Origin of the sequence: Staphylococcus equorum (assembly GCF_001747895.1) — a bacterium.
Taxonomy (GTDB): domain Bacteria; phylum Bacillota; class Bacilli; order Staphylococcales; family Staphylococcaceae; genus Staphylococcus; species Staphylococcus equorum_A.
The window spans coordinates 57,672-105,389 of the sequence record NZ_LNNB01000012.1 but is presented as its reverse complement, the minus strand read 5'-3'; the positions used below and the strand labels follow the sequence as shown (position 1 = coordinate 105,389).

Annotated in this window: 47 protein-coding genes, 1 tRNA gene, 1 other RNA gene and 1 pseudogene (1 of these 50 cut by a window edge); 17 read left to right on the top strand and 33 right to left on the bottom strand. The window is 33.4% G+C overall.

The window, feature by feature from the left end; all coding sequences use genetic code 11:
* Positions 1-341: 341 nt before the first annotated feature.
* The 11 genes from recR to gltB all read right to left on the bottom strand — a co-directional run bounded on the left by recR (position 342) and on the right by gltB (position 14,510).
* Complete coding sequence (gene recR / locus AST02_RS06900; RefSeq protein ID WP_002505985.1) at positions 342-938, bottom strand: recombination mediator RecR; 597 nt, start codon at positions 936-938, stop codon at positions 342-344.
* Positions 939-942: 4 nt separating this feature from the next.
* Entirely contained in the window at positions 943-1,260 is a 318-nt protein-coding gene (locus AST02_RS06895; RefSeq protein ID WP_069816781.1) for a YbaB/EbfC family nucleoid-associated protein, read from the bottom strand.
* A gap of 86 nt (positions 1,261-1,346) precedes the next feature.
* Positions 1,347-3,065: a DNA polymerase III subunit gamma/tau gene (gene dnaX / locus AST02_RS06890; RefSeq protein ID WP_069816780.1), complete on the bottom strand. Its 1,719-nt coding sequence runs from the start codon at positions 3,063-3,065 to the stop codon at positions 1,347-1,349.
* A gap of 59 nt (positions 3,066-3,124) precedes the next feature.
* Positions 3,125-3,655, bottom strand: coding sequence for a GNAT family N-acetyltransferase (locus AST02_RS06885; protein ID WP_069816778.1), 531 nt, complete (start codon positions 3,653-3,655; stop codon positions 3,125-3,127).
* 191 nt (positions 3,656-3,846) lie between these two features.
* Positions 3,847-4,116, bottom strand: an RNA gene (gene ffs, locus AST02_RS06880) — signal recognition particle sRNA large type.
* 109 nt (positions 4,117-4,225) lie between these two features.
* Entirely contained in the window at positions 4,226-4,951 is a 726-nt protein-coding gene (treR, locus tag AST02_RS06875; protein ID WP_069816776.1) for a trehalose operon repressor, read from the bottom strand.
* 28 nt (positions 4,952-4,979) lie between these two features.
* Positions 4,980-6,614, bottom strand: a complete 1,635-nt coding sequence (gene treC / locus AST02_RS06870) for an alpha,alpha-phosphotrehalase (RefSeq protein WP_069816774.1) — start codon at positions 6,612-6,614, stop codon at positions 4,980-4,982.
* Between the two features lie 90 nt (positions 6,615-6,704).
* Positions 6,705-8,132 (bottom strand): PTS system trehalose-specific EIIBC component, encoded by a 1,428-nt coding sequence (treP, locus tag AST02_RS06865; RefSeq protein ID WP_069816772.1) that lies wholly within the window; start codon positions 8,130-8,132, stop codon positions 6,705-6,707.
* 242 nt (positions 8,133-8,374) lie between these two features.
* Positions 8,375-8,467 (bottom strand) — tRNA-Ser (locus AST02_RS06860).
* A 60-nt stretch (positions 8,468-8,527) separates the two neighbouring features.
* Positions 8,528-9,991, bottom strand: coding sequence for a glutamate synthase subunit beta (locus tag AST02_RS06855; RefSeq protein WP_069816770.1), 1,464 nt, complete (start codon positions 9,989-9,991; stop codon positions 8,528-8,530).
* Between the two features lie 19 nt (positions 9,992-10,010).
* Positions 10,011-14,510 (bottom strand): glutamate synthase large subunit, encoded by a 4,500-nt coding sequence (gene gltB / locus AST02_RS06850; RefSeq protein WP_069816768.1) that lies wholly within the window; start codon positions 14,508-14,510, stop codon positions 10,011-10,013.
* Positions 14,511-14,646: 136 nt separating this feature from the next.
* Here gltB and gltC point away from each other — a divergent pair, with 136 nt between their 5' ends.
* From gltC to AST02_RS06835, 3 genes are all read left to right on the top strand, one after another.
* The gene (gltC, locus tag AST02_RS06845) at positions 14,647-15,534 is read left to right on the top strand and encodes a glutamate biosynthesis transcriptional regulator GltC (protein WP_069816766.1); all 888 of its coding nucleotides are present in this window, start codon (positions 14,647-14,649) and stop codon (positions 15,532-15,534) included.
* Between the two features lie 94 nt (positions 15,535-15,628).
* A complete protein-coding gene (locus tag AST02_RS06840) occupies positions 15,629-16,741 on the top strand; it encodes a YibE/F family protein (protein WP_069816764.1) in 1,113 nt (370 codons plus the stop codon).
* Positions 16,738-17,523: a YibE/F family protein gene (locus tag AST02_RS06835; protein WP_069816762.1), complete on the top strand. Its 786-nt coding sequence runs from the start codon at positions 16,738-16,740 to the stop codon at positions 17,521-17,523. The genes AST02_RS06840 and AST02_RS06835 overlap by 4 nt, the downstream gene beginning before the upstream one ends.
* A 65-nt stretch (positions 17,524-17,588) precedes the next feature.
* Here AST02_RS06835 and AST02_RS06830 read toward each other — a convergent pair whose 3' ends face one another.
* Together AST02_RS06830 and AST02_RS06825 are read right to left on the bottom strand one after the other, a co-directional pair.
* A complete protein-coding gene (locus AST02_RS06830; protein ID WP_069816760.1) occupies positions 17,589-18,833 on the bottom strand; it encodes an ammonium transporter in 1,245 nt (414 codons plus the stop codon).
* Positions 18,834-18,942: 109 nt separating this feature from the next.
* Positions 18,943-19,794, bottom strand: a complete 852-nt coding sequence (locus AST02_RS06825; protein WP_069816758.1) for a GNAT family N-acetyltransferase — start codon at positions 19,792-19,794, stop codon at positions 18,943-18,945.
* A 208-nt stretch (positions 19,795-20,002) separates the two neighbouring features.
* On the opposite strand from AST02_RS06825, the gene AST02_RS06820 reads away from it, so the two are divergent.
* Positions 20,003-20,272: a hypothetical protein gene (locus AST02_RS06820; RefSeq protein ID WP_069816756.1), complete on the top strand. Its 270-nt coding sequence runs from the start codon at positions 20,003-20,005 to the stop codon at positions 20,270-20,272.
* A gap of 155 nt (positions 20,273-20,427) precedes the next feature.
* Here the strand turns inward: AST02_RS06820 and AST02_RS06815 are convergent, their stop codons facing one another.
* Complete coding sequence (locus AST02_RS06815) at positions 20,428-21,399, bottom strand: LysM peptidoglycan-binding domain-containing protein (protein WP_069816754.1); 972 nt, start codon at positions 21,397-21,399, stop codon at positions 20,428-20,430.
* Positions 21,400-21,559: 160 nt separating this feature from the next.
* Complete coding sequence (locus AST02_RS06810; protein ID WP_069816752.1) at positions 21,560-22,345, bottom strand: arylamine N-acetyltransferase family protein; 786 nt, start codon at positions 22,343-22,345, stop codon at positions 21,560-21,562.
* A 479-nt stretch (positions 22,346-22,824) separates the two neighbouring features.
* On the opposite strand from AST02_RS06810, the gene ilvD reads away from it, so the two are divergent.
* Positions 22,825-24,525: a dihydroxy-acid dehydratase gene (ilvD, locus tag AST02_RS06805; protein ID WP_069816750.1), complete on the top strand. Its 1,701-nt coding sequence runs from the start codon at positions 22,825-22,827 to the stop codon at positions 24,523-24,525.
* 393 nt (positions 24,526-24,918) lie between these two features.
* Here ilvD and AST02_RS06800 read toward each other — a convergent pair whose 3' ends face one another.
* Complete coding sequence (locus tag AST02_RS06800) at positions 24,919-26,250, bottom strand: sodium-dependent transporter (protein ID WP_176723018.1); 1,332 nt, start codon at positions 26,248-26,250, stop codon at positions 24,919-24,921.
* Between the two features lie 297 nt (positions 26,251-26,547).
* Between AST02_RS06800 and brnQ the strand changes: the two genes are divergently transcribed.
* Both brnQ and AST02_RS06790 read left to right on the top strand, forming a co-directional pair.
* Entirely contained in the window at positions 26,548-27,852 is a 1,305-nt protein-coding gene (gene brnQ, locus AST02_RS06795; RefSeq protein WP_069816746.1) for a branched-chain amino acid transport system II carrier protein, read from the top strand.
* A gap of 129 nt (positions 27,853-27,981) precedes the next feature.
* Positions 27,982-28,353 (top strand): iron chaperone, encoded by a 372-nt coding sequence (locus AST02_RS06790; protein ID WP_069816744.1) that lies wholly within the window; start codon positions 27,982-27,984, stop codon positions 28,351-28,353.
* 112 nt (positions 28,354-28,465) lie between these two features.
* On the opposite strand, the gene AST02_RS06785 is transcribed toward AST02_RS06790, so the two are convergent.
* On the bottom strand, positions 28,466-29,203 hold the full coding sequence (locus AST02_RS06785) for an alpha/beta hydrolase (protein ID WP_069816742.1): 738 nt from the start codon (positions 29,201-29,203) through the stop codon (positions 28,466-28,468).
* A 187-nt stretch (positions 29,204-29,390) separates the two neighbouring features.
* Entirely contained in the window at positions 29,391-29,924 is a 534-nt protein-coding gene (locus AST02_RS06780; RefSeq protein ID WP_069816739.1) for a hypothetical protein, read from the bottom strand.
* Positions 29,925-30,366: 442 nt separating this feature from the next.
* Here AST02_RS06780 and AST02_RS06775 point away from each other — a divergent pair, with 442 nt between their 5' ends.
* Positions 30,367-30,969, top strand: coding sequence for a poly-gamma-glutamate hydrolase family protein (locus AST02_RS06775; RefSeq protein ID WP_256092388.1), 603 nt, complete (start codon positions 30,367-30,369; stop codon positions 30,967-30,969).
* A 96-nt stretch (positions 30,970-31,065) separates the two neighbouring features.
* Here AST02_RS06775 and AST02_RS06770 read toward each other — a convergent pair whose 3' ends face one another.
* Positions 31,066-32,280, bottom strand: coding sequence for a CynX/NimT family MFS transporter (locus tag AST02_RS06770; protein ID WP_069816735.1), 1,215 nt, complete (start codon positions 32,278-32,280; stop codon positions 31,066-31,068).
* Between the two features lie 269 nt (positions 32,281-32,549).
* Here AST02_RS06770 and AST02_RS06765 point away from each other — a divergent pair, with 269 nt between their 5' ends.
* Positions 32,550-33,143 carry a histidine phosphatase family protein gene (locus tag AST02_RS06765; protein WP_069816733.1) on the top strand — a complete coding sequence of 198 codons (594 nt, stop codon included), beginning with the start codon at positions 32,550-32,552 and terminating at the stop codon, positions 33,141-33,143.
* A 352-nt stretch (positions 33,144-33,495) separates the two neighbouring features.
* The gene (gene isaB, locus AST02_RS06760; protein ID WP_069816731.1) at positions 33,496-34,341 is read left to right on the top strand and encodes an immunodominant staphylococcal antigen IsaB family protein; all 846 of its coding nucleotides are present in this window, start codon (positions 33,496-33,498) and stop codon (positions 34,339-34,341) included.
* Between the two features lie 193 nt (positions 34,342-34,534).
* On the opposite strand, the gene AST02_RS06755 is transcribed toward isaB, so the two are convergent.
* From AST02_RS06755 to AST02_RS06735, 5 genes are all read right to left on the bottom strand, one after another.
* Positions 34,535-36,010 carry a Mur ligase family protein gene (locus tag AST02_RS06755; RefSeq protein WP_069816729.1) on the bottom strand — a complete coding sequence of 492 codons (1,476 nt, stop codon included), beginning with the start codon at positions 36,008-36,010 and terminating at the stop codon, positions 34,535-34,537.
* Between the two features lie 147 nt (positions 36,011-36,157).
* Positions 36,158-36,976 carry an anti-sigma factor gene (locus AST02_RS06750; protein ID WP_069816727.1) on the bottom strand — a complete coding sequence of 273 codons (819 nt, stop codon included), beginning with the start codon at positions 36,974-36,976 and terminating at the stop codon, positions 36,158-36,160.
* Positions 36,966-37,535 (bottom strand): RNA polymerase sigma factor, encoded by a 570-nt coding sequence (locus AST02_RS06745; protein WP_069816724.1) that lies wholly within the window; start codon positions 37,533-37,535, stop codon positions 36,966-36,968. Before AST02_RS06745 ends, AST02_RS06750 begins: the two co-directional genes overlap by 11 nt.
* A gap of 299 nt (positions 37,536-37,834) precedes the next feature.
* The gene (locus AST02_RS14350) at positions 37,835-38,092 is read right to left on the bottom strand and encodes a hypothetical protein (RefSeq protein ID WP_069816722.1); all 258 of its coding nucleotides are present in this window, start codon (positions 38,090-38,092) and stop codon (positions 37,835-37,837) included.
* Positions 38,093-38,561: 469 nt separating this feature from the next.
* Complete coding sequence (locus AST02_RS06735; protein ID WP_069816719.1) at positions 38,562-39,452, bottom strand: LysR family transcriptional regulator; 891 nt, start codon at positions 39,450-39,452, stop codon at positions 38,562-38,564.
* Positions 39,453-39,566: 114 nt separating this feature from the next.
* Between AST02_RS06735 and AST02_RS06730 the strand changes: the two genes are divergently transcribed.
* A complete protein-coding gene (locus AST02_RS06730; RefSeq protein ID WP_069816717.1) occupies positions 39,567-40,730 on the top strand; it encodes an MFS transporter in 1,164 nt (387 codons plus the stop codon).
* A gap of 117 nt (positions 40,731-40,847) precedes the next feature.
* Here the strand turns inward: AST02_RS06730 and cspD are convergent, their stop codons facing one another.
* The 5 genes from cspD to AST02_RS06710 form a co-directional block, all read right to left on the bottom strand.
* Positions 40,848-41,048: a cold-shock protein CspD gene (gene cspD / locus AST02_RS06725; protein ID WP_002506017.1), complete on the bottom strand. Its 201-nt coding sequence runs from the start codon at positions 41,046-41,048 to the stop codon at positions 40,848-40,850.
* Between the two features lie 368 nt (positions 41,049-41,416).
* Complete coding sequence (locus tag AST02_RS14345) at positions 41,417-41,575, bottom strand: hypothetical protein (RefSeq protein WP_176721514.1); 159 nt, start codon at positions 41,573-41,575, stop codon at positions 41,417-41,419.
* Positions 41,576-41,644: 69 nt separating this feature from the next.
* Complete coding sequence (locus AST02_RS06720) at positions 41,645-42,028, bottom strand: phosphate-starvation-inducible PsiE family protein (protein WP_256092389.1); 384 nt, start codon at positions 42,026-42,028, stop codon at positions 41,645-41,647.
* Between the two features lie 132 nt (positions 42,029-42,160).
* A complete protein-coding gene (locus AST02_RS06715; RefSeq protein ID WP_069816713.1) occupies positions 42,161-42,361 on the bottom strand; it encodes a hypothetical protein in 201 nt (66 codons plus the stop codon).
* Positions 42,362-42,395: 34 nt separating this feature from the next.
* Positions 42,396-42,590 (bottom strand): hypothetical protein, encoded by a 195-nt coding sequence (locus tag AST02_RS06710; protein WP_069816711.1) that lies wholly within the window; start codon positions 42,588-42,590, stop codon positions 42,396-42,398.
* Positions 42,591-42,736: 146 nt separating this feature from the next.
* Here AST02_RS06710 and AST02_RS06705 point away from each other — a divergent pair, with 146 nt between their 5' ends.
* The 6 genes and pseudogenes from AST02_RS06705 to AST02_RS14600 all read left to right on the top strand — a co-directional run.
* Positions 42,737-43,075 (top strand): hypothetical protein, encoded by a 339-nt coding sequence (locus AST02_RS06705; RefSeq protein ID WP_069816709.1) that lies wholly within the window; start codon positions 42,737-42,739, stop codon positions 43,073-43,075.
* Between the two features lie 42 nt (positions 43,076-43,117).
* On the top strand, positions 43,118-43,288 hold the full coding sequence (locus AST02_RS14340; RefSeq protein ID WP_176723017.1) for a hypothetical protein: 171 nt from the start codon (positions 43,118-43,120) through the stop codon (positions 43,286-43,288).
* A 55-nt stretch (positions 43,289-43,343) separates the two neighbouring features.
* Entirely contained in the window at positions 43,344-43,502 is a 159-nt protein-coding gene (locus tag AST02_RS14085; protein WP_256092387.1) for a hypothetical protein, read from the top strand.
* Between the two features lie 27 nt (positions 43,503-43,529).
* The gene (locus AST02_RS06700; protein WP_069816707.1) at positions 43,530-43,778 is read left to right on the top strand and encodes a hypothetical protein; all 249 of its coding nucleotides are present in this window, start codon (positions 43,530-43,532) and stop codon (positions 43,776-43,778) included.
* Positions 43,775-43,921: a hypothetical protein gene (locus tag AST02_RS14335; RefSeq protein ID WP_176723016.1), complete on the top strand. Its 147-nt coding sequence runs from the start codon at positions 43,775-43,777 to the stop codon at positions 43,919-43,921. The genes AST02_RS06700 and AST02_RS14335 overlap by 4 nt, the downstream gene beginning before the upstream one ends.
* Before the next feature lie 98 nt (positions 43,922-44,019).
* Positions 44,020-44,227, top strand: a pseudogene (locus AST02_RS14600) (halocin C8 precursor-like protein); the annotation flags it as partial.
* A gap of 297 nt (positions 44,228-44,524) precedes the next feature.
* On the opposite strand, the gene AST02_RS06695 reads toward AST02_RS14600, so the two are convergent.
* The 4 genes from AST02_RS06695 to guaA form a co-directional block, all read right to left on the bottom strand.
* Entirely contained in the window at positions 44,525-45,157 is a 633-nt protein-coding gene (locus AST02_RS06695) for an ATP-binding cassette domain-containing protein (protein ID WP_069816704.1), read from the bottom strand.
* Positions 45,154-45,486: a DUF1430 domain-containing protein gene (locus AST02_RS14595; protein WP_370736928.1), complete on the bottom strand. Its 333-nt coding sequence runs from the start codon at positions 45,484-45,486 to the stop codon at positions 45,154-45,156. The genes AST02_RS06695 and AST02_RS14595 overlap by 4 nt, the downstream gene beginning before the upstream one ends.
* Before the next feature lie 233 nt (positions 45,487-45,719).
* A complete protein-coding gene (locus AST02_RS06685) occupies positions 45,720-47,189 on the bottom strand; it encodes a hypothetical protein (protein ID WP_069816701.1) in 1,470 nt (489 codons plus the stop codon).
* A gap of 459 nt (positions 47,190-47,648) precedes the next feature.
* Positions 47,649-47,718, bottom strand: the end of a protein-coding gene (gene guaA / locus AST02_RS06680) for a glutamine-hydrolyzing GMP synthase (protein ID WP_069816699.1). It continues 1,472 nt past the right edge of the window; only the last 70 of its 1,542 coding nucleotides appear in the window; its start codon lies off the right edge, out of view; its stop codon occupies positions 47,649-47,651.

Sequence of the window (47,718 nt, the reverse complement as noted above, 5' to 3'; positions counted from 1 at the left end):
TTGTGTTTCGTATTTCTTTTTTGTGTTTGTTGTGTTTGACTTGTTGTTTCGCTCTACTAGTAATACTATACACGCATCAAAACCTTTTAACAACTATAAAATTTACACTTTAACCCGCTCATAACAGCCTTCGAACGCCAATAAACATACTTTAATATCTCCTTCTTATTTAAAGTTCGCTTTGTAGATAATAAGCATCTAAAAACTACCTATAAACACTTGAAAAACGCTTATTACGCGTACTTTAAATTCTTTTACATCTTTTTAATTTTATTTACAAATAATTAAAGCTACCTATATAGGTAGCTTTAATCGTTCATATATATATGTTTAATAGCGTACTACATCTCTGTTCGGCCCATAATCGCTTTCGACAATGTAACTTCATCAGCGTATTCTAAATCGCCACCTACAGAAAGACCTTGAGCTAATCTCGTTACAGTAACACCAATTGGTTTTACTAACCTCGAGATATACATCGCTGTAGATTCACCTTCTAGGTTTGGGTTCATCGCTAAGATAAGCTCTTTAACTTCTTCATCTTTCAAACGATTAATTAAACTCGGTATATTAATATCCTCTGGTCCAATACCATCCATTGGAGAAATAGAGCCATGTAAGACGTGATATAAACCTTTATATTCACGCATCTTCTCCATAGCAATGACATCTTTATCATCTTCAACTACACAAATAATTGTGCGATCTCTCTGTTTATCTTGGCAAATGTAACATGGATCTTGTTCAGTTATATGTCCGCATTCACTACAATAGGTAAGTTCTCGTTTAACATCCACTAAAGATTTGGCAAATTGGACAACATCGTCTTCTTTCATATCTAATACATGAAACGCCAGACGTTGAGCGGTCTTCGGCCCAATGCCTGGCAGTTTCATGAAACTGTCAATAAGTTTTGAAATCGGTTCAGGATAGTGCATATGATCACATTCCAGGAATGTTTAAGCCTTGAGTGTGCTTGCCTAAGCGTTCTTGTGTAAGTTCATCAGCTTTATTCATTGCTTCATTCGTTGCAGCAATCACTAAGTCTTGTAACATTTCAACGTCGTCTGGATCTACCGCTTCTTCTTTTATTTCTACATCTAGTACTTCTTTATGGCCTGATACTGTTACAGTTACCATGCCACCGCCAGCTGTACCTTGGACTTTCTCCTCTTTTAATTTCTCTTGCTCTTCGCCCATTTTCTTTTGCATTTTTTGCATTTGTTTCATCATCTGTTGCATATTTCCGCCACCGCGCATAAATTTTTCCTCCTTGAATCTTCTATATCATTTTTATGGTTATTCTTTCGTCTCATTATACATGCCTTTTTATTCATTGTCATGTATCACTCTTCATCTATTACATTTACAGTACTCTCACCAAATAAATCTTTAGCTTTTTGAACAACGTCAACTTCTTCCGCTACTTCTGGAGTAGAAGCTTGGTTATCACTTTCACCTTCTGTTGTGGTACTACTCTTTCTATTTTGTAGATACTCTGTTCTAACTCTCATCCATTGATCGGCAGGTACACCTACAACTTTGACTGTTTTATCGATGATTTTACAAACAACATTCTCAATATTTTCCCGTTTTTCATCATCTTTATTAACAATTTCGCAGTGTATTTCTTCTTCAAACTTAATCAGAACATGCGTTTCACTTGCAGCAACAGGTTCAGAATTTTGCAAGAGGCTCACTAATGATTTCATATCATTGCCTTTCGCATGATTAATAACCTCTTCCCAATGGTCTTTCAATTGCTTAATATCATCTTTATTGGCTTTGTCTAATACTTTAGCAATTTGTTGCATAGAAAAAGCATTCTTAGACTGTCCACCTTTGTTGGTAGTTCGTTTAGTCTGTTGAGGCGTGTTGCTAGTCGTCACACCTTGCGCTTTTATTGTCTTCAATTCACTTTCTAACTGTTCCATTCTTTGCAACAGCACATCATTATTAGGTTCAGTTGCAATACCTGTAGTCGCTACAGTTTGAACACTCTCGGGTTTTTCTTTTATCATTTCAGCGATTTTAACTAGCAATACTTCGAAATGAACACTTTGGTTTACACTGAATCGAATCGAAACGAGTGTATCATTGATGATATCAATCATTTTGTAAAGAACATCTAAATCAAAATGCATTAATGCATCATATTCAGTTTCTACATTAGAAGTCTTATTCATAATCGTATCTCTCACAAAGTAAATCATATCGTTAATCAAACGATTGACTTCTTTACCTTGTGATATGAATTGATGATAAGTTGAAAAAGCGCTTTTTACATCACCTTGAACTACTTCTTTAAGCAATTCATTTAAAGCACTGGCATCTACACTACCGGTTACGTTCAGCGCATCTTGTAACGTGAGATGCTCATCTCCAAAAGCAATGGCTTGATCCATAATACTTAACGCATCACGCATACCACCTTCTGATGCCTTCGCAATAAATTCTAACGCGGCTGTATCGTATTCTATTTCTTGTGAGTCCGCTACAAACTTTAAGCGTTCAACAATTTCATCTTCACTAATTGCTTTAAAATCAAACCTTTGTGATCTTGAAATAATTGTCGGAGGTATTTTGTGAGGTTCTGTCGTCGCTAATATAAATATTGCATGTGCTGGTGGCTCTTCTAACGTTTTAAGTAACGCGTTAAAAGCACCTGTTGTTAGCATGTGTACCTCATCTATAATATATACTTTGAATTTCGATTCACTAGGTGCATATTTAACTTTATCTCTAATATTTCTTATCTCATCTACACCGTTATTACTTGCAGCATCAATTTCAATGACGTCTGAATTCGTTCCTCGCGTGATACCCTTACATATTGCACATTCATTACAAGGTTCACCATCGGTACGTTCAAGACAGTTTATGGCTTTTGCGAACACTTTAGCAATACTCGTTTTACCTGTCCCTCTAGGTCCGCTAAATATATAAGCATGGGATTGTTTACTTTTAGCAATCGCATTACGTAGTGTCTTAGTTACATGCTCCTGACCCACAACATCTTCAAAGCTTTGCGGTCGGAACATTCTATATAAAGCTTGATAATTCACTTTCGCACCTCCAATAGCATTCATCAACTATTATAGCATTGTACTTTATACTTTGAATATCAATTAAAAGATTCTGGATAAACCACTTTGCCATTAGGTTGCTCTGTTAGTTGTTCCCAAAGGAATTTGACCATAAAATTTTTTGAAGGTAAATCAAATGGACTATATATATTGTATTGCTCCGCTTCTTCATAACCTAATTTGCCATAATATCCCGAAGCTCCTAAAACAATAATGGTAGTATAACCTTGCGCTTTTGCTCGCTCTTCTGCTGCTTGCACGAGTGCTTTTCCCAACCCCATGTTTCTATATGCTGGTAAAACAGATAGTGGCGCTAATGCTAATGCAGTAAAACTTGTTTCTTCATTAAGGATTTGGATTTCTGATAACATAATATGACCAATCACTTCACCATCATCATTTTTCGCGACAACTTCTAGTTCATAGTTATATTCTAAAGTTTCTCTCAATTTCACAACTAACGCTTGCTCATCATGCTGTGACTCAGCGACATCTTCAAACGCAGATTTTATTGTTTCCAAACTTGTATCATAATCATTTTCAGTTAAAGTACTTAAGTATATTTGCATCGACATCCCCCTTATGACGTTTAAATTTCAACCTTTGACTTAACAACATCGGCTTTGTGACAAGTATTAAACGATACCAATATCCTATCAAAGTATTCCTTATATTTTAATATAAAAAAAGAGCGACTGCTATCAAAAGATACGTCGCTCAGTATTTATATAAGTTTATTTCATTATTTAAAAATTTAAAACCGTGCACCTTCACTTCGAATGTGTATCACAAACGTAACCAAAGTCGTTAGCTAAATCTCGGCAACCCTACGGCACATACGATAATCCACTTAATGCTGCTTCCGTCAGGACCTGACATGGTTCGTGGGTTCATATTGCATAGGACCGAGATCTTCAAACACTACGTGCTTTGGGCAGACTTCACAAAAACACACCCTTAGCAAAGGAATTCAGTCTCGCGTAAAGCGGATTTCGAGTACAGGGAACCGCTACCTCCCCACTTAGCACGGCAAAATATATCATACTATAATTTAACAACTGATTGCAAGTATAACCTATCCTAGATACTATATCTTCATTATATAATTCACATTATAGTCATTTTTACGATAAAGTATTTCACCTTTTATGGCGTCTAGAAAAATCATTGAATTTAAACTCTGTGGCTAAGTGTTTCGAAACATTATATTGGAATATTGTAGTATCTTTCAAATGTACAATGCCTCGAACTGTTGCTGTATATGGCGGAACTACATCGCCAAATATTTCTCGTTCTATTTCTCCGAAGGCCTCAAAAGTAATCGACTTATTAGAGTAACTAATTTCTAAACCTAATACATCTTCTATATACTCATATAGTGATGCTTTTGCAATCTCCGTAGTAAGGTTCGGAACAATTGCTTCTATTAAATAGTCTTCATCTATAATCTTTACTCTATTTTCTATTTTCCTAATTCGAACAACATGCCACAATACTGTTCCGTGGCGAACATTCAATGCCTTTTGTACTTTCGGAACTTCACCTGCAGTTATCTTTTCAAACACTTTGACGTCAGTTTCATGTCGCAGCCCTAATCCTTGTTGAACTTCTCTGAAGCTGGTTAAATCTGCAAAAGGAAACTCTGTTAAGCCTTGATAGATTACAACCGAACCTTTACCGCGAATCTTTTGAATCATACCGTCTCTCACTAATAAGTTCAGTGCTTTACGTACTGTTTCACGAGAGGCACTATAGGCTTCTACTAACTCATGCTCTGATGGCAATTGAGTGCCATACGATATGCGTGACTCTATGATGTCTGTACGTATTGTTTCATATATCGTAATAAATTTTTTCTGTGTCATGCGCGCTCACTCACTGCCCTTTTCTAAATTATTGTGCAATTACTATTGCGCCAAATCCATCAATTAATTCATTTGTTGCTTCACCCTGTTGGATAATAATTTCTCCCTCAATAGCTAAATCTTCTGGAATCGCTACTTGTTCATTTGAAAAATTTGCAATAACAAGCCACGTTTCATCATTATAATGACGTTTATAAACAAATAACTCATTATGCTCCATATATAAAGGTTCTATACTCCCATACGTAATAATATCGTGTTCATGACGTAAGTGAATCAAATGTCTATAAGTGTGCAATATAGATGCTTCATCTTTAATCGCCGCTTCAACATTGATTTTATCAAAATTATTTGGAATATCAATCCATGGTGTGCCTGTAGTAAAGCCCGCATGCTCTGTATCAGTCCATTGAACTGGTGTTCTTGAAGTGTCGCGAGATTTTTGTCCTAATATCGTAATGATTTCTTCTTCTTTATAACCTGCACCTTTCATATTTTGATAAGCATTTAATGATTCAACATCACGATACTGGTCAATTGTTTCAAAACCCGGATTTGTCATACCGATTTCTTCACCTTGGAAAATGTAAGGCGTGCCTTGTAACATATGCAGTACAGTAGCTAACATCTTAGCACTTTGTTTACGCATTGGTTCAGACGAGTCATCACCAAAACGCGAAACGACACGAGGCTGGTCATGGTTACACCAAAATATTGCGTTCCAACCGCCACCTTCATAAATACCGAGTTGCCATTCCATAAGTATATCTTTTAATTTATGGAAATCTAATTTAGCATTCGTCCATTTTTCACCATCAGCATAGTCTACTTTTAAATGATGGAAATTAAAGACACTACTTAATTCTTGGCGCTTAGTATTCGTATATTTAATACAATGATCTATTGTAGTTGAGGACATTTCACCAACTGTCATTATATCTTTGTCTCCAAACGTACGACGATTCATTTCATGTACGTATTCATGTACGCGTGGTCCATCTGTATAAAACTCTTTACCGATTTTTTCAGAGTCTTTAAACTCACCTTTAGAAATCAAATTAAGCACATCAAATCTAAAGCCATCTACACCAAAACTAATCCAGTGGTTAACAATGTCATATAAAGCGTCTCGCACCTCAGGATTATCCCAATTTAAATCAGCTTGTGTAACGTCGAATAGGTGCAAATAATATTCTTCTATTTTTTCATCGTATTTCCACGCATTGCCGCCAAATTTTGACTCCCAGTTTGTTGGTGGTTGATTATCTGCTGATCGTCTAAAGAAGTAATAATCCCTATAGGCACTTTCTTTATCTGCATACGCTTGCTTAAACCATTCATGTTTTGTAGAGGTATGATTAATTACAATATCCATCATAACTTTTAAATCACGCTTATGTGCTTCACTTACTAATGTTTCAAGATCTTCTATTGTTCCAAATTTTTCATTGATTTTGTAATAGTTACTAATATCATAGCCGTTATCGTTCATTGGTGATTCATATACTGGCGTTAACCAAATGTAATCCACACCTAGATATTGTAAATAATCTAGTTTTTCAATAATACCTTGTAAATCACCTTCTCCACTGCCTGTTGTATCATTAAATGATTTTGGATAAATTTGATAAACAACTGATTTTCTCCAATCATTATGTGCCATAACAATTACCGCCTTTTCTTTTACTATTTTAAAAAGAAACTCGCTAATCAATTTTAGCGAGTTTAATTGTACTTATCTATATAACTTGAATTATTTTTCAACCATTTCTTTTGTTTCTTCTTTACTAAATCTTGATAGAACAACAGTTAAAATTGCTGGTACGACAATTGCTAAAAGGGTACAAATAGCATAAATTAACCAGAAATCCTTTTGGATAGAAATAATAGCTGGCACGCCGCCTACGCCTACACTACCAAGCACACGACTTGCACCTATAATACCACCTATCACACAAGATGTTGAAATTGCTGCTATAAATGGGTATTTTAGTGGTAAGTTTACCCCGAATAATGCTGGTTCTGTTACACCTAAGAAACCTGAAATACCTGAAGTCATAGCAAGACCCTGTTCTTTGCCCATTTTACGTCTTCTATAGACAAACCATGCGCCAAATGCTGCTGAACCTTGACAAATGTTTGAGATTGCAAGAATCGGCCATAGGTATGTGCCGCCAAGGCTACTTCCCATTAATTGGAAATCTACCGCTAAGAACATGTGATGCAAACCTGTAATAACGAGTGGTGCATAGAACAAACCATAAAGTGCGCCACCTAACCAGCCAGCATGTTCAAAGACAAATGTCACGCCTTCTGTAATTCCTGTACCAAGCCATAATGCAACCGGTCCAATAACTATAAATGCTAAGAAACCTGTAATTAGTAGTGCCACAGGCCCTACAACTAACATTTTAATTGAATCATGAATATATTTATTTAAGAATTTCTCGATTTGAGCTAATACATACGCAGCAAGTAAAATCGGCAATACTTGTCCTTCATAGTTCAATTGTTTAATTTCTAAACCGAAAATATCCCAAGTAGGAATATTACCACTAGCAATATCGTATTGTGAAGCTAGTTGTGGATTCATTAGAATTAAACCTAGCACTAGACCAAGTATTTGACTCCCACCAAACACACGCATACTACTCCAACCGATTAATGCTGGTAAGAATATGAATGCTGTACTTGCAATTACATTGATAATATTAGAGATATCTCCAAGTTGAGGAAATTGTTCTACTAACGGTTTAGGGCCAAATAGCCCTTCCATCGTAAGTAAATTATTAATCCCCATAAGTAAACCAGCAGTAACAATTGCCGGTAAGATTGGAATAAATATGTCTCCCAACAATTTAATCAATCTTTGAACCGGATTACCCTTTTTAGCCGCTGCAGCTTTCGCGTCGTCTTTTGACGCTTCACCTACACCTGTTTCTTCAATGAATTGTTTGTAAACTTCATCGACTGTACCTGGACCAATGACAATTTGATACTGATTATCAGCTTTGAATTGTCCTTTTACTAAATCGTTATCCCCCAATCGATCCTTATCTACTTTATCATCATCTTTCAAGACAAGTCGCAAACGTGTTACACAGTGCGTTGCTGTGTCCAAGTTGTCTTTGCCCCCAATAGCTTCGACTATATCTTGCACATCTTTCTTTTTAACTGCCATGATGATTCACTCCCTTTTTCTTTTAACATCACTGAAAGTATAACTTGTATAGACAAGTTTTGTAAAGGCTTTCATGTTAATTTAAAAAAATAATGTTATTTTCATGTTTTTGTATAATATTTTCAATAGATTCATTTAATTAATGCAAAACAACTTAAAAACGGCAAATAAAAAAGACAAGCACTCAATACATGATTGATTACTTGCCTACTCTATTTATTAGTCTTAGTTTTATAATATTATGGCGGAGGAAGAGGGATTCGAACCCCCGCGGGCCGTTAAGCCCCTGTCGGTTTTCAAGACCGATCCCTTCAGCCGGGCTTGGGTATTCCTCCAAATAAATACATTATTTATAATATTATAGCCCGTTTCAAAAGTCAATTAAAATTTCAGCACTATACAAGTGCTTTTTCTTTTAAGTAAGCATCTACTGAATCTGCGACAGCCCTTCCTTCTTGAATAGCCCAGACCACAAGACTTTGACCTCTTCTCGCGTCGCCCGCTGCAAATATGTGTGGTTGATTCGTTCTAAAATCTTTATTATCAGCCACTATTTTATTACGTTTAGTTTGAATATCAAAAGCATGAGGGACGGTCGTTTCTGTACCGACAAAACCGATAGACAATAAGACTAGATCTGCTGGCCAGTGACGTTCTGTGCCATCCACCACGACCATCCCATCTTCTGTTTCTTCAAGTATTTGAGTATAAACGCCTTTTACATTGCCGATACGATCAACATCGTAACGCATCGTTTGTACACCATATGCACGTGGTTCAAAACCAAAACGCGCCTCATATTCTTTGTGTGCATAATCCATCTTGAACACAGGCATTGCTAATGGCCAGTACGTATTTTCATCAAATGTAATCTCTTCTGGCTGCTTTGTGTATTTATTAAATTGAACGATAGACTTACAATTTTCACGCAGTGCTGTCGCTACACAGTCAGCACCTGTATCACCAGCACCAATTACAATGACATTTTTTCCTTTAGCTGAAATCTCAGGTTCGTTAATTTCTCCATTTAAAAATTGGCCTTGTTCAGTTAAGTAATCCATTGCAAAGTGAATTCCAAATCCCATGCGTCCTTCTAATGGTAAATCTCTCGCATTTTGTGAACCTGTACAAAGTATAATTGCATCGTGTCGTTCATTTAATTCATCACGACTTACGTCTACACCAATTTCTGTATCTGTCATAAATTCAATACCTGATTGTTTCATCACTTCAATTCTACGGCGCACGACATCCTTATCTAATTTCATATTAGGAATACCATACATTAAAAGCCCACCCGCTTCATGTGCACGTTCATATACTGTTACTTTGTATCCTAGTTTATTTAGTTCATCTGCCGCTGTTAACCCAGCTGGACCACTGCCGACGATTGCTACTGTTTCGGATTGACGTTGCTCAGGCTTTGTTGGTTTAACCCAGCCATTTTCATAAGCTTCATCAATAATCGTACGTTCAATTCCTTTGATAGCAACAGATTCACGATTAATTTTCATCACACACGATTGTTCACAAGGTGCAGGACAAACGCGACCCGTGAATTCTGGAAAGTTATTTGTCTCACTCAAGCGTTCATATGCTGTTTTAAAATCTTTTCTATAAACGAGATCGTTCCACTCCGGAATGTAGTTCCCAATTGGGCAACCAATTGTTTCTTTTCCATGAGGCTCCCCCGTTTGGCAAAATGGTGTCCCACAATCCATACAACGTGCACCTTGTTCTGCTGCTTCATCCTTAGTAAACCTCTGTTGAAAGGCATCGTGATTACTTATACGTTCAACCAATGACAATTCATCTAATTGTTGTTTGTCATAATTCATAAATCCTTTGAATTCGCCCATGACAAATCCCCCTTTATGGTTAATATACGGCAGTCTGCTGTTCTTCTGATGCTAAGCTTGTACGTTTATCATTAAATGCATTCAACAACGCTTCATCTAATTCACTCGAATCACGTTTTTGTAATTCTATTTTTTGCATCATTAATTTATAGTCTTTCGGAACTACTTTGACTACTTTTTGTGCCACATTTTCAAAATCATTTAGAATAGCTTGTGCTTTTGTACTCTGTGTATATTTAACATGAGCTTGTAGCATGTCTTTCAAAATTTCACGCTCTGCTTTTACACTAATCGTATCGAAATCTAGACTGTCTAATTTATGTTCTTTTCTAAAAGCTTCAACGTCTGATGGGAAAATGTAACTCACGCCGCCACTCATACCTTGGCCAAAGTTTTTACCTACATCTCCAAGTATAACGACGCGTCCGCCAGTCATATATTCAAGCCCGTGGTCGCCAATACCTTCGACAACTGCTTGTACACCACTATTTCGGATACAGAAACGTTCTCCTGCCTTACCATTAATATACGCTTTACCATGTGATGCACCGTAAAAACAAACATTACCAATAATAATTTCATTTTCACGATGTTTATTCGGCGCTTTCACAATAATCTTACCGCCAGATAATCCTTTACCAACGTAATCATTTGCGTCACCTGTATGATGAATCGTTAATCCACTAGGCGTATATGCTGCTAAACTTTGCCCACCATGACCCTGTGTTTGGGCATAAATCGTGTCTTCAGGTAAACCTTCAGAGCCATGAATTCTAGTAATTGCACTACCAGTGATTACACCTACGTCTCTTTGTTCATTTTTCAATTTATATTTACCTGTAAATGCTTCACCTTTTTCAATAGCTGTTTGTGCGTCAGGATACAATCTCGTTAAATCAAACCCTTCATCAAGATGATGATTTTGTTTTATTTTATTAAATCTGTCACCTTCATGTTGATACAACAACGCTTCAACATTCATAGTAGCTGCTTTAGAGCGACGTGATGATAACTGGCTACTTCGTTGTAATAAATCCGTTCTCCCTACTAATTCATCGACTGATTTCAAACCGAGTTCAGCTAATATTTCTCTTAATTCTTCCGCTACAAAATGCATGAAATTAACTACATGGTCTGCTCTACCATTGAATAACGCGCGTAAATCTTGATTTTGTGTAGCGATACCTACTGGACATGTATCTTTATGACATACGCGCATCATAATACATCCCATAACTACTAGCGGTGCAGTGGCAAAACCAAATTCTTCAGCACCTAATGTACATGCATAAGCGACATCTTTACCTGTAAGTAATTTGCCATCGGTTTCCACTTTCACTCTTGATCTTAAGCCGTTCATCATTAAGGTTTGATGCGTCTCTGATAGACCAATTTCCCATGGCACGCCTGCATGTTGAATGCTTGTTTTAGGTGATGCTCCTGTCCCACCATCATAACCACTGATTACGATTTTATCAGCGTATGCTTTCGCGACACCTGCCGCAATCGTACCGACACCTGTTTTAGAGACAAGTTTAACTGTAATATTTGCATCTTTATTGGCATTTTTTAAATCGTGAATTAATTGTGCTAAATCTTCTATTGAATAAATATCGTGATGTGGCGGTGGTGATATTAAGCCAATACCTGGTGTTGAACCCCTTACTTCCGCAATCCATGGATATACTTTCGTACCTGGTAGTTGTCCGCCTTCCCCTGGTTTAGCGCCTTGCGCAACTTTAATTTGTATTTCTTTTGCATGTTGTAAGTAATCACTCGTTACTCCAAAGCGACCTGAAGCAACTTGTTTAATAGCACTTGAACGATTTTTTCCTTCTTCATCTATTACAAAACGTTCAGGATTTTCGCCGCCTTCACCACTATTACTTTTACCGCCCATTTGATTCATTGCTTCTGCAAGTGTTTGATGTGCCTCTTCTGAAATCGAACCATAACTCATCGCTCCAGTATTGAAACGTTGTACAATCTTACTCGCAGGTTCAACTTTATCGATATCTATTGATTTCTGCTTTTTAAATTCCATCAAATGACGAATATGGTCTGTTCGCTTATGATTAACTTCATTTGAAAATGCTTTGAATTTTTCATAATCGTTTAAGCGACATGCATGTTGCAATAAATGTATCGAAGTTGGATTAAAAGCGTGATGTTGTCCTTGTTTGCGCCATTGGAACGTACTACCTGACTCAATGTATTCACTCTCAGGTGTTTGTCTCGCTTTATTTTCTTTATCAATTAAATCCATCGTTATCCCAGATAACTTGGACTGTGTGCCAGTGAAATATTTGTCTACAATTTCATTTGAAAGTCCTACAGCTTCAAAAATCTGTGCCCCTTGATAACTTTGAACTGTAGAAATACCCATCTTAGCCATTACTTTGATGACACCTTCAGACAAGGTATGTGTATAGGTTTGAACATTTTCAGAAATATCCCCTTCTAAACGTTGGCTCAAGACCAATTGTTCAATCGTACGTTGTGCTAAATAAGGTACTACCGCGTTTGCACCGTAACCTAATAAGCATGCAACATGATGTACCTCTCTTGTTTCTCCTGACAAAGCAACAATACTCGTACGCATACGTAGGCCTTCTCGGATAAGCAATTGATGAATATGACTCACCGCAAGTAATATAGGCATTGCATAACCTTTTTCTGTTACAAGTGTACGATCATCTAATACTAAAATTTCACTGCCTTCTTTAACAGCACGTATCGCTTTACCCCCTAAAGCGTCTAATGCTGCTTCTAAATCGTCTTTATAAACAGTTGATAGATGTTTTACGTTAAATCTACTCTGTTCAATTTCCTCAAGTTGCGCTTCTGTCATCACAGGACGTTTAAGCTGAATTCTATTTAACACATCCTCATTAGGATTTAACAAATTCCCTTCGCTGCCTAAATAAGCTAACTCACTCGTGACAATTTTTTCACGATAAGCGTCAATAGGCGGGTTTGTTACTTGAGCGAATAATTGCTTGAAATAATTAAAAAGTGTTTCATTTTTTTCGTTTAATACTGCAATAGGTACGTCATAACCCATTGCCCCGATTGGATCTTTTTTATTATCAACCAGTTCTGTCATGTATTTATCCATTTCTTCTTTGGTATAGACAAATTGTTTTTGCAATCGATTCAATGTTGCACTATCCCACTCAGATGATTTATACGTCACATTTTCTAAATCCAAATCTACTTTAAACTGGTTTAACCAACTTTCATAAGGCAGTTCATCTGCGATATTTGCTTTTAACTCATTATTTTCAATCACTTTATGTTGGTTAAAATCAACAAGTAATAACTTCCCAGGGTTCAACTGACCTTTAAACGCAACGTTCTTTTCAGGTACATCAACAACACCAACTTCAGATGAAAAGACAATGTAATTATCTTTCGTTATAGTATAACGTCCTGGTCTTAAGCCATTTCTATCCGTTAAAGCACCAATCTTGTCTCCATTACAAAACGAAATCATCGTCGGTCCATCCCATGGTTCCATTAAATAACTATAATACTCATAGAAAGCACGTACATTCGCATCGTTAGCTTTGTTGTATAACCAAGGCTCTGGAATCATGAGCATCGCTGCTCTTTCAGGCTCCATAGCTAATGATAAAAATTCTAAAGCATTATCGACTATAGCCGAGTCACTGCCATCTTCATCAATAATTTCTTTTACCTTGTCCTTTTCGTCGCCAAAAATAGTTTCAATCAGCTCATCTTGTCTAGCGCGCATCCAGTTTACATTACCTTTAATCGTATTGATCTCACCGTTATGCATAAGTAATCTATTAGGATGTGCACGTTTCCAACTTGGAAAGGTATTTGTACTGAAACGCGAATGAACAAGTCCTAATTTCGAAACATAAGATTCGTGATTCAAATCTTGATATAAAGCCTTAATCTGATCCGAACGCAACCATCCTTTATATACAATCGTTCTATTCGACAGACTTGTAAAATATAAATCTAGTTGTTGCTGATTCGCATAATTTTCAATTTGTTTTCGCGCTAAAAATAATTTACGATCTACATGTGAAACATCATTTAATGCCACGAACACTTGTTGAATAAAAGGCATTGTATCGGCAACATGTGAAGCAATTGCATTAATGTCTACAGGTACATCTCTATAACCAATTACGCTTAATCCTTCCGCTTCAAAGTGTGCATTAAACTGTGCCTCGTGCTGAGAACCAGCAATCGATTCATTTGTAAAAAACATCCCAACGGCATATTGACCTTCTTCAGGCAAATTAAAGTCCGTTTGTTTTGAAAAATAATCGTATGGCACTTCGGTCATAATCCCTGCACCATCACCTGTCACACTGTCTGCACCAAGACCGCCACGGTGATCTAACCTACGCAGCATCTCCAATGATTTTTCGACAATAGCATGGTTCCTTTCGTTATCCATATTGGCATAAAAGCCAATACCACATGCATCATGTTCCTCACGACTATCATATAAGCCAATTTTCTTATTGTATTCGAGCATGATCTTCACCTCTTTTTCGAAAATTCTGAATATTAAATTAGTAAGTAAACTATATAGTAGTTGATCAATCTGTTCAATATATAAAATAGATGATATTATTCTAATTATTAGAATGTTTTTGAATTTGGGGGATACAATGGAAATCAAACAACTAAAATACTTTATAGAAGTCGCAAAAAGAGAGCATTTATCAGAAGCTGCACTTGAATTAGAAATCGCACAATCTGCAATAAGTCGTCAAATTACGCAACTCGAAAAAGAATTACAAGTTAAATTATTTAATAGAGAAGGCCGCAATATTTATCTTACCGATGAAGGGAAGCAATTATTTTCAGAAGCAACTAAAATTATAGATCAATTCGACGAAACTGTCCGTCTATTTCATAAACAATCAGAATCCAATCATTTTATTATTCGTATCGGTTATGTTGAAAGTTATATCTCACAAGTACTCACGCTATTAATACAATCTTTTGAAAATCAGAGCGATTCAATTGTCGAACCTATTCTAATGGAAGAAAGTGAAATTTTAAATGCTTTAACCACTGATCAAATCGATATTGCATTTACCGATTTATCAAATGACATCAAACAAAATCGCGAACTAAAAGTAAATGCTTTGTTCGAGGAAAACTACCACGTCTACGCCCCTAAAGACGCACCAATTACTATGGCAACTCACCCGCCTCTAGTACAGTTCTCAGACAAAATAATTTACGAACTTTATCCGTTACCTCCGCATATCAAGCAAATATTAGCCAATATTGTAGTAAAACCAATACGTACCATTACCCATCCACAACTCGCACAATACATTTTAAATAAAGAGCGTGGATATATTATCGCAGCTTCCTATCACCTACTAGAGAAGAACCCTGATAAATGGGTGGACATCTCTCTCGGACATACAGAGCTAAAACGCACAATTTGTAGTGTGATGCGCCAAGATAATCGTAAAAACGACATTCGCTTAATACTTTCAATGATCGATCAATTGTTGAGTCGTAGTACAACGTATCACTAATTCAAAATTCATACGCAAACCTATAAATCGTTGAATTCAACATATGAGACGCGTATAATCGCATTGTCTATAAAGAGAGGATTGAATTAGAGCGATGCCAATCAAAACACTAATCAAACGCCCTTTCAATTGGGTATTATTGTTGTTTTGCATCATATTTATTGGGTTGTTTATTTTCACATTTGTAAACGCTAAGTTTTACGATACACCTATTGGTCAAATTACAAATATTGAAAATAAATCTACATCTAAAACCACAGATGACCATCATAATAAAGATATAAAACATACAGAAACATTGAAACTTACAATTTTAAACGGAAAATTTGAAGGTCAAACTGCAACGATTCCACATGAATATTATGAATCTCAAGCAGATAGTGAAAAATTTTCTAAAAATAATAAAGTCTTACTACATATCGATAAACATCCAAATGACGCATATATATTAGAGAAAAAGCGTGATAGCCTCGTAGTAGCCGTGACAGGTTTATTTTTATTAACGGTACTTCTTGTAGGCAGGAAAATCGGACTTCAATCCATTTTATCTTTGGCAATTAACACAGCCGTCGTCATTCTAGCGATTTATATTTATAACCAATTCCATATTATGACTTTATTCAGTCTAATGAGTATCGGAGTTATCATATCTACTACATTAACCTTATTGCTAGTTACGGGTTGGCAATGGCGCACACTCATTACTATTGTTAGTACCTTGCTTGGTACATTTATATGCGTTGGGTTAACACAATTAGTAATTCAAATGACTGGTGGCGAAGGATTAAAATTTGAAACGATGAGTTTCTTAACATTACCACCTAAAGAAGTCTTTCTCGCATCGGTAATGATTGGGTCACTTGGTGCAGTAATGGATGTCGCCATTACAATTGCAAGCGGGATGACTGAAATCCTACGTCGAACACCTCATATTAGTATGACGCGTTGGGCACTTGCCGGACGAAATATTGGCCAAGATATTATGGGGACGATGACCAACATTTTACTCTTCTCTTATTTATCTGGAAGCTTACCGATGTTACTTATTTATTTAAAAAATGCAAATACCATTACCTACACAATCTCTATGAATTGGTCATTAGAAATTTCCCGGGCAATTACAGGCGGTATTGGTATCGTCTTAACAATTCCTATTACAATATTATTGATGCAAGTATGGTTCAAAATGCGAGGTGCTAAACAATGAGTGCAATAACAATTTTAGGTATTATACTGTTCATACTCATGCTTATTTTTGGTGGTAAAAAAGGGCTCATCTCTTATCTGACATTATTCTTAAACTTTGTCATCCTATTAATAAGCTTGATTATCATTATGTTTGGCGCACCGGTTTATCTTGTAACCTTAATTTTTTGTATCGTTATCGCAGCGTGTAATCTATTTGTACTTAATAGTTATAATACCAAGACACAGGCAGCTTTTTACGCAACGATTCTAACAACAGTCATCTTGATTGCAGCCATCTACTTTTCTGTATCTATCGGTAACCTACAAGGTTTCACAACTGAGCAACAAGATGAAACGTACATTTTCTCTATGAATATCGGTATAGACATGGTTAAATTCATGGTCTTCACCATAGTCCTTGCAGTCATAGCTGCTGTCATTGATTTAGCTATTACAATTAGTTCACCCATGTATGAATTAAGTGAGACCAACCCTGATTTAACTCAAAAAGAACTATTTTATTCAGGAATGCGTGTAGGCAGAGAAATCTTAGCCACATCAGCTAATACAATTTATCTCGCTTATTTTGGAGGCCAACTCACATTATTTTTCTGGTTTTTCAAATTAAATTATTCCTTTGCTCATATCATTAATTCTAAAATATTCGCTCAAGAATTTATCTCTATTTTATTAGGCGGTATTGCGATTGCGATAAGCATCCCTATTACGGCTTGGCTGTCCTCGCTATTAATCAAAAAGGAACAAAAAATGAAATTACCTATAAAGCATACGTATAAATAAACAAAACCACTCATCTTGTATTAAATATTAGATGAGTGGTTTTGACTTATTTTTTCTTCAATCCATTAAGGCAGCTTATTAAATTTATTTAACTCTCCACTGAAATAAGCACGTTCTCCATGAACAACATAATCCAATCCATTTACTTCTTCGACTTTGTCTGTGCCTAAAGCACTAAATAATGTTATTCCTTTTGCAATTAAAAACGTTAAGCAACCGCTAAAAACAACTGTTACAAAAACTGCAATCAATTGTGCCCAAACAGTTTGTAAATTGCCACCAAAAAGTAATCCATTTACTATTTCGTCATTCACTTTATGAGATTGAAAGACACCTGTTAAAATTGCACCGATAATACCACCGATACCATGTATACCAAAAGCATCCAATGCATCATTATATTTTAGTTTCACTTTAATATAATTAATTGCAAAATAACAACTAACGCCACCAATCAATGCAATCGCTATTGCACTCATATAGTCTACAAATCCGGCAGAAGGCGTAATTGCTACTAAACCGGCTAACATTCCTGATAACATACCAATCAAACTTGTTGTTTTTTTCATAATGTACTCTATAAGCAACCATCCCAACGAACCTGCACTTGCTGCTAAAACAGTATTTACAAAAGAAGTCATAGCAATATCATTGAATGTTAATGCGCTTCCCACGTTAAACCCATACCAACCAACCCATACTAATATGCCACCTACTAGCGTAATAATAAGATTATGAGGTGGTCGTTTATCAAAATTTTTCCCTGCACCTATCATCAAGGCCAATACTAGTCCTGATACTCCTGATGTAATATGAACTACTGTACCCCCTGCATAATCTATCGCACCTAATTTATGAATCCAGCCACCTCCCCATACCCAATGTGCAACTGGACTGTAAACTAAAAGAACCCATAAAAATACAAAAATTAAATAGGGTATAAACTTCATTTTTTCTGCAATTGATCCTGACAAAATCGATACAGCAATGGTACAAAACATTAATTGAAACAGCATAAAAAGCGCTATAGGAATATGCGTAGCAATATCATCTTGTGTATTAAAGCCAACTTGTTTTAACCCCAAGTATGTAAAGTCTCCTATAATAGTATTTCCTGGACCAAAGCTTAAGCTAAAGCCTAAAATAACCCACGCGAATGTCACGACAACAATCGCAGACATACTTTGCATAACTGTATTCAACACATTTTTAGATTGTACAAGCCCACCATAAAACAAACTCAACCCTGGCGTCATTAACCATACAAGTAACGTACACAAAAATAAAAATAAAGTATCATTCATATTCATCTAAATCACTCCTTTGATCAAAATCATACCCCCGGTCAAAATGAATAGCAAAAATGCGTCATATAAATTAACATTGTATGTTAACTTACATGACGCATTTTTAAGTTGATTATATTTGTTGCTGTAAGATATAAACAGGTCTACCTTCTAATAAGGTTTCACCTACTTCGTTATAATGACACTGTCGATATAATTTTTGAGCTACTTCATTATTATCATTGACCGCCAGGCAAATTTCATCGATATTAGGAAAGTGGCGATGTATATATTCTGGCAACGCTTGAATAATTTGTTTTCCATAACCACGTCCTCGATAATGTGCATCTACACTAAAAGACCTAAAAAACATTGCATTTTTATTTAATGAATAAGGCGCTACACCTGCACCTTCATGCAGTGTAAAAAAACCTATACATTGTTGCTCGTCGTTATATACGAGTACAGGATGACGTTCCGAGTCGCGTTGCGCAAGTTCAATATTCACTTTTGGCGTTTTAGTAAATTGATGGTCTCCTGACGTAATTGTGATTTTTTCAATATCTGAAACAAGTTCTGCACTATATGGAATCATAAATATATTTTCTAATTGTTCATTTATCCAAGTCACTACTGCAGGTGCGATTTTATTGAACTCTAGCTTATGAATCCATTTTACATCTGTAATTTCTTGGTCAGTTGCAACATTAGACCAATCTATTTGTTCTGTTGTATAAAAACAATTCAGTTCTGTCTGCTCATTGTGCTGTGGATAAGCATCTCCAATAACTGTGTCCATATAAATGAGCGAGTTTTCCGATACATCAACTTGCAGTTCCTCTTTCAACTCTCTCTGTAATGCTTGCTTATAAGTTTCATCACCATCTATTTTACCGCCTGGAAAATAATATTTCTCTCTATCTCTAGCTTGTACTAGTAGTAATTCGTCATTTTCTTCAACAACTAAACAAACACATTTAATCATAACTACGCACTCCAAACGTATTTCAATTTTTTATTTATACGGAAATAATCGTACCATTTTCAAACTAACTGCGCTTATGTTATCATATTTTATTATTCGAGAACATCTCATTTAGAGCAACATCACAGTGTGGAACATAACAATCAACTCATAAAATGTTATAATATTGAACAATATATTCACTTTCAAAATGGAGGATACAATAAAAATGGCTAAAAAACCAAGCATTAATCGCATTTCTAATACAATCAATTTTGTAGGTATTGCCGTAGAAGGTTTCAACTGGTACGCCTATCAATCAAAAAACAAAAAATTACTTTACGCTAGCATGGCAATCACAAGTGCAGGTGCGGTACTCGATTTTTATACAGCATTAAAATCACCGCGTAAATTCGTTAAAGTTTTTTCAACTTTCACAGTAGCTAGCACATTATTCACGACTGCTAAACGTGTACAATCTATACGTAAAGAAGCATAATCTCTCATTTTCTTTATTAACACCTTTTCACAACTAATTACTATAAAATCAATCTGCCAACAGGGACACGCGCTCTGTTGGCAATTTTTTTAAAAAACAACATAAAAATGCTTCTAACGTATTCGTTTTAAAATACATCAGAAGCACTTTTCAAATTAGTGAATATATTTATATGAACTTACTTGTGATGCAGGAATCGTTCTGTAAGTTACAATACCTGGTGATGCACCGTAATTCATTTCTGAAATAGTAATACTACCGTTAGAATTAACAGATTCTACGAATGCAACATGACCATAATAACCTTGATCAGATTGTAAAATAGATCCCACTGTTGCCTTATGGTCAACTGTATAACCATCAGCTGCCGCGCCAGTATCCCAACTATTAGCATTCCACCAATATGTACTAATGCCTTTACCAATTTGTGCACGTTTGTTAAATACGTGCCATGTGCATTGGCCCCAGTCATACAAATTGGAATGATTAAATATCGGTGTGTTATAACCTGTAGACCCTGATGAACCTGATCCACCAGTTGAAGCTGTCCCTGAAACTTTCAACTTCTGTCCTGGATAAATATTAGTATTTGATAAACCATTTAAACTCATGATTTTTTGGTAAGTCGTGCCATATCTTGCAGCGATTGCTGATAAAGAATCGCCTGATTTTACTGTATATGTCGTTGTACTACCACTGCTCGTCCCACCTGATGAACTTGAACCACCAGTTGAAGCTGTTCCCGATACCTTCAACTTCTGTCCTGGATAAATGTTAGTATTTGATAAATTATTTAAGTTCATGATTTTTTGGTAAGTCGTACCGTGTTTAGCAGCGATACCTGATAACGTGTCTCCAGATTTTACTGTATATGTTGATCCTGATGATGTATTCGTTGATGTACTTGTTGAACCAGAAACTTTCAATGTTTGGTTAGGAAAAATAACGTTAGACGTCAAATTATTCAACGATTTCAATTTTGAAATTGAAATATCATATTTATTTGCTATTGACCACAGAGAGTCCCCGCTCTTAACTTTATAAGTTGTTGCAGCATCAGCATTTACTGAAGTTACAGCCGCTATCGCGCTTGTCCCTATTACAGTTGCAATTATTTTTTTACGCACTTATGTAAACCTCCCAATATTTCTTTTTACATTTTATCATTCATTGCTCACTATATTATTATACAGCTTAAAGTTGGGCGTGAGTATATTATTTGTATGACATTCATATTACAAACAAGAACTACTCGTAATATAAACGCCTTCATAATTCTCAATTCATTTAATGCTGTTCAAATGTTTGAATCCGAATATCGTCTATCCCAAAGTAATCACTTAGTAAAGCTTGATAATTGTTTTGGGTTACTGGAATTTTTTGAACTTCTCCATTTTTTGATATCGTTAAATGTGCATTAGATAATGTAACTCTGCCGTATGTTTTGGCTTTACTAACCAATAATTTTTGAACAAAAATAGAGTCTGAATGATGCTGATTAAATTCAATTCCCGCTGCAAAATCTTTGATCGTTTTAGATATATCAATTGCTCTATATTGTGTTTCCCAATCATCTGTTTTATACTTTTGCATTTCAATCGTATCCGCATCAATATGTATCACTTGAAATGTACCATTTACATCGCTCACTTCATTTTGATTCTTAATAAGTGGCATCGCTTTTTTAGGTACATCCGCATAACCAACATCGATCAGATATTTATGCTGATTTAAACGTACAATCAAAGCCATATGAGACCCTTCCATTGCCCATCCTTCACCTGTATTAATAGTTGCAGAAATCATATAAACGTCAAAACCTTTTTCCTTTAAAAAGCTATGAAACAATCTATTTTGTTCATAACAAAAACCACCTCTATGCGCTCGAATGATTTTATGAAGCATCGTTTCATCATCTAGTGCGATGGGTTGCTTATTTTGAACATTAATATTTTCAAACGGCACATGTAGTATATATTGGTGAATATAATGATTCAACGTCTCTAAATCGACTTTATTGTAATAATCAGAATTAATATTTAAGTACGTTTCCAATCGTTTAAAGTTTGTCATTTACCGTTACCCCTTCTAACACGATAGTCTATTGTTTATACAATACTATTTTAGCCGACTTAATCTACTTCAGACAAACAGACTGTTTTGTGGAAAGCGTCATGTAATTTGTGTCTCCACCTTAAAATGTTGTAGTTTCATAAATACTTAGTATTCACATGCTGCTTTCATATCATAGGTGTTATGATAATTTGTATAAATCATTTTAATATTGACATGAGGGAAATATACCGATACTGTGTATATTCAATACCATTTTTCAATTTACTTAGCATATATAGTATGATTTTTAAAAAAAGTGCTTTACGAATGGCTCAACAGCCCTATGTAGCACTGTGATTTTAAATTCATAACTATTTTACACTTCTATGCAGGTTACATTAAAAAACGGATTAAATATTTTTAGTGAACAAAACATTTGATTATTTTAAATTTTCAGAGTATTCATACAATATAGACTTATTAATGGAGGTAATTTTTTGACTAAAGAAACAGAACATACAGAAGAGAAAAAAGATTTGCGTATCCGCAGCAAAGTCATTAGTGAAGGTGTAAGTCGTACACCTAACCGTTCCTATCTACGTGCACTTGGCTTTGAAGATGAAGATTTTAAAAAACCGATGATTGGTGTAGCAAGTACATGGAGTGAAGTAACACCATGTAACATGCACATTGATGGTTTAGCGCGTGCATCTAAACAAGGCATTAGTGAAGCTGGTGCCTCACCACTTATTTTCAACACCATCACTGTCTCTGACGGTATTTCCATGGGTACAGATGGCATGCGTTTCTCACTACCAAGTCGTGAAGTTATTGCTGATTCAATCGAATCTGTAGTAAGCGCCGAGAATTTAGATGGCGTTGTGGCAATCGGTGGCTGTGATAAGAATATGCCTGGTTGTATGATCGGCATTGCACGTCTTAACTTACCTGCTGTTTTCGTATTTGGTGGCACGATTATGCCTGGTAAATTAGATGGCAAAGATTTAGATGCCGTTTCAGCATTTGAAGGCGTAGGTCAGTACAATAATGGAGAAATCGACAAAGAAGCATTACATAAAGTAGAATGTGCAGCATGTCCTGGCGCAGGCGCTTGTGGTGGTATGTTCACTGCAAATACTATGTCTTCAGCTATAGAAGCGATGGGCATGAGTTTACCTGGAAGTGCCTCTCATCCAGCTGTATCGACAAACAAAATGAAAGATAGTAGAGCTGCCGGAAAAGCAGTTTATAAATTATTAGAACAAGATATTTATCCTAAAGACATCATGACAAAAGAAGCGTTTGAAAATGCAATCACAGTCGTTATGGCCCTAGGTGGTTCTACAAATGCTATTTTACATTTATTAGCTATTGCACATACGATTGAAGTAGATCTGACACTTGACGATTTTGAAAAAATTCGTAAACGCGTACCACACATTGCTGACTTAAGACCAAGCGGTAAATACGTTATGGCACATCTTGATGAAGCAGGTGGTATTCCTGGAGTAATGAAATTACTTTATGACAATGGCTTAATCCATGGCGACTGCTTAACAGTAACTGGTAAAACTGTTGCCGAAAACTTAGAAAACGAACCTGGCTTAACTGATAATAAAGAAATTATTAACTTTGATAAGCCTAAACATGCAACTGGACCACTTGTTATCTTAAAAGGTAATCTTGCACCAGAAGGCGCAGTTGCTAAAATTTCAGGATTAAGTGTAACTTATATTAAAGGACCTGCACGTGTATTCGATTCTGAATCTAAAGCGACAAAAGCGATTCTTAATGACGATATTAAACCTGGCGACGTCGTAGTTATCCGTTATGCTGGCCCTAAAGGTGCACCTGGCATGCCTGAAATGTTATCCGCATCATCTATTTTAGTAGGTAAAGGATTAGGCGAATCTGTTGCTTTAGTCACAGATGGCCGCTTCTCAGGTGGTTCACATGGTCTAGTAATCGGACATGCTGCTCCTGAATCAATGGTAGGTGGACCAATGGCCTTACTAGAAGAAAACGACACAGTTACAATCGATGCTGAAAATCTTGAAATAAGCTTTGATGTATCAGATGAAGAACTTGAACGTCGTAGTCAGCAATGGCAGGCGCCACCATCAAAAGCTACACGAGGCACACTCGCAAAATATGCTAAACTCGTGTCTTCTGCTTCTAAAGGCGCTATCACAGACTAATATATTAAAACGTTTCTATCCATTTTAACTAAAGCATTATCATAATGAACATTTATCCTGTTCTCTATGGTAATGCTTTTTATTTTCGGATATTTTAAAAAAAGAATCGTGAAAAACACTTTTGCATGCGTTGTCGTTTTATTTTTCAAATTATTCACACTTACGAATAATTTGTTACTATTTAAGAAATTATAAACAAAATTAAGCGCAATTATATTAAAGTGAAGATAACAAAACAAAGCGAGGTGAGTTATATGAGCTTTATCATTGATATCATCAAAAAAATTATCGGTTTATTCACTGGCAAATAACTTCTAAAATTGCTTTAAGGGCCTGATATTTAATTAAATATCAGGCCCTTATTGGTAGTGTTAACTGAGTCATATTAAATTTTTATATGAATTGCACTACAAAAATCAAAATAATTACTACAGGTAAAATAAATTTAATTAAGTAATACCAAGGTATAAATAATCTGAGTTTATCTTTACCAAAATGTGCTTTCAAATCATTTTTATCTAATAATTGACCAACAACTAGTGTTGTTCCTAATGCTCCCAGTGGCATTAATATATTCGAAACTAAAAAGTCCATATTATCAAAAATAGTACCTGCGGCAAATTGTATATGACCTAAACTTCCAAACGATAGTGTTGCTGGAATACTGATTGCGAACACTAATATACTTACATAAAATGCAACTGGTTTACGTTTTGCATTATCATTTTTTGTGAAGTTCGAAACGTTCAATTCTAATAGTGAAATTGAAGAAGTAAGTGCTGCAAATAAGAATAAGATTAAAAAGATTAGGTAAAATCCTTGTCCATATGCCATTTGATCAAATACTTTTGGTAATACTTTAAATAGTAACCCAGGCCCTTCTGTTGGGCTGTAGCCGAATGCTGAAATTGCAGGAAATATAGCTAAACCTGCCAAAATTGAAACCAGTATATTCATTGCTACAATAGAAATCGCCGAAGTCTTAATCGTCATCTCTTTTGAAGCATAACTTGCGTACGTAATCATGCCCGTCGTCCCTAATGATAATGTGAAGAAGGATTGCCCAAGTGCAAATAAGACACCCTCCATAGAAATTTCTTCTAGACGTGGTTGTAAAATATATTTTAAACCTTCAAATGACCCTTCAAGTGTTAACGATTTGATAACAATAACAATTAAAAAGATAAATAATAGTGGCATCATAAACTTAGAGGCTTTTTCTAAACCTTCTTCAACGCCCATCATCACAATAAACATCGTTAACAATATAAAGATGCCTTGCCCAGTAATCGTTAAGAAAGGATTACTAATAATAGATTCAAACTGTATATTTCCTAATTGACCACCATTAAGGGTTAATATTTGAAGCGCAACATTAAATATATAGATGATAATCCAACCGCCTATCACACTATAAAACCCAAATAGTATGAATACTGCTAAATTACCGTTCCATCCGATAACGTTCAGCCATTTTTTCTTTGTTAACTTTTCATAAATTACAGTTGTATAAGTCTTCCCCATCTTACCAACAGTAAATTCCATCATTAATAAGGGCAGTCCGACAACTATCGTAAATATTAAAAACATTAATAAAAATGCGCCCCCGCCATATATACCAGCCATATATGGAAATTTCCACATTGCTCCTAGTCCTATAGCAGATCCCGCACTTGCTAAAATGAAGCCCGTCGACGACTTCCATTGTGATTGTTTACTCATAATTTTACATCCTTTGTGTTTTAGAAAACTTCATTGCGTTAAAGCGTTTTAGTAACATAGCAATTACTATAACATTTTTCAGTGATTGTCTCAATATAAATTTCATTGAATAGTGCGCACTATGTAACCTAAGACAAAACATGAAAGCGTTCTGTTACATTGAACATTTTATGACGTTTATAAAACACAATACTTTTAATATTGAAAATTATCTGACATCTTATTGAATTAACAAGTAATATATGTTAAAGTTGCTTGTGTTTTGTGCAAGTAAATTTCCTTTAAATCGAGGTATTAGAAATGAACAGACTCATCTTAATTTCTGGTCTAATGTTATTCTCATTTTTCTTTGGAGCAGGAAATTTAATATTTCCACCTATGTTAGGTTATACAGCTCAAGAAAATATGTGGGTTGCTATGACTGGATTCGCTATAACAGGCATCTTATTGCCTTATCTTACAGTAATCGTCGTTGCTTATATGAATGGCGGCGTTGAAAGTATCGGGAACAAAGTCCACCCTATTTTCGGGACAATCTTTGCGATCTTCATTTATTTATCTATCGGGGCATTATATGGTATCCCACGTGCTGCAAATGTTGCGTACGAAATTGGAACAAATCATGTTTTACCAGTACATAACCATTTTACATTAATCGTATTTTCAGTCATATTTTTCCTAATTGTTTATTTTATCGCATTATATCCAAATCGTATTATAGATAATTTAGGTAAATATCTGACGCCAATTTTAATACTTATTATAGCTATTTTATGTATCCTAGTAATCATAAATCCAGAAGGTTCAATTGGCCAAGCAAGTGGTGATTATGCACAAACTCCACTCGTATCAGGTATTTTAGAGGGGTACTTTACAATGGATCTTGTGGCTGCGCTAGCCTTTTCTGTTGTGATTGTGCAAAGCTTCAAAATGAATGGCATCACCGATCAAAAAACACTCGTTAAAAACGTAATTAAAGCTGGTTTGATCTCTGCTATTTTATTATTAGTCATTTATTTTGCACTGGCTTATGTAGGTGCTACAACCACTCAAGCTGGCTTTAAAGATGGCACTGGCATCTTAACATTTAATTCGTTACGTGTATTCGGTTCATTCGGCAATCTGTTATTTGGGGTCATCGTTATATTAGCTTGCTTAACTACTTGTGTTGGATTAGTAAACGCATGTGCGGCCTTTGCGATGAAAAAATTACCGAAAATATCATATAAAATTTTCGTACTTATCTTTTCATTATTGGGCTTTTTAGTTTCAACGTTAGGTTTAGAACTGATATTACAAATTGCAGTACCGTTGTTAACGTTTATATATCCAACATCTATTGTATTGGTGCTTATTTCATTAGTAAGTATTTTCATTCCATTTGAAATGAAATTTGCGTTTATCATTCCTACTATCGTGACTTTAATTATTTCGGTGTTACAGATACTCAATGATTTCAAATTATTCCAACCACTGAATGCGTTATATCAAGTGTTACCACTCTCTGATATTCAATTAAGTTGGCTCATACCCTTTATAGTCTTACTTATCATTGGATTAATAATAGATTTTTTCTTAAAAAACAAACCAGCAAAATCGTTATAAATTTGATTTCGTTGTCTAGACTTTCCTTATTTCACTGTATAATGGCTTGTCATAAGTAGTTTTGCTAAAATGGATATTATGCAAAGAAATTTATTTTAGTTATATTTTTAAAAGGGGATGAGATGTTACATGGATAATTTCAATGAATTTTTACAAACTATAGATAATGATAAACACAAAAAAACAATGACTGAGATTTTTAATTGGATTTCAGAAACATTTTCTAATCTTGAGACAACCATAAAATGGAACCAGCCTATGTTCACAGATCACGGTACTTTTATTCTCGGCTTTAGTAAAGCAAAACAGCAATTTTCAATTGCACCTGAAGCGAAATGCATGACTGAATTTAGCGAACGTATCGATGCCGCTGGTTACTCACAAACGAACAATTTATTTCGAATAAAATGGACTCAAGAGGTCGATTACACATTGTTAAAAGACATGATTCAATTCAACATCGATGATAAAGCTGATTGCTCTACATTTTGGAGAACTTAACATTTATTTCATAGTCAAAGATATAAAATAATGGTTTCTACTATATTTCAGTAGAAACCATTATTTTAATTATCTGAAAGCTTATATCTCAAACATTTCTCATGCTTAAAAGTTAATAATCTTCGAAAAATGCAATCACATCTTGTTCTACTTCTATATGGCCTTCACCATAAGTCATTAAATGTTTGCATGGCGCATAACCTTGCACTTCTTTTTGTTCATGCGTAATATGATCATAGATATAGCGCGCACTCGTTTCATAAGCATCATCGTCTTGTTCACCATATTTGATAGTAATGGGAGCAGTGATTCGGTCTAATTTTGACATCACATCTTCAACTACGATTTGAAACTGATTAAGTCCTGCTCCATAACGCTCAATATTTTTAATTTGTTGTGCTACCTCCGATTGTTCTAAACCAACCAACTCTCCCATACGTTGACCATAATAGGTCAATCTACCTGAGAGACCAGCATCACTTTTTCTATATGGTGTAGACATAATAGCTATTGCATCTATAGGTTGATGCTCTGCCAATTTGAGTGATAATATACCACCTAATGAGATACCGCAGACACCAATACTTGAATACCCTTTATCCTGTAAAAATTGATAACCATCTAATACATCTTGCCACCAATCTTCAATATCATAGTCCATCAACGTGTCTAACATTAAACCATGACCTTTGTATGCGGGAACATAACATGTGAAACCCGCTTTATGTAATTTAGTAGCTAATAATTTTACATCTCTTACCGTACCCGTGAATGAATGTAATAATAATATAGCCCGTTCCGCTTCATTATTCTCCAAAAATATTGGGTTTGGTGCCTTAACATTTATCATCTTTTGTCACTCCAAAATTTAGATTCACCATTTATTGTAATTCAAATTCATAATGCGTACAAAGCATATAAACTATCACTCTTTTTAAAAATAAATATCCCCTTCAAAATCCAACACGCTTACGTGTTAATTTTGAAGGGGATATTTTAATGAATTATTAACATTTATAACTTCTCTTAGTTTTTAGTTATTCGTTCATGTTAAAGAATTGTAATTCATATATTGATTTTTCATCATACGCATTAAAAGTATCAATTTTACCGTTTAAATGTATTTCTTGTGTTTTTCTACTTACATTATGCTTGTAAGTTATCCTCACATTTAAATCAGATTCATAACCATTATTCTTAATTGTGCTTTCAATTTCTGAATAAACGTCTTTATTAATCGGTAACAAATAACCTTCTTTACTAGGTAAAATATTAACATATTTTGTTTGTAAGATGTCTTGATTACCAAGATAGATTTCGATTTTTATATTTTTAGCAGCACCGCCACCTAAGTTATATAATTTCAAAAAGTCTTGGTCTTCATCACTATCAATAGCAGTATTTCTTAAGTTTAATTCATCATGGTCTCTAGTAATCAGTATTTGATTAAAACCGAGCGCCGGTAAAAAACTGATTTTCATTTGGTACAGTTGCACACTGACTGAGATAAAGTAAAACAGTGCCATTATAAATGTACCAAGTGAGCCAATCGCTGAAATAATATTTATCATAATTGTAAACCTCCGTTATTCTATTTAAGAGGCAGGATTTGCATTGTAACATATTTTACACTCAAAAAAAATAACGAGCCACCAAAAGGCAGCTCGTAACTAAGAGGAAGTCTGTTAACATGCCCAAGGGCATGTTACAGACCTGCCTCTAGTTATCATGCCCGTGGGCACGAACAATTATTGTACAATGAACTTTTACTTTTTACAACCCAACATATATTTTTAATTTTATAAATGTTTTATAGCATTTACAATTGTATGATAATATTATATTTATAAAATATGATTTAATATCAATAGGAGTTGTCGTATGTATAATTCTAATCAAAGAGTCACCTCATTTTTAAAAATCACCACATTTTCTACTCTATGTTTTTTTACTTTTTACTTTTTTCTAACTTTATCCCCTAAAGCAATTTATGCCGATGATTTATACACGTCAATGACTGAACTTATGGAGGACACTGAAGAAGGTAGCGACTGGGAGCTCAACTATAACAACAACCAAAGCAACGCACTTATTGCAGCAATACATGGCGGTAATATCGAACCTGGAACTACTGAAGTAGCAAAACTAACTGCTACTAAAGGGGCTTATAATTACTATAGCTTCCAAGGCATTCGTTCAACAAACAACGCAAATTTACATGTAACTTCAGTTAACTTTGATGAACCTATAATAGAAGATATGCAACAACAAGTATCAAATTCCGTCATGATTCATGGTGCAAATGGCGAAGCGCCTATCGTTTATATTGGTGGCAAAGATGATGCTTTAAAAGCGTCTATTGAAGAACAATTAGAGCTTAAAGAATTTGATGTACAAACATCACCTAGTCATTTAGAAGGTGAAGCTGATGAAAATATTGCCAATAAAAATAATCAAGGTGCAGGTGTACAGTTAGAATTAACGACTGGACTACGACAATCCTTCTTTAACAACCAAGATCTAACCATGAATTCTAGGCAAGATCAAAGTAATTGGAGCTTTGCAATGTATGACTTTGCTCAAGCAATACAAACAGCAATACATGAACACGAATAATTTTTATTGAAAATGCTACTTTAAGCTAACATAAAAACGCAGTCGCTTTTTTAACTCAAACGACTGCGTTTTTTATCATTTATTTTCCGAATTTTATTACGTCTCATCTTCAACCACTTTATTTTTAGCGGCTGGATAGCCAAAAATAAAGATTAAAATCGACATAATGATTAATGCAACAATACCTGAATTCCAACTTCCAGTCGCATCATATAGATAACCAATTAGGAATGGTCCAATTGCAGCAATTAAATAACCGACAGATTGTCCAAACCCTGAGAGAGAAATACTACCCTCACTTGTATGTGCACGAATCGAGAAGAATGTCATACACAAACTGAAACATGCGCCCATCGCTAAACCTGCAATCACAATACCGATGATTAGCAACACGAGCGATTGTGTAAAGAACAGACTAAATCCGATTAAGAATAATACTGTAATAATCACGACTAAAATGCGTTGGTCTTTCAACTTAGAAGCAACAATCGGAAATATAAAAGTCATAGGAACTTGAGAGAATTGATTTAACATTAATAGATAGCCTGCTGTGGTTGGTTCTAACCCTCTATCTATGAGAATTGAAGGCACCCATGCCACCATCGTATAGAACACCATCGACTGAAATCCCATCGTCAATGCGACCATCCACGCTAATTTAGACTTTACAACATTCACTTTTTTAGAAGGCTCTAGTTTCGATTGGTCCACTGTCTCTTGCTCCAATTTGGCGCCAGTACGCGCTTTGGGTATCCACAGTAATAAAGCAATGACACCAAAGATAATCCAAAATGATAAGGACAATCTGAATCCTATAGGTGACATTTCAGATAAGGGGAAGCTTAGTCCCCCACCTAAACCCGCCGTGAAATTCATCGTTCCGCTATAAATACCTGTTGCTAATCCAATTTGCATTGGAAAATACCATTTAACATAACTTGGCAAGACGACATTTCCAAATGCAATCGCAATACCCAACAATAACGTTCCTATAATAAACAGATTAAAATCACCAGCGATACGTAAAAGCAGCGCAATAATCAATAATATCGTAGAATAAAATATCGTGCGCGACATCGTTAAGCGTGACGTAACTTTAGATACGAGTGGCGATACAATCGCAAAGATAATCAGTGGTATCGTAGTCAAAATACCCGCTACACTATTACCAATTTCCATCACCTGTTTAATCTCTTCGACTACAGGACCTACAGAAGTAAGTGGTGCTCTTAAGGTAGAAGCAATAAAAACAATAGCTATAATGACGCCCCAATGCTCATTAATTCTGTGTGTACGATAAAGTTCAGACATCTTATACCACCTTTCTACAATAAATTAATTTTAAAGTTTTATATATTCCATATCATTCAATTTACCTAATTAATAAAAAATATTATAGTGACCTATTTATACTATTGCTAATTACGTTACTACAATACTGAATAAATTTAAAGATGCTAAATTTTTAATTGCAAAACTACTTTTGTAAAATTGATACATACATGAGAAACTAATCTATAAGATACATGGAGTAATGATATGATTTCAAATTAAAAAAACTACAATAAAGGTTGATATCAATGACGGAAATTTGTTTTATCAGACACGGAGAAACAGATTGGAATACAGCAGGGAAATTACAAGGTCGTACAGACGTACCTTTAAACCATACAGGCATTAAACAAGCAGAAGCATGCAGCCAATTTCTAAATCATTCAGAATGGGATATTATCATCACGAGCCCATTAGCGAGAGCAAAAAAGACAGCTGAAATTATTCAGCAACAACTTAATATACCTTTAATAGAAATGGAGGCATTTATTGAAATTTCATTCGGTGATGCTGAGGGATTATCAACAGAAGAACGTACAGCGTTATATCCCGATCGACTTTACCCAAACAAAGAACAAGCACACCTCGTAACAAATCGCTTTCTTAATGGGATAAATTCACTTATAGAACAATACAAAGATCAAAAAATCCTAATTGTTTCTCATGGCGCATTTATTAAAGCAGTATTTTCTTACTATTCTAATGGAGAAATTAGCACTGATTCGCCGAGATTGTCTAATGGCAGTCTAAGTACACTTAAACTAACGAACGAGCAAGCCACAATTTTAAATTATAATGAAGCGGCACACTTACCATCGCATTCTTCACTAGGGAAAAAGTAACGGTCATTTTATAATTATTATGAATAATGTAGCTTGAAAATGAATTTTATATCTTTAACGGTTAATTATAACTTTTTGTTATGATTAACCGTTTTTTTGTTATACAGCTCTATGACAATACTTTAGAGCAGTAAGTAGATTGAATAAATAGAGCGTTTTAAAAATAATCAGAAGAAACTTTGTAAAATGTGAACTCTATCTAAAAAGAAAACGTATATTTATTGAGTGAAATTAAAAAAGGGGGCTAGTTGTGTAAGCTTATTTGGGATTTAATTTGGTAGATAAAATCTCATAAGAATTAAGGTTAGACAACATGAATTACTTTAAAATTTTAAAATAGGGGTGAAGCATTATGAATAAAAAATTATTAGTATTATCATCAACAGTCGCAGCTACAGGATTTTTAGTAGGAGCAGGAAATGGCGTAATTGGAAATAACACTGCACATGCAGATACAATGAATCCTCAAGAAAATAACATGAACAACAATATGCAACAACAAGCCATGCCAATGGAAAACGATATGGCTATGGATCAAGACATGAACAACATGCAAGGCAATATGAATAACAACGATATGGCTATGGATCAAGGCATGAACGACATGCAAGGTAATATGAATCACAACGATATGGCCATGGATCAAGGCATGAACGACATGCAAGGCAATATGAATCACAACGATATGGCCATGGATCAAGGCATGAACGACATGCAAGGTAATATGAATCACAACGATATGGCCATGAATCAAGGCATGAACGACATGCAAGGTAATATGATGAAGGGTAACATGGAAGAAGCTATGATGCCATATTATAATTACACAGGCTACACAACATATGATGGCCATTTTACTCAAGATTATGATTTTGTAAGAGCATTAAAATACGATAATGTAATGATTGACGGATACAAAGTTAACACTGCAACAAACGATAAAGATGTAGCTACAAGCAAAAAAGTGAATGACACAATGGTTGATATGAATAAAGATGGTCAAGTCGTTAATATCACTTTTGATACTAAAGCAGATACAGTAAGCAAAGCAATGTTCAAAAAAGCACATATGTCTAACCACATGTCTGACGAAGGACAAACAGAAAACGGCTCATATATAACTTATGAAACAAATCATGGTATGTATACAGCACACTTCGACGAACAAGGCTTTTTAATGAAAGTGATGATAAGTTAATAAGCAATAACAAAAAGGACCTGATTATAGGTCCTTTTTTGTGCTTTATATAATAAATTATAATGTGGTTATATTAATAATTACGAAATGATAGCAGTTTATAAGACCGACTCCAATGGAAAAAACACTCACCAAAGACTACAAGGTGAGGATGTGCCCATAGAAAGTGTACGCAACAACACAGCCAATTCAGTTAAATAACATCCATTTGTAGTATTTCCTCTATATATGATTGGTCATCGTGTTCATACTTACTCCCTTTAAAGTTCTGTGGTTCATTAATGCCAGTAAGTAGGATAACCTCATTATTGCTATCTGTGGCATATAGCAGCTCTCGTATACCTTCTTTTCTCGAACATCCATTTAAAACAACACGCTTTTTATAACAATCAGGTAAATGTTGATTCATAAATTTGATGATAAGTTTAGGATCTACATACCCTACTTGCTCTGCAGCCAACATCAACTTATGCACCCCATCAGGAAGCTCATCGACAGTCAAAGCAATTTTATCAAAACCTCTTAAGCCTATACCAGTAATCATCGTATTTAATTTTTTACCTATACTGTCTGTATAGTCTAAAGCATTGTTTACTGATTCTCTAACTGCTAAAGCTGTATGCGCAAAATCTAAAATAATCGTATATGCACCTATATTAATAATTTGAAAACGATGTAAAGGTGAACCAATTACATGAGCTGCTTGAATAATGTCTTCAATATCAAAACCTATTTTATGCAATGCAAACATACTCGTCGCTAAATTAATGTAGTTATGGCCGCCCTGAAAAGTAGGATGAACACGATACTTTACTCCATCGATGACAATATCAATATAATTATTTTTCGCATGATATTGATAATATGTTTCTTCTTGATTTGAAAAATATAAATTATCTTTTGCTATGGTTCTATATTCAAGCGTGTCCCAATTCACTAAATTCACCTTACTTAAATCATTCAATTTTAACTTAGCATTTAAATATTTTTCCATTGTGCCATGATATTCAAGATGTTCCGGACTAAAGTTAGTAAATACTGCTAACTCATTTTGAATGAAGTCTATGCGCCTTTGTTCTAAAGCAATAGAGGTTGCTTCATAAACAATATAATCATAATTTTCACGATAAAAATAATCTATGATTTCTCCCATTTCAAAATACATCGGCGTCGTTTGCGTCGTATGGTTAAATTTCATTTTGTTATAATGACTATCGAACACGCCCATCGTACCAATGATAGCTACTTTTTTACCTAACTGTGTTAATAAATTCCCAATCATATGACAGGTTGTTGTTTTACCGTTTGTGCCCGTCACTGCAATAAAATTTAAAGCGTCAATGGCGCCTCCATAGTATAACTTCACTAATTGATTAGCCACTTCAGGAAAATCATTGATATAAATAACGGGCATATTAAATTCGAAATCTTTAAATGTAGACGGAGACGCATCTGTAATCATTATCAATGGTTTCATTTCATTTGCACGTTCCGCATAATAAACCGTATTGTCCGAACGCTTCAACATAAATATTGTATCTTGCTGAATATCTTGATACATTGACGTAATTTTTTTACAGGTCTTATCTGGCTTCACTTTTACGCTTAATGAACGCTTAACTATATTTTCTCCAATTGTTAATAATATGTCTTCAACAGTTATTTTCATTATATTCACCCAACATTTATCGTTTATTTTATAATACTTAAATATGCATATTAAAAAAGTAATTATAAAGTATACGTATAAACCAAAGAAAAGGATCACATTAATTTGTGATCCTTTCAAAATCATTTTTTCTAAATTAAAACCTAGTTAAATTTCATTACTAGACATAATCATTTGTCCTTTAGGTTGCTTATTATTAGGTGATGGTTCTAGTGTAATGGCTATTTTATCTTCTTTATCAACATCTACATTACTTAAGTCAAAAACAACCATACCTTTATCATTCGCACTCGCAAACGTGCCTGCAGGGTGTGCTTGCTCGCCTTTTAATATCCACACTTGATAAACTTCATTACCTTTTGTTGCTTCAATATCATTGGCTTCAACCATTAATTTTCTATCTTTTGTACTACTAGAGTCAGACAGATAGGCTTGCCCTTGCACTTCGTCCCCAGACATGGACTTTAAGTTTATTGCTTTCGCATCATTCGTATTAATCATAGAAGCTGATTGGTTTTGAGATGCCTTATATCCAAAGTATTGCACGCCATTACCTATAATAGATAAGAACAATAGCGCTACTATAACGCCTATCGATACACGCTTGGTAATAACACTTTTAGATTTTTTCTTTTTGTGTTTTGAAAAATGCGCTATTTGTTGATTTTCATGATTATTATTTGCACTTGTTGTATCAAGTTCATCTTCTTGTTGTTCTTTTTCTGCTTCTTCGTTTGAATTGTTTTCTTCATCTAGCACTGACGTTAAAATTCTTTTCTTCATACCTGTTGGCGGTTCAATTTCTTTATTACTATAAGGAAGTGAATCGTGAAGAACGTTTAGGTCTTCTAAAGTCTCATGGCTTTCAGATGACAAATCTAATTCTTGTTCAACTTGCTCTTTTTCACTTTCGCTCAGATTGTCATTGAAATAATCATATAGTTTATCAACTTTATTATCTTTCATTTTCTCCACGCTCCCTTCTTAAATGTTTTTTGGAATAATCGTTCAAATGCTTAATTGACAGCCTCATTCTACTCTTAACAGTGCCCAGTGGAGTTTGTAGTTTATCAGCAATTTCTTGCTGACTCAAACCTTTATAATAAAACAAATAAATAATCTTTTGTTGGTCTTTATTTAAAAGTGAAATCATTTTTTTAATTTCTTCAGACACTTCCTTATCCAATAAGTCATATTCTGGTAGATGATCATTTTGTATTCCTTGAAAATCCTCATCAAACTCATTTTCAATATGTTTATTCTTTCTTAACATATCAATAGATTTATTACGGCATAACGTAATAAGCCAAGTCGACATTTTCCCTTTATTTGGTTTGAATATAGCTTTTTGATTCCAAATTTTCATGAAAACATCTTGCAAAACTTCTTCACTAGATTGAACATCTTTTGTGATTTTGTAAGCCAAATTAAATAACAATGACTCATATCGATCATATAGGATTTCTAAACTCTCGCTGTCCTTTTTATCGATTATTGATCTATAAAGATCATTTTCATCTATCATGCCGTCCCCTCCTTAGTTTAAATTCAGTATCTAGAAATACCTATCCTATATGTATATTTACATATGTATTCAATAAACATACGAAAGTTATTCGTTAAAAGTTTAACTTTCAAGAATCTTTTTATAATATCGCTAAATAATTAGAGTTATTTCCTTTTCCCCTTTTATTTTTAACCTATTATTCACATTACCACTAATAGCTCAAGCATTTCATTACAAAAGTGGTTGTACACTTGTTAGTTAACTGACAAGTGTAATAATACTATAAGCCTTCGTACTAGATTGTCTATAAATAGGTGTTACACTGGACGTAAATCATAACCTACTGGAGGGATTTTGATGAGTATCATTCTTACACTAATCGTAGGTGCTATTGTAGGCATCAGTTTATCGCTTTGGTTAACGAGTAACTCAATTCCCACTGTTATTGTCAGTCTGATTTCAGGTGTTTTAGGCGCATTTATAGGCACATCTTTATTAATAGCACCAAGTATGTATTTCTTAATCACAGCATTTATAGGCGCATTTACGCTTACATTGCTTGTTCTATTCATCATCAATACAAGCCTCGATGTTGTGAGAAACTAAGTTAAGTTCTAACTACAAGTCGATATTAAACTGCAAAAAAACATTCCTTGTAATATAAATTTTCAAAAGGAATGTTTACATATAACTCATCTTAAGTTATTCATGATAGTAAGTGCTTTTCAGTTTTTGAAATGACTTATAGCTTCAAATAGCAAACTAGTTTATCTTGTTTTAATCATTTTTCGAAACATGCTTACCATCACAGTAGCCCTCTATATTATAATGAGTGATCAAGTTGAAAAATGTGTATATGATGTATATCAATTACTTCATTTTTAAAAATTCCACACTTTTTATTTTCCTCTTTCAAACTTCTTTTTACCATGATTCTTGGTGTAGATGAATTTCAATTTTTATCATATAATCTTCTTCAAAATCATATTCACTATATATATACGTCAATTAAACGAAAAATAATTTGGTTCAAATCCTAATAAGTTACTGACAAATTTCCGTCGCTTTTTCTAAAAAAAGTTGCGCTGCCTTAGAAAAAGTATGGTCTTTGCGCCATACCATATTATGTTTTGCTATTAATTTCGGTTTTAGTGGTACAAAGCTAAGTTTGTTTTCAATAGAAGTATTGATAATACTATCCAAAGTGATGACATACCCTATGCCAGCTTTGACCATTAATCCAGCGTTATATGCTAAATTGAAAGTACCTACAATATTCAGTGCTTCAAAACTACTACCAAACCAATCTGCAAATTCATTTTTAGAAATCGTTGTATCTAAAACTTGTCTGGAACAAATTAACGGTTTCGTTAATAAATCCTCCTTAGTTACACAAGTTTGCTGTGCTAAGGTACTATCACTTTTAGCTACCACCCCCCAATGATCTGAAGACGGTAAATTTAATGCTTTATACTTATTTAAGTTTGCTGGTTGGATAAATACCCCAAAATCCAACAATCCTTTATCTAACCGACTCTCAATATCTTCTGCATTACCACTATATATATGAAAATGAATATCAGGATACATTGATTGAATATTTTTAAAAACATTAGCTATTACTTGCATTCCTTTAGTTTCACCACAACCTATATAGACATTACCTTCAATGTTTTTATCAATAAATTTAAATTCTTCTTGTATTTGTTGAGACATTTCTAATAATTCTTCAGCTCTCTTTTTTAGTAACAGCCCTTCATCTGTAATATAGATACTGTGGTTGCTTCTTTTAAAAAGTTTGACACCTAGTTCACTTTCCAAATCTTTAATTTGTCTAGATAAAGTTGGTTGTGTAATGTGCAATGTGTTAGCAGCACGTGTTATACTCTCTTCTTTTGCAATCGTGACAAAATAATATAGGGTTTTTAATTCCATTACATTTCTCCTCATTATGCATTTTAAGCATATCTAATAATTACAATTAAGTATTTGTTATAACTACTTATACCCTTTACACTTTTATTATAAAAGTTTTGTAGGAGGTACATAGTGAAAAACAATAAATTAATTATACTCATTTTAACTATTGGTGTTTTTGGTATCTTAAATACTGAGATGGGTTTCATCGGATTAATACCTCAAATTGCTGAACGTTTTGGTGTTAGCACTTCAACTGCAGGTTGGCTCGTCTCCATTTTTGCTATTGGCATAGCAATATCAGGTCCAATTATGCCTTTATTATTATCTAAATTGGAAAGAAAAAAAGTAATGATTATTGTGCTTTTAATTTTTATAATTAGTAATATCATTTCAGTATTCACTACAAGTTTTACTATTTTATTAATTGCTAGAGTAATTCCAGCCATTTTCCACCCAGTATATATTGCCTTAGCTTTTTCAGTCGCGTCTGATTCGGTCAATTCTAAAGATGCACCTAAGGCTGTAGCTCGCGTATTTATTGGTGTTTCTGCAGGCATGGTTGTAGGTGTACCTATCGTTAATTTCTTAGCAACTCAATTCAACTTGTCTATCGCTTTATCATTTTTTGCACTGGTTAATATAATCGTTTTGATTTTAACATTAATCTTTATACCTAAAATGCCAACAAAAAAATCTGTGACTTACGGCACACAACTTAGTGTATTAAAAAGGCCTTTAACATGGATGTCCATCATCATTTCTATACTATTTAATGCTGCTATATTTGGTGTTTACAGTTACTTAACCGATTACTTAAATATTGTGACAGAAGCGCCTAGTCACTATGTATCCATAATTTTATTCCTATATGGTATATCCAACATTTTAGGAAATATTATTGCGGGAAAAGTATTAACTTCTATTCCACAAACAGCAATTTTTCTACTACCGTTTGCGTTAATTATTATATATATATCAATGTTTGGCTTAGGCTCTTTCCTTATCCCAATGGCTATCATTTCAATATTTTGGGGTACATTAGCTGGAATTTCTGCAAATATCACACAATACGTAATTACTTCATCTGCTCCTGATGCACCAGATCTTTCCAATGGTATATTTTTATCAGCTGTAAATTCAGGAACCACGATTGGTACATTTATTGGTGGTATATTTATCACTACACTAGGATCTAATTATGTCATTATGGTTGGTATCTTAGCCTGTGTCATTAATATCTTGTTTATCTTAATTAGAAATAAAAGTTTTAAAAAACAAGATAATATTTCATAATAAAATCCCTTAATCTATCTAGATTAAGGGATTTTATGTTGATACTTTCATTATTCATTTTGAAATTTAAATTTAGGCATAAAAAAAAGACGAGTTATACTCGTCTTTTAGCCGTTATTATAATTTAACAACGTTAGCTGCTTGAGGACCGCGGTCGCCTTCAACGATTTCGAATTCAACAGCTTGGCCTTCTTCTAATGATTTGTAGCCTTCTTGAGTGATTGCTGAGAAGTGTACGAATACGTCGTTTCCACCTTCAACCTCGATGAAACCAAAACCTTTTTCTGCATTAAACCATTTAACTGTACCGTTATTCATATTAAATTCCTCCATGTGCTTTTGCACTAATATTTGTAATCTGTCTTAAAAAATCAAAAGGAGTAAATTCAAAAGAATAAAACTACAAATCAATTTCACGAACTAAATTACTTAATACCTATTATAACGAGTTATACTCATTTTGTACACCCCTATTTCTAATTTAATTTTAATTTTTAATCTTTGATACGAATATATTGTGTTGCTCGACTCATTTTATTTTCAATTAAACCTGCGTACACTATGCCTCTCATTAATATGATCACTCATCACATCGCTGTTTAGAAAATAGATTCACTACAAAAAACAATGAAGACACGCTATTAAGTGTGCTCCATTGTTTCAAATGACTCTATTTTCAGACTTTATTATACTCTTTTACGTAATTGGTCCATTATTTTACTAACATATTTTGAATAATCTTTTCCAGTTTTCTTTTTAAGTTTATCACTTATTTTATACAAGCCTTGCTCTAATTTACCGTTTTTTACATATTTACTTAACGTACTTTTTACCTTCTTTATCAATTATAAAACTCCCTTTTGGCATTCTAAATGCATATTAGTATTTCAGTCACAAAATCTGCGTCGTAATTTTTAATCTAATGAATAGCGTTTCAATAAGTGTAAACAAAATATTAATACACCAATTGTCACTGCAAGAAGCAATGTTTCAATTGCATTATAATGCTCTACAATAATAAATCGAATCACTGCCGTAATTCCTACGTAAATAAAAAATTGTAATGAGAAATGATAATTCTTTCTGAAATATTGTATGATTAACAGTATGAATTCGATATGCATGAAAGCAATCAACATTTTCTCTACGACATAATTATACTTCACCGTTTTATTTTCTATAAAGGTATAAATCATACCCCAACATTCTTGAAATAAAAATACGACTAATATAACTCCTAATATTGCAATACAGAGGTTTAAACAAAAATAAAGTGCTTTAGTGAAATAATCTATCACTTTGTTCAATATTAATAAATCTCCTTAACTTGAGAATGTCCTCATACAAACACTTGTATGAGGACGTCTATTTTAACATTTATATCTTAAAATACATCATATAAAACCTTATAAATAAAATTTATAATTCGGCTAAGCAACTATAAATGTACCCACTAACAATATTACCGAAATAATCATTGTCCAACTCAATATTGGTGCTACTTTATCAATCATTTTTTTATATTCTTTATCTGGCGCATTATTTTTCTTTAAATGCCAGCACTTTGTTAATAAATACAATGCTTCTAGCAAATTAACGAACAAAACTATAATTAAGATTGTGATAATCATAGATATATCTCCCTTTTTATAATGATATGTAAGCTTAATTATTGTGTTTTTTTCTTATGTTCATAGCTTTATAAACGAGGTAACCTGCATTTAGAATGGTGATTATTACTAATATAATTAATAATGGCATACTTAATGAAGATGAACCAAAAGCTATGATTAATACAAGAAAGATATTTATAATACTAGAAATCATAAAACCCGTGTCTAGATTCTCTTCTTTCTTCATCAATACATCTCCTTGGTGTTTAATTCTTTTAACAATACACTAACATAAAATTTTTTTGTCATGTATATTTTATTGATAATATATTTAAAAGCAATACAAAATGGATTATACTTATATTGTTGATTAATTAATAAGGAGATCCTATTTTGAAATTACTTTTATTCTTCATTGCTATTTTGATATTTTCATCAATTTGGACTGTGATAACAGGCAAGTATTTACCAAGTGAAGTTGTGGATAATAACAAGAATAATAGCCGATATGACAAAAGACAAAAGAAAATATTCATTGAAATTTTAGCTAGAACTTGCGTTTGGCTAGTTTATATTTTAGTACTCATACTTATATTTCGACTTTTTGGTTTTTGGGATACCAAAGGCAGCCTTTTCATGAACTATCCTGAAATTATATTTTTAGCTGCAACTTTTATATTAATTGTCGTAAATTATTTAGGTGTTAGGAAAAAATACTCTACTGGCGAGTAATAAAATAAGAATACATAAAATAAAAAAAGGATTGATACAATTATGAAATTCATAAATTTTACTGCAATGACAGAAAAAGGATTAAATAAAAAGGTGAATGAATTTTTAACAGAAAATCCATATATTGAGATTATTAAATTCGATTATCAAATAGGTTATAGCGGCTTTGGCGTCGGCATACTTTATAGTAAAACGAAAGTTTCTAATTTATAAAAATTATCAGAAATTAAAATGAGCAATGCATTGTATATACAGGACAATTAACATTTTGATTATCCTATCCATATTAGATTTCACGAATATAGGTGAATCAACAGCTTTAATCGTATTAGCAATTGTCTTTGTTTGTAATACGATATTATTACTAAGCGCTAACAGTAAACATGTTAAGAAAGATGGCACTACTATAGAAAATTATGAGAAATAATACTACCAATTACACAGGAGGAATTTCATGAAATATAGCGATTCTCAATCAAATACTAAGGATGTTAGGACGATATTTTTAAAACCTTTTCCGGTACCTTTAATTTTCATTGTATTTGCAATATACACCATAATAACTAAAGATAATACAGCTTATATAGTTACATCTATAATCGCATTAATATTTTTCACATCATTGTTAACGTTAGATATTAATGCCTACATGAATTATAAAAAACAAAACAAGCAGAATAAACAAAATGGAAGATATGTATGAATTTTGGTAAATATAAATATGATTATAACTATTTACTCATGTCTACACCACTTTTAGTAGTATCACTATTTGTACCATCAGTATTTGTTGCCTTTTTCATATGTATATTTTGTGGATTTGAGAAAAAGAGTAGGAGTGATTAATGATGGTATTTTCGTTGATGAAGACAAACCGGGTACTATGATTAATACAAGAAAAACATTTATAAAACATAACGGTAACCACTTCATTAATTTACAAGGAAATTGAAACTGACTCTTATAAAAATTTACCTCACAAAGAACGAGGTTGGTTTGAATGGATAGTAGGAGCACATTGTGGAAGTGGTGGTGCTAGAGGCTGTTGGACTGCTGCTATTACTTTAGGTATTACCCTTTGGCATGGCAACAATATGTGGCTTAATTACTTCATTAGGGTGTATAGGCGCGACAAACTATATTTGTAGATGAAAGAAATGAGGTTTTACTATGGCGATGTTTATCATAATATTCCTATTTGTATACTCTATAGTCATAACGTTAATGTATTTTAAAAATCAAAAATAAATCAAAACACTTTTACTTTAAAAGGGCGACTCTAATAACAGTCGCCCTTTTGTTGCTTTTGGAATTATCTAAATCAGGCAATCCCTTTTTTCTTTAATGCTAAATATGCACCAAAACAAGCGAGAACTATGCCCACAATTAGTTTTAAACTGATTTATGTCTCTCGCTTAATAGTGATCAAATTACTCAAGCACGCTTCGATTAGCATGATGTTGATAAGTCTAAATTTATGATTTTATTTCCAACACCAAAATAATTGCTATCATGTGTCGCCATTATTATAGTTATGCCTTGCTTATTTAACGCTTTAAATATATTTATTACATTATCACTGTTATCTCTATCCAAATTACCTGTAGGTTCGTCCGCAATAATTAATTTCGGTTCTTTTAATATTGCTCTTGCGATAGCAATTCTTTGTTGTTCACCGCCGCTACATGTGTAAATTTTCGTTTTTAAAGATAGATCTTGCAAACCAACTTTTTTCATTACACTTTTTAATTTAGTTATCTCTTTTTTCGAAACATTTAATGGCAAAGTGAGATTTTTAAGGATTGTCTCATTTTCAAGCAGACCATAATTTTGATAAACGTATGATATATCTTTACGCTTATAGATTAATTTCGTTTTTTCATTTTTCACTACAACGCCGTTGTATAATACTTCTCCTGAGTCTGGAGCTTCAAGTAATCCAATAATATTTAATAAGCTTGATTTCCCTTTACCACTTGCTCCTCTAATGATTACAAAGTCTCCTGATTCAATAACGACGCTAAATTTTTCGAAAATTACTTTTCCATCAAAAGATTTATTAATATGATTAAGTTTTATCATTCTTTTTTCCCCTTCAATACTTGATTTATATTTTCTTTATTCAACTTTTTAAATGAATGCATTATCACAGTAGAGTGAACTATAAGTAAAATTATATAAAATAGTATTGCTATTTGATTTAAGCCTTTACTAAGGAATAGGCCTATAAAGAAATTAACCAAGCACAAAAAGAATAAAACCCATTTGTGAATTTCAAAATAACTATAGCCTAAATTTCGTTTAAGAAAAATAACATATTGATACGATTTAAAATAAAGGTTTATAAAAGTGATACTTACTATCATATAAATTAATGCTGTTAATCCCGATAAAAAAGTATATTTATACATTTTTGATTTCAGTTCATTTATAAATTCTATTTTAGAATCGAACACCGAACTTACTGTAGGAATATAGTTATCTAATTTATATTTTTTCAATCCCGATTCTATTGTTTTATATGGATGATCTAACATACTCTTAAACATATAAGATTGAGAAAAATATGGTTCAAAATTTTCTTCATGTGTTTTTCCACTTTCAACTATTGCAATAGGATCTATAATGGTATTTTTTTCTCCTCCTATTTGAGCGTCATAGGTAAAGTAAGAGGAATTATTTTTCGTCCAAATAATATTACATCTAAACTTTCATTTGCTTCTCCTTTATATTTAAATAAATTTTTTCTGAAAGTGAACTCATCTTTGAAATTGTCTTTAATTTCACTTTCATAGCTTTTATACTTTACTGGAACTATGATATTCTGCGTATTATCTTTATATATCATTTTAGTTAATACATTTTTATTTTCCTGAGTATATTGTGGATGGTCTTTCAAAAATCGTTGGTCTATCGTAATTGTTTTGCCAGCTGGATCGATATTATAATTTTCTATTTCACCACTTACATATAATGGCTCTCCATCAACCTCAAGAAATTTAATAGTATCAATAATAAACCCTTTATTCTCGTTACTGTTATAGTAATTTTTAAACTTCTTATTAACTTCTATATCTAACTTTCTATTTTTCAGCTGACCTCTATCCATAACGTTGGTTTTATAGGTGTTCTCGGCTTGTGTCCAGTGTTCACAAGAAAGTTTTTGTCTTTGATATTCGCTATAATTATTAATTAAACTTTGAGTAGATAGCACTAAAAATACAACTATTACAATTGTTAATAGCATATAGGTGTACATCATAATTAATTTATTACTATGCTTTTTATTTTTAGCAAAATCCTTTCCAAATATATAAGTGATTATTACTATAATTATTAAAGACAGTAATAGTATGATTAAAGTAGTTAATAAAATAATACCTATCACATTTAACAACTGAAAATCTTTATAAATTAATATATACATCAATAGTGTAAGTAATATATTAAGGAGAATATAGTAGAGCATCTGTGTTCTAAATGATTTAATAATAGCCAAGATGATTCTATATCTTACATATCCTAAATCATATAATATTTTATAGTTACTTTTATTATTGTTTAAATAATGATGTAACACTGTCATATATATCAAAATTAAAAGTGAACATAGGGTTAAACTAAATTGGTCTATTTTTAAGTAAACTTCACTACTATTATCCATTTCTTCGATATGACCTACATTTTTTTCTATCAAATTTTTAACTTTTTCAGTATTATTTTTACTACCTGACAAATAATAAGTGCCATTCTCTGATAATTTTGTATCTTCTAGAGCATATATTTTAATATGTAACTTACTATCAAATATCATCATCTTATTATTGGTGTTTGCCATAGCTTTCAATTTTTCATCATTAGTATTTATAACGATTTCATCATTATTTATGTATGTGACTTTTGTAATTTTAGTGTTGTATTTTTTTGACAGTTTATTGAAATACTCTAACGCTTCGTCAGTATACTTTTTCTTTTCTTGAGTGAATAAAAACTCTATTTTCTCATTTCCTTTTGCTACAGTATTATAAAAAGAAAGTGACTTATAAGTGTCGATAATAATAAAATTTAAAGTGAGTGAAATCACTACTGCTAATATTATTAAAATCCTTTTCACAACTTCTATCTCCTTATAAAAAGCCCACTAAGAATAATAATCTTAGTGGGCTAAATATTATTATTTGTGATCATAATATACTTTATTACCATATAAAGTTTTCACTATTCTGCCATATGAAAAATCCCCCGGTTTTTTCCATTTTAGTCCACCCTTCATTCATAATTTAGGCTGCATTCTAAGTTACACATTTCTCTATATTTAACTTAAATTATACTTATCCCTTAGAAAATATCTACAAATCTTTATGTTTATTTATTTTTTATTGCCTAAGATTAAATTTTCTTTATATTAGATGGAGATAAAAAGAAGTTCAATTAAAAATATGCTACTAATACCTTAAAATTTTTAAGATATTAGTAGCATAGGAATTATTATGAAGAAATATTTCTAGCACTTTATTTAAAATAAAAAACACCCCCTTAAGCCTATGGCCTAAGGGGGCATCATTCTATACTATTATTCCCACTCGATTGTGCTTGGTGGCTTAGATGTAATGTCATAGACGACGCGGTTGACGTGGTCTACT

Coding starts and splice junctions, on each gene's coding strand:
- recR (WP_002505985.1), bottom strand. CDS start 938: ATGCACTATCCTGAACCGATTTCAAAACTTATTGACAGTTTCATGAAA.
- AST02_RS06895 (WP_069816781.1), bottom strand. CDS start 1,260: ATGCGCGGTGGCGGAAATATGCAACAGATGATGAAACAAATGCAAAAA.
- AST02_RS06885 (WP_069816778.1), bottom strand. CDS start 3,655: ATGCAAATATACTTAAGTACTTTAACTGAAAATGATTATGATACAAGT.
- treR (WP_069816776.1), bottom strand. CDS start 4,951: ATGACACAGAAAAAATTTATTACGATATATGAAACAATACGTACAGAC.
- treC (WP_069816774.1), bottom strand. CDS start 6,614: ATGGCACATAATGATTGGAGAAAATCAGTTGTTTATCAAATTTATCCA.
- treP (WP_069816772.1), bottom strand. CDS start 8,132: ATGGCAGTTAAAAAGAAAGATGTGCAAGATATAGTCGAAGCTATTGGG.
- AST02_RS06855 (WP_069816770.1), bottom strand. CDS start 9,991: ATGGGCGAATTCAAAGGATTTATGAATTATGACAAACAACAATTAGAT.
- gltB (WP_069816768.1), bottom strand. CDS start 14,510: ATGCTCGAATACAATAAGAAAATTGGCTTATATGATAGTCGTGAGGAA.
- gltC (WP_069816766.1), top strand. CDS start 14,647: ATGGAAATCAAACAACTAAAATACTTTATAGAAGTCGCAAAAAGAGAG.
- AST02_RS06840 (WP_069816764.1), top strand. CDS start 15,629: ATGCCAATCAAAACACTAATCAAACGCCCTTTCAATTGGGTATTATTG.
- AST02_RS06835 (WP_069816762.1), top strand. CDS start 16,738: ATGAGTGCAATAACAATTTTAGGTATTATACTGTTCATACTCATGCTT.
- AST02_RS06830 (WP_069816760.1), bottom strand. CDS start 18,833: ATGAATATGAATGATACTTTATTTTTATTTTTGTGTACGTTACTTGTA.
- AST02_RS06825 (WP_069816758.1), bottom strand. CDS start 19,794: ATGATTAAATGTGTTTGTTTAGTTGTTGAAGAAAATGACGAATTACTA.
- AST02_RS06820 (WP_069816756.1), top strand. CDS start 20,003: ATGGCTAAAAAACCAAGCATTAATCGCATTTCTAATACAATCAATTTT.
- AST02_RS06810 (WP_069816752.1), bottom strand. CDS start 22,345: ATGACAAACTTTAAACGATTGGAAACGTACTTAAATATTAATTCTGAT.
- brnQ (WP_069816746.1), top strand. CDS start 26,548: ATGAACAGACTCATCTTAATTTCTGGTCTAATGTTATTCTCATTTTTC.
- AST02_RS06790 (WP_069816744.1), top strand. CDS start 27,982: ATGGATAATTTCAATGAATTTTTACAAACTATAGATAATGATAAACAC.
- AST02_RS06785 (WP_069816742.1), bottom strand. CDS start 29,203: ATGATAAATGTTAAGGCACCAAACCCAATATTTTTGGAGAATAATGAA.
- AST02_RS06780 (WP_069816739.1), bottom strand. CDS start 29,924: ATGATAAATATTATTTCAGCGATTGGCTCACTTGGTACATTTATAATG.
- AST02_RS06775 (WP_256092388.1), top strand. CDS start 30,367: ATGACTGAACTTATGGAGGACACTGAAGAAGGTAGCGACTGGGAGCTC.
- AST02_RS06770 (WP_069816735.1), bottom strand. CDS start 32,280: ATGTCTGAACTTTATCGTACACACAGAATTAATGAGCATTGGGGCGTC.
- AST02_RS06765 (WP_069816733.1), top strand. CDS start 32,550: ATGACGGAAATTTGTTTTATCAGACACGGAGAAACAGATTGGAATACA.
- isaB (WP_069816731.1), top strand. CDS start 33,496: ATGAATAAAAAATTATTAGTATTATCATCAACAGTCGCAGCTACAGGA.
- AST02_RS06755 (WP_069816729.1), bottom strand. CDS start 36,010: ATGAAAATAACTGTTGAAGACATATTATTAACAATTGGAGAAAATATA.
- AST02_RS06750 (WP_069816727.1), bottom strand. CDS start 36,976: ATGAAAGATAATAAAGTTGATAAACTATATGATTATTTCAATGACAAT.
- AST02_RS06745 (WP_069816724.1), bottom strand. CDS start 37,535: ATGATAGATGAAAATGATCTTTATAGATCAATAATCGATAAAAAGGAC.
- AST02_RS14350 (WP_069816722.1), bottom strand. CDS start 38,092: ATGATGAATAGAACAAGCAATGTAAGCGTAAATGCGCCTATAAATGCT.
- AST02_RS06735 (WP_069816719.1), bottom strand. CDS start 39,452: ATGGAATTAAAAACCCTATATTATTTTGTCACGATTGCAAAAGAAGAG.
- cspD (WP_002506017.1), bottom strand. CDS start 41,048: ATGAATAACGGTACAGTTAAATGGTTTAATGCAGAAAAAGGTTTTGGT.
- AST02_RS06715 (WP_069816713.1), bottom strand. CDS start 42,361: ATGATTATCACAATCTTAATTATAGTTTTGTTCGTTAATTTGCTAGAA.
- AST02_RS06710 (WP_069816711.1), bottom strand. CDS start 42,590: ATGAAGAAAGAAGAGAATCTAGACACGGGTTTTATGATTTCTAGTATT.
- AST02_RS14340 (WP_176723017.1), top strand. CDS start 43,118: ATGAAATTCATAAATTTTACTGCAATGACAGAAAAAGGATTAAATAAA.
- AST02_RS06700 (WP_069816707.1), top strand. CDS start 43,530: ATGAAATATAGCGATTCTCAATCAAATACTAAGGATGTTAGGACGATA.
- AST02_RS14335 (WP_176723016.1), top strand. CDS start 43,775: ATGAATTTTGGTAAATATAAATATGATTATAACTATTTACTCATGTCT.
- AST02_RS06695 (WP_069816704.1), bottom strand. CDS start 45,157: ATGATAAAACTTAATCATATTAATAAATCTTTTGATGGAAAAGTAATT.
- AST02_RS14595 (WP_370736928.1), bottom strand. CDS start 45,486: ATGTATAAATATACTTTTTTATCGGGATTAACAGCATTAATTTATATG.